Origin of the sequence: Kitasatospora sp. NPDC048239 (genome assembly GCF_043202015.1) — a bacterium.
Classification (GTDB): domain Bacteria; phylum Actinomycetota; class Actinomycetes; order Streptomycetales; family Streptomycetaceae; genus Kitasatospora.
This window is the reverse complement of the sequence record NZ_JBICZP010000003.1, coordinates 1-55,722: the sequence shown is the minus strand read 5'-3', so window position 1 is coordinate 55,722 and position 55,722 is coordinate 1. Positions and strand designations below refer to the sequence as shown.

At 74.8% G+C, this 55,722-nt stretch carries 48 protein-coding genes, 2 tRNA genes, 2 pseudogenes and 1 riboswitch (1 of these 53 only partly in view); of the genes and pseudogenes, 20 read left to right on the top strand and 32 right to left on the bottom strand.

Annotated elements, in window-relative coordinates; translation table 11 throughout:
• The 4 genes from ACGFZP_RS08035 to ACGFZP_RS08020 all read left to right on the top strand — a co-directional run.
• Positions 1-1,034 carry the final stretch of a glycoside hydrolase family 65 protein gene (locus tag ACGFZP_RS08035; RefSeq protein ID WP_392929785.1) on the top strand. The gene continues 1,375 nt to the left of window position 1, outside the view, so 1,034 of the gene's 2,409 nt are visible here — the last part of the coding sequence; the start codon falls outside the window, past its left edge; its stop codon occupies positions 1,032-1,034.
• 140 nt (positions 1,035-1,174) lie between these two features.
• Positions 1,175-2,887: a pyruvate dehydrogenase gene (locus tag ACGFZP_RS08030; protein WP_392930998.1), complete on the top strand. Its 1,713-nt coding sequence runs from the start codon at positions 1,175-1,177 to the stop codon at positions 2,885-2,887.
• 79 nt (positions 2,888-2,966) lie between these two features.
• Entirely contained in the window at positions 2,967-3,650 is a 684-nt protein-coding gene (locus ACGFZP_RS08025) for a helix-turn-helix domain-containing protein (protein WP_392929782.1), read from the top strand.
• A gap of 32 nt (positions 3,651-3,682) precedes the next feature.
• Complete coding sequence (locus ACGFZP_RS08020) at positions 3,683-3,883, top strand: DUF6126 family protein (protein ID WP_392929780.1); 201 nt, start codon at positions 3,683-3,685, stop codon at positions 3,881-3,883.
• A gap of 63 nt (positions 3,884-3,946) precedes the next feature.
• Here the strand turns inward: ACGFZP_RS08020 and ACGFZP_RS08015 are convergent, their stop codons facing one another.
• Positions 3,947-5,371: a PLP-dependent aminotransferase family protein gene (locus ACGFZP_RS08015; protein WP_392929778.1), complete on the bottom strand. Its 1,425-nt coding sequence runs from the start codon at positions 5,369-5,371 to the stop codon at positions 3,947-3,949.
• A gap of 267 nt (positions 5,372-5,638) precedes the next feature.
• Between ACGFZP_RS08015 and ACGFZP_RS08010 the strand changes: the two genes are divergently transcribed.
• Together ACGFZP_RS08010 and ACGFZP_RS08005 are read left to right on the top strand one after the other, a co-directional pair.
• The gene (locus ACGFZP_RS08010) at positions 5,639-6,682 is read left to right on the top strand and encodes a hypothetical protein (protein ID WP_392929776.1); all 1,044 of its coding nucleotides are present in this window, start codon (positions 5,639-5,641) and stop codon (positions 6,680-6,682) included.
• Positions 6,683-6,743: 61 nt separating this feature from the next.
• On the top strand, positions 6,744-8,813 hold the full coding sequence (locus ACGFZP_RS08005) for a serine/threonine-protein kinase (protein WP_392929774.1): 2,070 nt from the start codon (positions 6,744-6,746) through the stop codon (positions 8,811-8,813).
• An 11-nt stretch (positions 8,814-8,824) separates the two neighbouring features.
• Here ACGFZP_RS08005 and ACGFZP_RS08000 read toward each other — a convergent pair whose 3' ends face one another.
• The 4 genes and pseudogenes from ACGFZP_RS08000 to ACGFZP_RS07985 all read right to left on the bottom strand — a co-directional run.
• Positions 8,825-9,352 carry an STM3941 family protein gene (locus tag ACGFZP_RS08000; protein ID WP_392929772.1) on the bottom strand — a complete coding sequence of 176 codons (528 nt, stop codon included), beginning with the start codon at positions 9,350-9,352 and terminating at the stop codon, positions 8,825-8,827.
• Between the two features lie 10 nt (positions 9,353-9,362).
• Positions 9,363-10,406: a hypothetical protein gene (locus ACGFZP_RS07995; protein WP_392929771.1), complete on the bottom strand. Its 1,044-nt coding sequence runs from the start codon at positions 10,404-10,406 to the stop codon at positions 9,363-9,365.
• 316 nt (positions 10,407-10,722) lie between these two features.
• A complete protein-coding gene (locus ACGFZP_RS07990; protein WP_392929769.1) occupies positions 10,723-11,289 on the bottom strand; it encodes a hypothetical protein in 567 nt (188 codons plus the stop codon).
• Positions 11,290-11,583: 294 nt separating this feature from the next.
• A pseudogene (locus tag ACGFZP_RS07985) lies at positions 11,584-11,691 on the bottom strand (DUF397 domain-containing protein); the annotation flags it as partial.
• Positions 11,692-12,046: 355 nt separating this feature from the next.
• On the opposite strand from ACGFZP_RS07985, the gene ACGFZP_RS07980 reads away from it, so the two are divergent.
• Complete coding sequence (locus ACGFZP_RS07980) at positions 12,047-12,469, top strand: ester cyclase (protein WP_392929767.1); 423 nt, start codon at positions 12,047-12,049, stop codon at positions 12,467-12,469.
• An 87-nt stretch (positions 12,470-12,556) separates the two neighbouring features.
• Here the strand turns inward: ACGFZP_RS07980 and ACGFZP_RS07975 are convergent, their stop codons facing one another.
• Positions 12,557-12,979 carry a hypothetical protein gene (locus ACGFZP_RS07975; RefSeq protein ID WP_392929765.1) on the bottom strand — a complete coding sequence of 141 codons (423 nt, stop codon included), beginning with the start codon at positions 12,977-12,979 and terminating at the stop codon, positions 12,557-12,559.
• Positions 12,980-13,197: 218 nt separating this feature from the next.
• Here ACGFZP_RS07975 and ACGFZP_RS07970 point away from each other — a divergent pair, with 218 nt between their 5' ends.
• On the top strand, positions 13,198-13,629 hold the full coding sequence (locus ACGFZP_RS07970) for a GNAT family N-acetyltransferase (protein WP_392929763.1): 432 nt from the start codon (positions 13,198-13,200) through the stop codon (positions 13,627-13,629).
• Positions 13,630-13,676: 47 nt separating this feature from the next.
• Here ACGFZP_RS07970 and ACGFZP_RS07965 read toward each other — a convergent pair whose 3' ends face one another.
• Positions 13,677-14,588: a sigma-70 family RNA polymerase sigma factor gene (locus ACGFZP_RS07965; protein WP_392929761.1), complete on the bottom strand. Its 912-nt coding sequence runs from the start codon at positions 14,586-14,588 to the stop codon at positions 13,677-13,679.
• Positions 14,589-14,825: 237 nt separating this feature from the next.
• Between ACGFZP_RS07965 and ACGFZP_RS07960 the strand changes: the two genes are divergently transcribed.
• Positions 14,826-15,326 carry a hypothetical protein gene (locus ACGFZP_RS07960; RefSeq protein ID WP_392929759.1) on the top strand — a complete coding sequence of 167 codons (501 nt, stop codon included), beginning with the start codon at positions 14,826-14,828 and terminating at the stop codon, positions 15,324-15,326.
• Positions 15,327-15,345: 19 nt separating this feature from the next.
• Here ACGFZP_RS07960 and ACGFZP_RS07955 read toward each other — a convergent pair whose 3' ends face one another.
• The gene (locus tag ACGFZP_RS07955; RefSeq protein WP_392929758.1) at positions 15,346-16,155 is read right to left on the bottom strand and encodes an NRDE family protein; all 810 of its coding nucleotides are present in this window, start codon (positions 16,153-16,155) and stop codon (positions 15,346-15,348) included.
• 227 nt (positions 16,156-16,382) lie between these two features.
• Here ACGFZP_RS07955 and ACGFZP_RS07950 point away from each other — a divergent pair, with 227 nt between their 5' ends.
• Positions 16,383-16,862 (top strand): carboxymuconolactone decarboxylase family protein, encoded by a 480-nt coding sequence (locus ACGFZP_RS07950; RefSeq protein WP_392929756.1) that lies wholly within the window; start codon positions 16,383-16,385, stop codon positions 16,860-16,862.
• A 12-nt stretch (positions 16,863-16,874) separates the two neighbouring features.
• A complete protein-coding gene (locus ACGFZP_RS07945) occupies positions 16,875-17,687 on the top strand; it encodes an isocitrate lyase/phosphoenolpyruvate mutase family protein (RefSeq protein WP_392929754.1) in 813 nt (270 codons plus the stop codon).
• A 74-nt stretch (positions 17,688-17,761) separates the two neighbouring features.
• On the opposite strand, the gene ACGFZP_RS07940 is transcribed toward ACGFZP_RS07945, so the two are convergent.
• The 12 genes from ACGFZP_RS07940 to ACGFZP_RS07885 all read right to left on the bottom strand — a co-directional run bounded on the left by ACGFZP_RS07940 (position 17,762) and on the right by ACGFZP_RS07885 (position 29,237).
• Positions 17,762-18,019 carry a hypothetical protein gene (locus ACGFZP_RS07940; protein ID WP_387940810.1) on the bottom strand — a complete coding sequence of 86 codons (258 nt, stop codon included), beginning with the start codon at positions 18,017-18,019 and terminating at the stop codon, positions 17,762-17,764.
• 76 nt (positions 18,020-18,095) lie between these two features.
• Positions 18,096-19,202, bottom strand: a complete 1,107-nt coding sequence (locus ACGFZP_RS07935; RefSeq protein WP_392929751.1) for a cytochrome P450 — start codon at positions 19,200-19,202, stop codon at positions 18,096-18,098.
• Positions 19,166-20,704, bottom strand: a complete 1,539-nt coding sequence (locus ACGFZP_RS07930) for a cytochrome P450 (RefSeq protein ID WP_392929749.1) — start codon at positions 20,702-20,704, stop codon at positions 19,166-19,168. The genes ACGFZP_RS07935 and ACGFZP_RS07930 overlap by 37 nt, the downstream gene beginning before the upstream one ends.
• Positions 20,701-21,291, bottom strand: a complete 591-nt coding sequence (locus tag ACGFZP_RS07925) for an ATP/GTP-binding protein (RefSeq protein ID WP_392930996.1) — start codon at positions 21,289-21,291, stop codon at positions 20,701-20,703. The genes ACGFZP_RS07930 and ACGFZP_RS07925 overlap by 4 nt, the downstream gene beginning before the upstream one ends.
• 61 nt (positions 21,292-21,352) lie before the next feature.
• The gene (locus tag ACGFZP_RS07920) at positions 21,353-21,700 is read right to left on the bottom strand and encodes a DUF742 domain-containing protein (protein ID WP_392929747.1); all 348 of its coding nucleotides are present in this window, start codon (positions 21,698-21,700) and stop codon (positions 21,353-21,355) included.
• A complete protein-coding gene (locus ACGFZP_RS07915; RefSeq protein ID WP_392929745.1) occupies positions 21,697-22,107 on the bottom strand; it encodes a roadblock/LC7 domain-containing protein in 411 nt (136 codons plus the stop codon). The genes ACGFZP_RS07920 and ACGFZP_RS07915 overlap by 4 nt, the downstream gene beginning before the upstream one ends.
• A complete protein-coding gene (locus ACGFZP_RS07910; protein WP_392930994.1) occupies positions 22,091-23,416 on the bottom strand; it encodes a sensor histidine kinase in 1,326 nt (441 codons plus the stop codon). Before ACGFZP_RS07910 ends, ACGFZP_RS07915 begins: the two co-directional genes overlap by 17 nt.
• Positions 23,417-23,642: 226 nt before the next feature.
• Positions 23,643-25,976, bottom strand: coding sequence for a SpoIIE family protein phosphatase (locus tag ACGFZP_RS07905; RefSeq protein WP_392929743.1), 2,334 nt, complete (start codon positions 25,974-25,976; stop codon positions 23,643-23,645).
• Positions 25,977-26,048: 72 nt separating this feature from the next.
• The gene (locus tag ACGFZP_RS07900) at positions 26,049-27,206 is read right to left on the bottom strand and encodes a SpoIIE family protein phosphatase (RefSeq protein ID WP_392929741.1); all 1,158 of its coding nucleotides are present in this window, start codon (positions 27,204-27,206) and stop codon (positions 26,049-26,051) included.
• A gap of 137 nt (positions 27,207-27,343) precedes the next feature.
• Positions 27,344-27,913, bottom strand: coding sequence for a TetR/AcrR family transcriptional regulator (locus ACGFZP_RS07895; RefSeq protein WP_392929739.1), 570 nt, complete (start codon positions 27,911-27,913; stop codon positions 27,344-27,346).
• A gap of 55 nt (positions 27,914-27,968) precedes the next feature.
• A complete protein-coding gene (locus tag ACGFZP_RS07890; protein ID WP_392929738.1) occupies positions 27,969-28,796 on the bottom strand; it encodes an alpha/beta fold hydrolase in 828 nt (275 codons plus the stop codon).
• 150 nt (positions 28,797-28,946) lie between these two features.
• Complete coding sequence (locus ACGFZP_RS07885) at positions 28,947-29,237, bottom strand: YiaA/YiaB family inner membrane protein (RefSeq protein ID WP_387940794.1); 291 nt, start codon at positions 29,235-29,237, stop codon at positions 28,947-28,949.
• A gap of 245 nt (positions 29,238-29,482) precedes the next feature.
• Positions 29,483-29,641: riboswitch (cyclic di-AMP (ydaO/yuaA leader) on the top strand.
• 12 nt (positions 29,642-29,653) lie between these two features.
• Here ACGFZP_RS07885 and ACGFZP_RS07880 point away from each other — a divergent pair.
• A complete protein-coding gene (locus ACGFZP_RS07880) occupies positions 29,654-30,514 on the top strand; it encodes a M23 family metallopeptidase (protein ID WP_392929736.1) in 861 nt (286 codons plus the stop codon).
• Positions 30,515-30,605: 91 nt separating this feature from the next.
• On the opposite strand, the gene ACGFZP_RS07875 is transcribed toward ACGFZP_RS07880, so the two are convergent.
• Positions 30,606-31,478, bottom strand: a complete 873-nt coding sequence (locus ACGFZP_RS07875) for a hypothetical protein (protein WP_392929734.1) — start codon at positions 31,476-31,478, stop codon at positions 30,606-30,608.
• 42 nt (positions 31,479-31,520) lie between these two features.
• Here ACGFZP_RS07875 and ACGFZP_RS07870 point away from each other — a divergent pair, with 42 nt between their 5' ends.
• The 3 genes from ACGFZP_RS07870 to ACGFZP_RS07860 all read left to right on the top strand — a co-directional run bounded on the left by ACGFZP_RS07870 (position 31,521) and on the right by ACGFZP_RS07860 (position 33,832).
• Positions 31,521-32,162, top strand: coding sequence for a GNAT family N-acetyltransferase (locus ACGFZP_RS07870; RefSeq protein WP_392929732.1), 642 nt, complete (start codon positions 31,521-31,523; stop codon positions 32,160-32,162).
• A 58-nt stretch (positions 32,163-32,220) separates the two neighbouring features.
• Positions 32,221-33,030 carry a sensor domain-containing protein gene (locus tag ACGFZP_RS07865; protein WP_392929730.1) on the top strand — a complete coding sequence of 270 codons (810 nt, stop codon included), beginning with the start codon at positions 32,221-32,223 and terminating at the stop codon, positions 33,028-33,030.
• Between the two features lie 70 nt (positions 33,031-33,100).
• Positions 33,101-33,832: a hypothetical protein gene (locus tag ACGFZP_RS07860; protein ID WP_392929728.1), complete on the top strand. Its 732-nt coding sequence runs from the start codon at positions 33,101-33,103 to the stop codon at positions 33,830-33,832.
• On the opposite strand, the gene ACGFZP_RS07855 is transcribed toward ACGFZP_RS07860, so the two are convergent.
• The 9 genes from ACGFZP_RS07855 to ACGFZP_RS07815 all read right to left on the bottom strand — a co-directional run bounded on the left by ACGFZP_RS07855 (position 33,829) and on the right by ACGFZP_RS07815 (position 43,814).
• On the bottom strand, positions 33,829-34,905 hold the full coding sequence (locus ACGFZP_RS07855) for a hypothetical protein (protein WP_392929725.1): 1,077 nt from the start codon (positions 34,903-34,905) through the stop codon (positions 33,829-33,831). The two genes, ACGFZP_RS07860 and ACGFZP_RS07855, sit on opposite strands and share 4 nt — an antisense overlap.
• A 466-nt stretch (positions 34,906-35,371) precedes the next feature.
• Positions 35,372-36,136, bottom strand: coding sequence for a hypothetical protein (locus ACGFZP_RS07850; protein WP_392929723.1), 765 nt, complete (start codon positions 36,134-36,136; stop codon positions 35,372-35,374).
• Between the two features lie 191 nt (positions 36,137-36,327).
• Positions 36,328-36,401, bottom strand: a tRNA-Met gene (locus tag ACGFZP_RS07845).
• Positions 36,402-36,509: 108 nt separating this feature from the next.
• Complete coding sequence (locus ACGFZP_RS07840) at positions 36,510-37,871, bottom strand: PrsW family intramembrane metalloprotease (RefSeq protein ID WP_392929720.1); 1,362 nt, start codon at positions 37,869-37,871, stop codon at positions 36,510-36,512.
• A gap of 116 nt (positions 37,872-37,987) precedes the next feature.
• Positions 37,988-38,818, bottom strand: coding sequence for a tRNA (guanosine(46)-N7)-methyltransferase TrmB (trmB, locus tag ACGFZP_RS07835; protein ID WP_392929719.1), 831 nt, complete (start codon positions 38,816-38,818; stop codon positions 37,988-37,990).
• A gap of 41 nt (positions 38,819-38,859) precedes the next feature.
• Positions 38,860-40,095 (bottom strand): L-2-hydroxyglutarate oxidase, encoded by a 1,236-nt coding sequence (lhgO, locus tag ACGFZP_RS07830; protein ID WP_392929717.1) that lies wholly within the window; start codon positions 40,093-40,095, stop codon positions 38,860-38,862.
• Between the two features lie 120 nt (positions 40,096-40,215).
• Positions 40,216-41,826 (bottom strand): TROVE domain-containing protein, encoded by a 1,611-nt coding sequence (locus ACGFZP_RS07825; protein WP_392929714.1) that lies wholly within the window; start codon positions 41,824-41,826, stop codon positions 40,216-40,218.
• 408 nt (positions 41,827-42,234) lie between these two features.
• Positions 42,235-42,296: transfer RNA gene (locus tag ACGFZP_RS07820), tRNA-Ser, on the bottom strand.
• Between the two features lie 90 nt (positions 42,297-42,386).
• Positions 42,387-43,814, bottom strand: coding sequence for an MFS transporter (locus ACGFZP_RS07815; protein ID WP_392929712.1), 1,428 nt, complete (start codon positions 43,812-43,814; stop codon positions 42,387-42,389).
• A 732-nt stretch (positions 43,815-44,546) separates the two neighbouring features.
• On the opposite strand from ACGFZP_RS07815, the gene ACGFZP_RS07810 reads away from it, so the two are divergent.
• The 3 genes from ACGFZP_RS07810 to ACGFZP_RS07800 all read left to right on the top strand — a co-directional run bounded on the left by ACGFZP_RS07810 (position 44,547) and on the right by ACGFZP_RS07800 (position 48,195).
• Positions 44,547-46,682: an asparagine synthase-related protein gene (locus ACGFZP_RS07810; protein WP_392929711.1), complete on the top strand. Its 2,136-nt coding sequence runs from the start codon at positions 44,547-44,549 to the stop codon at positions 46,680-46,682.
• 119 nt (positions 46,683-46,801) lie between these two features.
• Positions 46,802-47,323, top strand: a complete 522-nt coding sequence (locus ACGFZP_RS07805) for a universal stress protein (RefSeq protein ID WP_392929710.1) — start codon at positions 46,802-46,804, stop codon at positions 47,321-47,323.
• A 167-nt stretch (positions 47,324-47,490) separates the two neighbouring features.
• Positions 47,491-48,195, top strand: a complete 705-nt coding sequence (locus ACGFZP_RS07800; RefSeq protein ID WP_392929708.1) for a DsbA family oxidoreductase — start codon at positions 47,491-47,493, stop codon at positions 48,193-48,195.
• A 31-nt stretch (positions 48,196-48,226) separates the two neighbouring features.
• Here the strand turns inward: ACGFZP_RS07800 and ACGFZP_RS07795 are convergent, their stop codons facing one another.
• Positions 48,227-50,560 (bottom strand): sigma-70 family RNA polymerase sigma factor, encoded by a 2,334-nt coding sequence (locus ACGFZP_RS07795; protein WP_392929707.1) that lies wholly within the window; start codon positions 50,558-50,560, stop codon positions 48,227-48,229.
• 338 nt (positions 50,561-50,898) lie between these two features.
• Positions 50,899-51,801: a TetR/AcrR family transcriptional regulator gene (locus ACGFZP_RS07790; RefSeq protein ID WP_392929705.1), complete on the bottom strand. Its 903-nt coding sequence runs from the start codon at positions 51,799-51,801 to the stop codon at positions 50,899-50,901.
• A 602-nt stretch (positions 51,802-52,403) separates the two neighbouring features.
• On the opposite strand from ACGFZP_RS07790, the gene ACGFZP_RS07785 reads away from it, so the two are divergent.
• Both ACGFZP_RS07785 and ACGFZP_RS07780 read left to right on the top strand, forming a co-directional pair.
• Positions 52,404-53,723, top strand: a complete 1,320-nt coding sequence (locus ACGFZP_RS07785; protein WP_392929703.1) for an NAD(P)/FAD-dependent oxidoreductase — start codon at positions 52,404-52,406, stop codon at positions 53,721-53,723.
• Between the two features lie 172 nt (positions 53,724-53,895).
• Positions 53,896-55,194, top strand: a pseudogene (locus ACGFZP_RS07780) (PP2C family protein-serine/threonine phosphatase); the annotation flags it as partial.
• Between the last annotated feature and the right edge of the window lie 528 nt (positions 55,195-55,722).

Below are 55,722 nucleotides of genomic sequence, written 5' to 3'. Positions count from 1 at the left end.
TGCTGGTGGAGACGGCCCGGATGTGGCGCTCGCTCGGCCACCACGACGCCGCCGGCCGGTTCCGGATCGAGGGCGTCACCGGCCCGGACGAGTACAGCGCCGTCGCCGACAACAACGTCTTCACCAACCTGATGGCGCAGTCCAACCTGCGCGCCGCCGCCGAGGCCGCCGGGCGGCACCCGCGGGAGGCCGCCGCGCTCGGCGTCGACACCGAGGAGACCGCCGCCTGGCGGGACGCCGCCGCCGCGATGTTCATCCCGTACGACGAGAACCTCGGCGTGCACCCGCAGGCCGACGGCTTCACCGACCACCAGGTCTGGGACTTCGAGCGCACCCCGCCGGAGAACTACCCGCTGCTGCTGCACTACCCGTACTTCGACCTGTACCGCAAGCAGGTGGTCAAGCAGGCCGACCTGGTGCTCGCCATGCAGGTCCGCGGGGACGCCTTCACCGAGGAGCAGAAGGCCCGCAACTTCGCCTACTACGAGCGGCTGACCGTGCGGGACTCCTCGCTCTCCGCCTGCACCCAGGCGGTGATCGCCGCCGAGGTGGGCCAGCTGGACCTCGCGTACGACTACACCGCCGAGGCCGCCCTGATGGACCTGCACGACCTCGGCGGGAACACCCGGGACGGCCTGCACATGGCCTCGCTGGCCGGGGCCTGCATCGCCCTGGTGGCGGGCTTCGGCGGGCTGCGGGACCACGGCGAGGCGCTCTCCTTCCGCCCCCGGCTGCCGGCCGGGCTGATGCGGCTGAGCTTCTCGCTGATGGTGCGCGGACGCCTGCTCGGGGTGCGGATCACCCACGAGGGGACGACGTACACGCTGCGTCGCGGCGAGGTGATCCACCTGCGGCACGACGGCGAGCAGGTGCAGGTGAAGGCCGGCTCCCCGGTCACCCGGCTGACCGCCGTACCGCCCGCCCAGGAGCGCTGCACCCAGCCCCCCGGCCGGGAGCCGGCCCGCCGCCAGCCACAGGCCGGCGTGGTCACCGGCATGGTCGGCCCGGGGCCGGACCACCTGGCGGCCGAGTAGGCGCCCGCGCGGGCCGGGCCGGTTCACCCGTTCGGCGGCCGTCCGGCTGCGCGGGGGCTCCGGACACCGGAGGGTGCTGGTGACCTGTGGCAACCGGCGGCCGGTGAAGGAGAGCCCTCGTGGTGAGTGTGGCCGAGCAGATGGTGGAGGTGCTCCGGCAGGCCGGGGTCGAGCGGGTGTACGGCGTGGTCGGTGACAGCCTCAACCCCGTGGTGGACGCCATCCGCCGCGCCGAGGGCATCCGCTGGGTGCACGTGCGCAACGAGGAGGCCGGGGCCTTCGCGGCAGCCGCCGAGGCCGAGCTGAGCGGCCGGCTCGCGGTCTGCGCGGGCTCCTGCGGGCCCGGCAACACCCACCTGATCCAGGGCCTCTACGACGCCCAGCGCAGCGGCCTGCCGGTGCTGGCGCTCGCCTCGCACATCCCGTCCGGCCAGATCGGCACCGGCTTCTTCCAGGAGACCCACCCCGACCGGGTGTTCACCGACTGCAGCAGCTGGTGCGAGCTGGTCTCCACCCCCGTCCAACTGCCCCGGCTGCTGCGGATCGCGGTGCAGCACGCGCTCGGCTCCCCCGGCGTCTCGGTGCTCTCCTTCCCAGGGGACGTCGCGGCCGAGCCCGCCGCCGGGCCGACCGGGGCGAGTCACTTCCTGACCGAGCAGGCGGTGGCCGCCCCGCCCTGGTCCCAGGTGCAGGCCCTCGCCCGGGTGCTCAACTCCGCCGGCACGGTGGCCCTGTTCTGCGGCGCGGGGGTGCGCGGGGCGCACGCCGAGGTGATGGCGGTCGCGCAGGCCCTGAACGCGCCGGTCGGACACTCCCTGCGCGGCAAGGAGTGGGTCCAGTACGACAACCCGTACGACGTCGGGATGAGCGGTCTGCTCGGCTACGGCGCCTGCCACGAGGCGCTGCACTCCGCCGACCTGGTGCTGCTGCTCGGTACCGACTTCCCCTACGACTCCTTCCTCCCGCAGGCCCGCACCGTCCAGGTGGACCACGACGCCACCCGGCTCGGCCGCCGCACGCCGCTGGAACTCGCCGTCCACGGCGATGTCTCGGCCACCCTGCGGGCCGTGCTGCCCCTGCTGGAGGCCAAGGACGACCGCCGCTTCCTGGACGGGATGCTGGACCGGCACGTCCGCGCGCTGGAGGACGTGGTCGGCGCGTACACCCGGGACATCGAGCGGCACCTGCCGATCCACCCCGAGTACGTGGCCTCGGTGCTGGACGAGGTCGCGGCCGACGACGCGGTGTTCACCGTGGACACCGGGATGAACAACGTCTGGGCCGCCCGCTACCTCCAGCCCAACGGCCGCCGCCGGGTGATCGGCTCGTTCCTGCACGGCTCGATGGCGAACGCGCTGCCGCACGCGATCGGCGCCCAACTGGCCTGCCCCGGGCGGCAGGTGATCGCGATGTCGGGCGACGGCGGCCTCTCCATGCTGCTCGGCGAGCTGCTGACGGTGGCCAGGCACCGGCTGCCGGTGAAGACGGTGGTGTTCAACAACGGCGCGCTCGGCATGATCAAGCTGGAGATGCTGGTCTCCGGCTACCCCGAGTCGGAGATCGACAACGGCGACGTGGACTACGCCGGGATCGCCCGGGCGATGGGCATCCCCGCGAAGCGGGTCACCGACCCGGCGCGGGTGCGGGAGGTGCTGGCGGAGGCGCTGGAGCGGCCCGGTCCGGCCCTGGTGGACGTGGTCACCGACCCGAACGCGCTCTCCATCCCGCCGCACATCACCGCCGCCCAGCTGAAGGGCTTCGCGCTGGCGGCCGGTCGGACGGTGCTCTCGGGCGGGGTCGGACGCATGATCGACCTGGCCCGGAGCAATCTGCGGAACATCCCCCGGCCGTGACGCGGGAGGGTGCGGCGGAGGCTTTTGCCTCTGAGGCAAATTTCTTGCCCGAGCGGCACGTGGGGTGTCCACTGGTCACATGACCAGCAGCCCGCCCGGCCCGCCCGCCGGGGACAAGCCCGGTGACCAGCCCGGCGACCAGTCGGCGGATCAACCCGCCGAGGGCCGGCTCGACGACCAGGAAGTGGCCGGCCTCGCCACCAGACTGCGCGAGCACCGACTCGGCAGCCGCCTCACCCTGGAGGTGGCCGCAGCCCGGGTCGGACTCTCCCCAGCCTATCTCTCCCGACTGGAGACCGGTCGCCGGCAGCCCTCGCTGCCCGTCCTGCTCGGCCTCGCCCGCGCCTACGGCACGTCCGTCTCCGGCCTCCTCGGCGAGGCCATGGTCGAGCCGGACCCGGTGGTGCGCGGCGGCGCGATCGAGCCGGGCCGGGCCGGCGGCTGGGGCTACCGCCGGGCCGGCGCCCCCGGCCGGGCCATGCAGGCGCTGCGTGTGCACGTCCCCCCGGGTGTACAGGACGCCGTCGTCCGGGTGCACCCCGGCGAGGAGTGGCTCTACGTCCTCCAGGGGCGGCTGAGGCTCACCCTCGGCGACCGCGTCCACCTGCTCGCGGAGGGCGACTCCGCGCACTTCGACTCGCTCACCCCGCACTGCATCGCCGCCGAGTCGGCGCACGGGGTGGAGCTGCTCTTCGTCCACACCCTGCTGCAGAGCCCCGGTGGCGAACTCTGCCTCGGCGGCGGCCCTGCCGCTCCGCACTGACCCTTCGTCAGAACTCCTGGAGGAGATCTCCCATGGCTGATCCCACCACCGCTGCCGCCGCCGTTCCCGCTGCCGCCGCCGTCGCGGCGCCCGCCGACGCCCCGAAGACCGTCGACGCCGGCAAGTGGGCCAACCGCCGCGTCGGCATCCGGGTACTGATCTACATGGTCGCCACCCACGGCTTCGCGGGCTTCCTGATGCTGCTCTTCGAGCTGGGCAACCGGAACAAGTGACCGCCCGGTCAGACACGGCCTAGGTCCGGGCCGGGCGGGGCTCGCCGCTCCCCGGGGTGTTCCTCAGCAGTCGCGCAGCAGTTCGCAGAGCGTGTCGAGCGCCCCGGGGAAGGCGTGGTCCGGCGGGGTGGCGTAGCCGATCACCAGTCCGGGCGGGGCCGCGGGGGCGAGCGCGGGCTCGGCGCGGTTCCAGCCCAGGTTGCTGACGGCCAGGCCGGCGGCTGCGGCGCGCCGCACCAGTTCGGCCTCCGGCGGCGCGGTCGGCGGCAGCCGCAGGACGGCGTGCAGCCCGGCGGCGATGCCCGTCACCCGGACCTGCGGGGCGCGTTCGGCGAGCGCCGCGACCAGCGCGTCCCGGCGGCGGCGGTAGTGCAGGCGGCAGCGGCGGACGTGGCGGTCGTAGGTGCCCGAGGTGATCAGTTCGGCGAGGGTGAGCTGGTCCAGCACCGGGGACATGGTGTCCGCCACCTGCTTGAGCCGGGCCACGGGTTCGACCAGTGCGTCCGGCAGTACCAGCCAGGCCAGCCGCAGGCCGGGGGCGAGGCTCTTGGCGGCCGTGCCCGCGTACACCACCCGTTCGGGGTCGAGCGCCTGCATGGCGCCGAGCGGCTGCCGGTCGTAGCGGAACTCGCCGTCGTAGTCGTCCTCGATCACGTACCCGTCGTGCTTCCGGGCCCAGCCGACGGCCGCCGCCCGCCGCTCGGCGGTCAGCGGCACCCCGGTCGGGAACTGGTGGGCGGGGGTGAGCAGGACGGCGCCCGGCCGTCCGTCCAGCAGGTCCGTCCGGGCGCCCGAGCCGTCCAGCGGCAGCGGCAGGGTGGTGAGCCCCGCCGCCCGGACGCCGGCGTACAGCGGCGGCAGCCCGTACGCCTCGACGGCCAGCGCACGGGCGCCGCGTTCGCGCATGGCGCCGCAGAGCAGGCCCAGCCCCTGGGTGAAGCCGGCGCAGATCACCAGGTGTTCGGGGTCGGTGCGGACCCCGCGCACCCGGGCGAGGTAGTCGGTGAGGGCCCGCCGCAGCTCGATCCGCCCCTGCGGGCTGCCGTAGCCGAAGGCCTCGTGCGGGGCGACGGCCAGCGCCCGGCGGGCGGCGGCCAGCCAGGGGCCGCGGGGGAACAGCGAGACGTCCGGGCGTCCGGGCATCAGGTCGTACCGGGCGGTCGGGTGCCCGGAGGGCCCGCTCGGGGCGGGCGCGGTGCGGCGCGGCGCCGCCCGCTCGGCGACCGTCGTGCCGGACCCCTGCCGGGAGGTGAGCCAGCCCTCGGCGGTGAGCTGGCCGTACGCCTCGACCACGGTGTTCCGGGCGATCCCGAGGTCCTCCCCGAGGGCCCGGGAGGACGGCAGCCGGGTGCCGGGGGCCAGCCGTCCGTCCTGCACGGCCTCGCGCAGCGCGTCCTCCAGCGCGGCCCGCAGGCCGCTTCCGGCCGCCCGCCGGCCGGTGAGGTCGAGGTGCAGGTCGCCGCCGAAGGCGGTCCAGGAAGTCGTCATGAGGGCCTTTGCGCTGTGCCGCCGGTCGGGCGATCGGTCCGTAGTCGCACCGGGATTATCGCCCGCCGACCGGTCCGGGCTCCGCGGGTTTCCGGTCCGGGCCCGGTCCGTCGGCTGCCGCCGGCCGCGGGAATCCCCGGACCCTGCCCCGGAGGCGCCGCGCTGCGCTAGATTGCGCCGACCGGACGTGACACCTCGGGGGCGAACATGGCGCGGCCGTACGGGAGTTCGACGAGCTCGGGACCAGGGTGCCTGGGCCTCTTCGGGATGCTGCTGTTCTCCTCCGTGCTGGGCAACCTGCTCGCGCTGCCGATCGTGCTGCCGGACCTGCTGGCCGAGCAGACGCCACCGCAGCACGCGGGGCCGCCGCAGATGGCGGTGCTGATCGGGATGGCCTACGGGGTGGCGCTGCTGTTGGACTGGCTGGCCGGGCGGCCCCGGCGGGAGGCCCGCTGGGTGGTACCGGTGCGGGCGGTGGTGCTGACCGGGCTCTCCTCGCTGGTGGCGTGGCTGGCCCGGGACTTCCTGGTGCCGAAGGTCTTCGGCACGTACCCGGGCTGGACGCCGGCGGCGACGCTGGAGTGCGTGGTCGTCGGGATCCTGGGCCTGATCTGGTACGCGGGTGTGCGGAGGCGGGCCCGGCGGTCCGCGCCCGGGCCGGTGGCGTCCGGTCGGGCCGCGATCGGTCGGGCCGGGGTCGTCGGGGCCGGCCGTGCTGCGGTGAAGGGTCCTGCGGTGAAGGGGCCTGCGGCGGCGGGGCCCACCGTGAAGGCGCGGTCGGCGGCGCCGGGCCCGGTGGCGGGCGGCCGGGTGCGGCCCGCGCCCGGCCAGGTGTGGGTGGCGATGGTGCCGTACCGGGACCGGGCCGAGTCCGGCCGTCACCACTGCGTCGTCCTCCGGGCCCGGTCCGGCCACGCCGAGGTCCTGCAGATCACCCGCCGGAACAAGGACGACCGGGCCGACCACATCCGGATGAGCGGGGAGGGCTGGGACCGCACGGGCCGCCAGTCCTGGGTGGAGGTCGGCCTGCCGCCCCGCATCGTCCCGTACGAGAGCTTCCTCGACGGCCGTCCGCTGGGGCCGTGTCCGCCGACGACCTGGCGGCGGATCGAGCAGCGGCAGGCGGCGCTGGCCGCCGAGCGGGCCCGGCAGGTGCGGCCCAAGCCGGATCCGAAGCCCAAGCCTGCTCCTCGCCCCAGGGTGGAGCGCGAGGTGCCGCGACCCCGGCCGGAGCGCGAGGCGCCGGGTGCGGGCGCGTTCCAGCGCCCGCGCAACCCCCGCATTCCCTACGAGGAGCCGCCCGGCCGGTGAACCCCAACCCGTGGCAGAGGCCACGCGGTTACGCTGATCCGGGGGAAGAGGGGGCGACCGCGTGGCGCTGCGGGAGACCGATCCACGGGTGATCGGCGGGTACCGGCTGGAGGACCGGCTCGGCACGGGCGGGATGGGCGTGGTCTACCGCGCCCGGTCGGCGTCCGGGCGGCAGGTCGCCGTGAAGGTCATCCGCCCCGAGCTGGCCGAGAACGCCGCCTTCCGGGCCCGGTTCCGGCAGGAGGTCGCGGCCGCCCGCCGGGTCAGCGGCGCGTTCACCGCCTCCGTGGTCGACGCGGACGCCGACGCCGAGGCGCCCTGGCTGGCGACGGTCTTCATCGCCGCCCCCACCCTCTCCGACCGGGTCGAGGAGCAGGGGCCGCTGTCCGTGGCGCAGCTGCGCTGGCTGGCGGCGGGGCTGGCGGAGGCGCTGCGGGACATCCACCGGGTCGGTCTGGTGCACCGCGACCTCAAGCCGGGCAACGTGCTGCTCGCGGACGACGGCCCGCGGGTCATCGACTTCGGCATCGCCCGTGCGCTGGACGCCGCCCCGCTCACCACCACCGGCTCGATCGTCGGCACGCCCCCGTTCATGGCCCCCGAGCAGTTCCGGCGCGGTGCCGTCGGCCCGGCGACGGACGTCTTCGCCGTGGGGTCGGTCCTGGTGTACGCGGCCACCGGGCGCGGGCCCTTCGACGGGGAGGGGGTGCACGCGATGGGCTTCCGGGTGGTCTTCGAGGATCCCGACCTGCGCGGGCTGCCGGTGGAGTTGCGGCCGCTGGTCACCGCCTGCCTCGCCAAGGAGCCCGCTCGACGGCCCACGGTGGAGCGGCTGCTGGCCTGGGCGACGGGCGAGGCGGAGCCGCCCGCCGAGGTGCCCGCCGAGCCGGACCGGCCGGTCGTGGCGACCGTCCCGGACACGCCGTACCCCGAGGTCGCGGGCCCGCCCGTGCCGTTGCCGCCGCTCCCGCCACTCCCGGCGTCCCGTCGGCCTGCCCGGCGCCGGACGGCCCTCGTCCTCGGCGCCGCGGTGGTCGCCGCGGCGGCGGTGGCGCTCACCGTGGTGCTCAACGGGCCCGGGCGGCCGGGCGAGGACGCGGGTGCGGCGAACGGCGACACGGGGGCGGCCGGTTCGCCCGTCGGATCGGGTCAGCCGGCGGCCTGCGGTCCGCTCGGACGGGTCCAGATCGGCGGGGACGGCCTCCAGGAGGACGTCATGGACCGCTGGATCGTCGACTACATGAAGATCTGCCCGGGTGCGGAGCTCGCCCACGACAGCCTCTCCGCGGGCACCGGATTCCAGCAGTTCCTGTCCGGCTGGCCCGACCTCGCCTTCACCGACGTGCCGTTGACGCCGCGCCAGGCCGGGGATTCGGCGCGCCGCTGCGTCGGCGGCCGGGCCGTCCAGCTGCCGCTGAGCGTCCTGCCGATCGCCGTCGTCTACCGGCTGGCCGGCGTGGACGCCCTGGTGCTGGACGCGGCCACCCTCGCGCAGATCTTCGACGGCCGGATCACCCTCTGGAACGACGCGAAGATCGCCAGGCTCAACCCGCAGACGGTGCTGCCCGCCGCCCGCATCACGGTGCTCCGGCCCTCGAACGACTCGTCCACCACGCTCACCTTCACCCAGTACCTGGCCACGGCCGCGCCCGACGACTGGGCGCACCCGCCGGCCAGGTCCTGGCCGATCCGGGGCGGGCAGCCGGCCCCGGCCGGTGACCTCGCCCGCGAGGTGACCGGGACGGACGGCGCGATCTCCTTCGTCCCGGCGGGCGACGCCCGGCAGTTGAGGACGGCCCGGTTGGCGACGGGTGCCCCCGCGCCGGTGGCGGTCGACGCCGACTCGCCCGGCCGGGCGGCGGGTGCGGCCCGAATCGTGGGCAGCGGCGCCGATCTGGCCCTGGACGTGGACTTCACGACGAGGGTCGAGGGCGCCTACCCGATCATCCAGATCGGTTACGCGCTGGTGTGCGACCGGGGAAACGTGGCGGACGCCCTGCGGGCCCTGCGCCCGTTCGTGGTGTACGCGGTGGGCGGGGACGGCCAGCGGTCGGCGGCCGCGCTCGGGTACGGCACCCTGCCGCCCGCCCTGGCCCAGAAGGTCCGGGCCGCCGTCCAAGCCCTGGCCTGACGGCCGGACCCTTACGACTGGACGACCAGCCGCGGGTGGTGGCGCACCATCGCCGCCAGTACGTCCTCCAGGCCGACCGACAGGGTGTTCGCGGAGATGTTGGCCGGGCCGTACCCGAGGCCCCGGTTGGCGGAGGCGGTCGCGCGGACCAGCCGGGGCGCCCGGGCCACGTACCCGGCGGGGTCGTGCAACAGCAGCTCGATCATGCGCTGGTGGGTGTTCCTGACCCGGATCTCGCGGATCCGCACGGCGCCGATCTCGGCCCAGCCGATCCGGCCGAGCTGCACGTGCTCCAGGCCCGTCGAGTCCAGCACCAGCTCCGGCCTGCCCTGCACCAGCCGGGCCAGCAGCAGCACGGCGCAGAGGCCGAAGAACAGCACCGAGGCCGCCCCGACGACCACGTTCTTCACATCCTCGTGCTGGACCAGCAGGACCGCCCCGACCGCCACGAAGGCGACCGCGCCGAGCAGCATCAACAGCGTCCGGCCCTTGGCGGACGGGTACACGGTCGGCGCGAGCGCCGCAGTCTCGTCGTTCACGCGGCACAAGCTATGCCCCGTCCGCGAGCAGCTGCGCGCCGGGGGTGCGGGTGGCCAGCAGCCGGGTGAACTCGGCGTAGTCGTCCGGCTGCCCGGGGGAGTCGGGCCACGGCGCCAGTGCCCGCAGGGCGGCGGCCAGCCCGGCGGCGATCCGGTCGGCGGGGGAGTCCTCCGGGCCGCCCGACGACCGCCGGGAGGCCAGGCGGGCGGCGAGCCACCCGGGGCTCGCCCAGCCGTCCCGGAAGGCCGTGGCGGCCGTCCGGCGCAACAGGTTGCCCTCGGGGACGGCGCGGGCGGCCTCCTGGAGGCCGGGCGGCAGGTGGTCGGCCATCCGGTCCCAGCCGGAGCGGTCGGGGAGCGGCGGTGGCGGGGTCGGTGGAGGCGGCGGGGGTGGCGGCGGCGGGGGTGGCGGTTCGTTGCTCGCGCGCGGAGGGGTCACTGTCACTGCAACAGCAACCATCTCCCGTTCCTGGTAAGAGACTTCCTGGTTGTGTCCGCACGTGCGGATCAGCGAGCCTTCACGTGCGGACCCGCCCGACTCCGCACGTGCGGACTTGCTCTCGCCGCGGTGCTGCCTGGGCAGCACCGCCCGTGCGGACTTACCGGCGGCGGTGCAGCGGAGTTGCTCCTGCTTGGTCCGCCGGGTGTCGGAGCGCAGCACGGCGAGGGCGGCGTCCCAGTCGGGTTCACCGCCGAGCGGCAGGGTGACGGCGTAGCCGCGTACGCGGGCGCCGGAGGGGCCGGTAAGCAGGGCCATCAACCCGGCGGCCTCGGCCGCGCGGTAGAAACCGGGGACGGAGTCCTTGGAGACGCGGCAGGCCCGGGCGAACCAGAGGTTCGAGGGCGGGCGGTGCAGGTTGGTGCCGTCGGCGTCGGCCTTCTGCGCGGCGTGCATGAGGAAGAGGACGAAGGACGGCCCGAGCGACCGCCAGGCCCCGCCGGTGGGGAGCGACTGCATCCACTGCCCGAGCCGGAGCCGGAACTCGTTCGCCGGCGGCGTCCCGGTCGGCCGGGCGAGGGCGATCATGTCGGCGGTGAGGGGAGCGACGTGCACGTTCAGCCTTTCGGGGCCGATGCACGGGCAAAGTGGGGGAAGGCGTCCACCGGAACCGCCACGCTGCTGGCATACTGGCCCTGTTGTGAGGAACAACGTGCGCGGCATCGACCGCCAAGTAGAAGCGTGCGCGTTGAACATCGATGGCCGCCACCCGAGTTCGGGTGGCGGCCATTGAATTCTACGGCAGAAGAGCAGCGGATTTGACGGACGGTCATGAATCCGGCACGGGCGGTAGGGATGTTTCGATCAGCGTCCGAGGCTCCGCGGTGAAGCCGGATCCCGCGGACTGATCACCGCCTGGTGGGTTCGACCCCTAGAAGGGCCACACCGGGCACCACGGCGGGATGTACTGGCCGGGGTAGGGCGGGCCCCACGGCGGGCACTGGTACGGGTTGGTGGCGGGCGGAGCGGAGGTCCAGAGGATCTTGCCGTTCTGCTCGACCGCGATGGCGCCCTCGTTGTAGATGGTCAGCTCGGCGCCGGGGTGGTTGGCGGTCCCGCTCGACCACAGCGGGGTGCTGTCGGCGGCGTAGACGACGAGGTTGCCGTCGCCCTGCATGGCCAGGATGTTGCCGTTGGGCATGGCGCCGCGGGCGACCCAGATCGGGGTGGTGTCGCGGTACAGGACGACGTTGCCGTCGCCCTGCATGGCCAGCAGGATGTGGCCGTTCGGCGAGTACCAGCCCTGGTTCTTGGAGAGCACGCTGTTCATCGGGATGCGGGTGGGCGCCGACAGCGCGGCGGCCACGGCGGCGGGCGCCGCGGCGGCCGACGCGAGGGTCGGCGCGGGGGCGGCATGGGCGACACCGGTGGCGAGGGTGCCGAACCCGATCGCGACGGCGGCCGCGATGGCGGCGGCTCGTATACGGATACTGGTCATGGGTGGACGTCGGATCCTTCCGGACGTAGCAGGCGCACGGGACTGCGTATCTGATGGCGCGTCAGTCGGTGCTTGAGCGCCGGACGTCAGGCTAGGACAGCCGAAGCGGAGGTCAGGGGCAGATCCACCGGCAGATTGATCTCGCCTGGTGGTGCCGCGGCAGTCGCCCGCGGGCCTCGGCCGGGAGGGGCGGGGAGTGGAAAGTCGGCCGGATCGACTTTCCACTCCGAGTGCTCGGGGGTCTTCTCGGGGAGCAGCTGCCGAGGAGCCGGCCTCTGGGCCGGGACGGCCGACTCAGATCTCGCCGAACTCGCCGGCGCGGACGGCGGTGACGAAGCTCTGCCAGCCGTCGGAGGAGAAGGCGAGGACGGGGCCGCCGGGGTCCTTGGAGTCCCGGACTGCCCCCGGACCTTCAGCGCCACCGGTGAGACACCCCCGCCCTGCCCCTTGCGGCGGGGCTGACCCTTTGACAGGCCCGGTCGCCGTTCATCCCCACGGGGCGGCCTGATGCGTCTCCTCCGGTCGGGAGCCGAGCGCAGCAGGACAGTCCTCTCCGTGTGTCGCCCTCCCCGCAGCATGTGGGCTGCGGTCCACCGCTCGCCAGCCGGGGGCTCCGAGGGCGTTCCGGTCGCACGGCTCCGGCTGGGTGTTCCTGGGGCCTGTTTCGAAAGTGCTGGCCACGAACGTGTAGACGGGCCCGTGGATCAAGGTGACTAGGATCCGATGACTGACAATCGATTAGGCGGGGGTCTCAGTGGTGGATCACAACAAGAAGGTCGTTCTGGGCTTCTTCGAGGCGGTCGGCGACCGGCGACTCGTGGACCTTCCCCGGTTCATGGCGCACGACGTCGTGGACCACAACAAGATCATCCATGGGGAGGGCGACGAGCCGGGCGCCGCGTTCGAGGGCCTTCGTCAGCAGTTGGTCGCGTTCGAGCCGCTCACGGTCCAGGTGGACGAATTGATCGGCGAGGGAGACCAGGTGGTCGCTCGCGTCACTCAGCGTGGAGTCCACGATGGAACCCACCCGCGCATGCCCGAGCCGACTGGCCGGAGCTTCGAGAACGAGGCGATCTGGATCTTCACCCTCGCCGAGGGCAAGATTATCGAGATCCGCGCCGTGAGTGACCGCCTCGGCCTCTTCCTCCAGCTCGGATGGGAATGGCCGAAGGCTGGGTAGCCGTGCGGTGATCGTGCTGGCCGCAGGCGCTCGTTGGTGGCTGCGGCCAGTGAGGACGTTCCGGCCGCAGGGCTCGGCCGTTCCGTCCTAGCCCTTGACGTACCAGGGGGTGACGAAGCCCTTGTGGGTGCGGTCGCGGGACCAGGTGGTCTTGCCGTCGGAACCGAGGGCGTTGATGGTGAAGTTGAGGTCGTTGAGCTTCTTGCTGAACGTCACCTTGCCGGTGAAGTAGCCGCCCAGGGAGATCCACTCGGCGTGGTTGGTGGTGCGGAACCAGACGGCGTGGTCGAGGCCGATCACGAAGTCCACCCAGTCGCCGCTCTGCAGCGGCCAGGGGCTCTCGCCGTCGCCGTAGGCGCCGCCGCAGTAGAAGCTGCCGCCGCTGAAGCCGAGCTTGCTGGTGCAGATCTGGGCGTCCTCGGACTTGCCGGCGGCCTGGGCGGGGGTGGCGGTCAGCCCGGCGGTGGCGAGCAGGGCGAGGGTGGCGACCGCGGTTTTGATCTTGTTCATGGGCACCTCGGAGGGAGAGGGCGGGCAGGGGGCGGCCGAGCACTGGCGGCCTTCCCGCCCATCCTCCGCAGGCCCTGACGCTTGATCAACATCTCGCCCCACAAGGGGTTCGAATGCGGATCAACCGTGCCTCAAGGGGCAGTCTGCCCTGGGGTGCGCCGCGGCCTCTCCGGGCAATTCGGTGGCCCGCCCTCCGGCCGGGTTGCTTGGATGCGGCCATGACCACGAACCTCCCCGCCGGCTATGAGATCTCCACCGACCCCGGGCGCCTCGACCGTGCGCTGATCCACCAGTGGCTGTCGTTGGACGCGTACTGGGCCCTCGGGCGCCCCCGGGAGAAGCAGGACCAGGCCATCGCCGGCTCGCTCAACTTCGGGCTCTACGAAGAGGCCTCCGGCGCCCAGCGCGGGTACGCCCGCGTGGTCACCGACCAGGCCACCTTCGCCTGGCTCTGCGACGTCTACATCGCCCCCGACGCGCGCGGCAAGGGCCTCGGTACCGCCCTGGCCGCCGCCGTCGGCGACCACCTCGCCCCGTTCGGGCTGCGGCGCGTCCTGCTGGCCACGGCCGACGCCCACGAGGTCTACGCCAAGGTGGGGTTCGCGCCGCTGGAGAAGCCGGAGAAGTGGATGGTCCTGGGGCAGCAGTGAGTGCGCCGTGTGGTGCGGCCCGCCGCCGCACCACACGGCCGTCGACCTCAGCCGTCGAGGCCGTCCAGCCTGCCGAGGGCACTGAGGTCGAGCCGGGCGAGGCGCTCGGGGTCGGTGAGGAAGTCGAGGGCGGTGATCCGGTCGCCCTGGATGGTGAAGGACATCACCGAGATCGGGCGGCCCTCCGCCGTCGACACCACGCCCGGCGTGCCGTTGATGAGCACCGGGTACCCGGACTGGGCGAACCGGGCGAAGGTGATCGCCTGCGAGGCCACCTCGGCCGCGCCGCGGCGGACCAGGCTGGGCAGCAGGGCGCCGCCGTCGGAGCGGGCCACGATGTCGGGGTCGAGCAGGGCGACGAGGGCGTCGAAGTCCCCGCCGCGCGCGGCCGAGAGGAAGGCGTCGACGACGGTGCGCCGACGGGCCAGGCTGGTGTCCGGCGCGGGCGCGGCGCCCTGGACGCGGCGGCGGGCGCGGCTGGCCAGCTGCCGGGTGCCGGCGGGCGTGCGGTCGAGGATGGTGGCGATCTCGTCGAAGGGCACGGCGAACATGTCGTGCAGGACGAAGGCGAGCCGTTCGGCCGGGGCGAGCGTGTCCAGGACGACCAGCAGGGCGATGCCCACCGAGTCGGCGAGGAGTATCTCCTGCTCGGGGTCGAGGCCGTCCGGCCCGCTGATGACCGGATCGGGGAGGCGGACCTGCCCGTCCTGGTCGTGCAGCGGGTCCTCGCGGCGCGAGGCGCGCGAGCGCAGCATGTCCAGGCAGACCCGGCCGACCACGGTGGTCAGCCAGCCGCCGAGGTTCCCGACGTCGGTGGTGTCGGCGCGGTTCAGCTTGAACCAGGCCTCCTGGACGGCGTCCTCCGCCTCGCTGAGCGAGCCGAGCATCCGGTAGGCCACCGCCCGCAGATGGGGCCGGTGTTCCTCGAAGCGCCGTGCAAGGTCGTCCTGCTCGCTCATCCGCCCCATCCTCATCTTTCGATTCGTCAGTTCACTGACGGACGATAGCCGCAGGGGTCGTGGCGGCCGGAGCGAGGGCGGGGTCGCCGAGGCGGGGCGGGGCCGACGAACGCCGCCAAAGCCCGGCTAGTGGCATCAGTCGGGCACTAAATGGCACTAGCGGGTAGACGCGTGGACTAACTGCGTGTCAGTATCGACCTGCCGCCACACGGGCGGCACCAAGGGGAGGCCGATCACATGACGCAGGAAGACTCCGAGTTCATCTGGGTGCCGGTGCCGCGCGAGTTCGTGACGGACGTGTACACCTACATCGGCGAACTCAAGGGGGCCGGTGCGGCCGGCTCGCCGGCGTGGCAGGGCAAGAGCCCGCAGGGCGACGGCCAGTGGCAGCGGGACGCGTGGACCGTCCAGGACCTCCGGCTGCTGGCGGGGGACGGGCGGGACTCGGTCCGGACGGTCGCGGCCATCCTCGACATCCTGGCGAAGCAGCCGACCGAGCGCGTGAGCTACAGCGTCCTGGTGGAGCGGCTCGGCACGGACCGCAAGCAGCTGCGGGGAGCCCTGTCGGCCTTCACCCGGGTCCTGCACAAGCACTACCAGCGGGAGCACTGGCCGATGTGGTGGGTGGAGGCGGCCAGCGCCGAGGAGGGGCTCAAGACCGAGTTCTTCTACTGGGTGAGCGAGGCCGTCGCCGCCCGCTGGCGCGAGGCCCGCGGCGAGGCCCCCGTCGAGGGCTGATCCGGCAGCCGGCCCCCGTTCAGCAGGGCGAGCCCGCCGGCTCGACCCGGCGCCAGGCCCCCTCGGCCGGCGCCGGGGCCGGGCTGAAGTCGTAGCGGACGCCGTCCGGCCCGAAGGCGAGCAGCGATATCGAGGACGAGCCCCAGATCCGCCCGTCGCCGAACTCGCGGCGCTGGATCAGGGCGGCCGGGGCGTCCGGCTCCAGCCCGTCGCCGGAGACGATCGGCAGCCAGGACCCCCAGGCCTGAGCCGTCTCACCGTCGAGCGGTTCGGGGCGCGCGGCCGTCTCGAACCGGGCCCGGAAGTGCGCGGCGCGGGCGGCCATCACCGAGCGGACCAGCTCCGAGGTGGTGCGGTTCTCCGCCATCCCCTCCAGGCCGTCGTTGAGCACGACGCTCAGGCCGTCCGGCAGCGCCCGGTCCGCCAGGGCGCCGCCGCCCCAGCTGAGCACCCGCGCCCCGGCGCGCCCGACGATCACCAGGTGGAACGGGTCGTACCGGGCGAGGTCGACCCCGTCGAGCCCGCCGTCGCGAAGGGCCACCAGCGGCAGCTCCCCGCGCGAGAGGCGGTTCTGCGCCGGGGCCAGGGCGCCGAAGCCGTTGAGCAGGCAGGCCGCCGCGGCGGTGGCGCCCCGGTCGCCGGGGGTGCCCGGGTCGACCGCGAGCCAGGTGCCGCCCGCCGCGAGGTCGAGGCCGCCGACCAGCGAGGGGTGGGCGGGCCAGTGGCGGTCCGGCGGGGACCACCGCCGCCCGGCGTACTCGTCCCGGACCGAGAGCAGCACCACGGGCACGGCCGACGAGGGCTCGATGCTGATGAACGCCGTACACACGGTCTGGTCCCCCTGACCTCGCCCTGCGGGTGACCGGCAGCGCCACCCTGGGAGTGATCCTCGCACGCCTGTTTCCATCGGGGGAGGTGTGCACCCTCCCCTTTGCGCCGCGGCCGTGCCACACTCGGCGGGTCGGTCCGAGCGGCGTCGGCGCCGCCAAGTGGCCCAAGGACCAATCGTCCAAACGCACCAGGGTGACGGTCCACTCCGCCCCTAGGCTGGCCTGCATGACGACGAACGAGCATGCGAACGGCACCGTCCCCGCCCCCGCGCAGCGGATCTCCCTCCCGGACCTCGCCCCCGACTTCTACAAGGCCATGATCGGCCTGGACCGCGCCGCCCGGAAGGGCGTGGACCCGGTGCTGGCGGAGCTGGTCAAGGTCCACGCCTCGATGATCAACGGCTGTGCGTTCTGCATCGACATGCACTCCACCGACGCCGTGAAGGAGGGCGAGCAGGAGCACCGGCTGCTCAGCCTCCCGGCCTGGCGGGAGACGCCGTGGTTCACCGCCAGGGAGCGGGCCGCCCTCGCGCTGACCGAGTCGGTCACGCTGCTGACCCAGGGCCATGTGCCGGACGCCGTCTACAACGAGGCCGCCGAGCAGTTCGAGCCGGAGGAGCTGGCGCAGCTGATCGCGCTGATCGTCACCATCAACTCCTGGAACCGGATCGGCGTCACCTCCCGGCTCAGCCCGGCCGCGAAGTAGGGGGGAACGGCCATGACGTCCACCCAGCAGGAGCTGGCCCTGCGCCTGCGCTCCCTGCACCGCCCGGGCGAGCCGCTGGTGCTCGCCAACGTCTGGGACGCGGCCGGGGCCCGCCTGGTCGCCGCCGCCGGAGCCACGGCCGTCGCGACCGCGAGCGCCAGCATCTCCTGGTCGCTCGGCAGCGCCGACGGGGAGGCCGCCGACCGGGACGAGGTGCTCGCCCGGACTGCGCTGATCGTGCGCTCGGTCGGGCTGCCCGTCACCGCGGACCTGGAGAGCGGGTTCGGCGCGAGCGCCGCCGAGGTCGGCGAGTCGATCACCGCCCTGCTCGCCACCGGCGCCGTCGGCGTCAACCTGGAGGACGCCGACCTGCCCGCCGACGAGGCGGCCGAGCGGATCGCGGCGGCGCGCGCGGCGGCGGACAAGGCCGGCGTCGACCTCTTCATCAACGGCCGGACGGACGTCTTCCTCCGGGGGATCGGCGCCCCCGAGGGCCGCCTCGACGAGGCCGTCAGCCGACTGCGCCGGTACGTCGAGGCGGGCGCGGACGGGGTGTTCGCCCCCGGCGTCGGGGACCCGGAGACGATCGCCGCCCTGGTCGCTGCCGTTCCGGCGCCGCTGAACGTGCTGGCCGGTCCGGGCTCGCCGACCGTCCCGGAGCTGGCCGGGCTCGGGGTGGCCCGGGTCAGCCTGGGCCCCGGCCTGGCCAAGGCGGCGTACGCGGCCGTGCGCCGCGCCGCCGAGGAGGTCTACGGCACGGGTACGTACACCGCGCTCGACGGCGGGCTCACCTACCAGGAGCTGAACGCCCTCGCCGAGGGGTGACGGGCCGCCGGTCCGGGTGCCCGCGGGGGTGCACCCGGACCGGCCCGCTGCCGAGCCGGCCCCGGCCGCGAGCGCTAGCCGATCTGCCCGCTGAGCCCCGGGTGGGTCATCTGGTTGGTGCCGATCGCCTCCACCTCCTGCGCCAGGTGGCCGGTCACCGGGAGCTTGCCCGCCTCGTGGATGACGAGGTCGGCGGGGGAGAGGGTGAGGCCGCTGGAGAGGCCGTCGAGGGCGTCCGGCGAGGTCGCGGTGGAGGAGGCGGCGGAGGCCGCCGGGGTGGCCAGGGCGAGGCCCGCCATGGTGAGGGCGGCCAGAGTCGCGAGTTTCTTCATGGAACGCCAAACGACCCGGCCGCCCTGAGGTCACCTCACCGGCGCGGCGAGTACCTCCCCGCCGACCGCCCGGAGCTCAGCGGGTGACCAGCAGCGTCCGCACGCTGTTGCTGATGAACGACCCGATCGGCTCGCTCGCCGCACCCTCGGCCGGCGCGAGGCCGGGGAACCGCTCGAACAGGAAGCGCAGCGCCGTCTCCGCCTCCAGCCGGGCCAGGCCGGAGCCGAGGCAGAAGTGCGGCCCGTGGCCGAGCGAGAGGTGCCGGTTCGGCCGGCGGGTGATGTCGAAGCGGTCGGCGTCCGGGTGGTGCCCGGAGTCCCGCCCGGCGGCCGCGTACGAGGCGATCAGCGCCTGGCCGCGCGGGATGACCACGTCCCCGACCGGGATGTCCTCGATCGCGTAGCGCAGCGGGAACTGGCCGACCGGCGAGTCGTACCGCAGCGTCTCCTCGACCACCGCGGACCACGGCTGCCCGCCGTCCAGCACCAGCCGCAGCTGCTCGGGGTGGGCGAGCAGGGCGCGGACGGCGTTGGTGATCAGGTTCAGCGTGGTCTCGTGCCCGGCGACCAGCATCAGCAGCAGCGTGCCGACCAGCTCCTGCTCGCTGAGGCGGTCCTCCGACTCCCGGGCGGCGATCAGGTCGGTGGTGAGGTCGTCCCCCGGCTCGGCGCGCTTGCCGGCCACCACCGAGGCGAGCAGCGCGTGCAGGCCCTGCTGCGCGGCGACGGCGGCCTCGGGGGTGGCGGAGCTGGAGACCAGGGTGTTCGACAGCTCGTGCAGCTCGTCCTGCTGCTTCTCGGGCAGGCCGAGCAGCTCGCCGATGACCTGCATCGGCAGCGGGTAGGCGAAGTGCTCGCGCAGGTCGAACTCGCCCTCCAGCTCGGCGACCCGGTCGAGCAGCGCCACCGTCCGGGCCTCGATGGCCGGTTGCAGCTCGGCTATCCGGCGCGGCGTGAACGCCTGGGTGACCAGCCCGCGCAGCCGGCGGTGGTGGTCGCCGTCGGCCGTCACCATGCCCGGCACGGTGACGAAGTTCAGCAGCGGCCAGCCCTGGGGCAGCCGGCCCTCGGTGAAGGTGCTCCACAGCTGCGGGTTCTTGCCGACGCGCGGGTCGGCGAGCAGCTCCTGGAGGGTGTCGTGGTGGGTTATCGCCCAGACCACCACCCCGCCAGGGAGTTCCACCAGGACCGCAGGCCCGGCCGCTCGGAGTCGGGCGTTCTCTCCGTGCTGGTCGCGCCCGAAGGGGTCGAGTCGGATGGGCTGGAGGCCGGATCGGTCGAGGTCGGCTGCGGCGGTGTCCATGAAGGCCTCTCGGGAGCTGGCAGACGGGGTGGGGTGAAGGCGCTGTAGAGCACCGGCAGGCTGACCAGGGCCCGCGACCAGGGCGACGGCCGCCAGGCCAGTTCGCCCGGCGGGACGGCGAGTTGGAGGTCCGGCAGCCGGTGCAGCAGGGTCTCGACGGCGGTCTCGACGATGATCCGGGCCGGGTGCTGGGCCGGGCAGACGTGCCGGCCCGCACCCCAGGCCAGGTGGGCCCGGTTGCCGCCGAGGGTGCCGTGGCCGGGGAGCGCGCCGTGGCCCGGCAGGGCGCCGCCCTGTGCGGCCGGGTCGGCGTTGGCCGCGGCCAGGCCGAGCACCAGCATGTCGCCCTCGCTGATGTACTGGCCGCCGAGGACGGTGTCGCCGGTGGCCCACCGGCCGGGGAAGTTCTGCGTCGGCGGGTCGCGCCAGAGCACCTCCTCCAGCGCGTCGGCGACGGTGAGCCGGCCGCCGGTGAGGGTGGCCCGGAAGCGGCGGTCGGTGAGCAGCAGCCGCAGGGTGTTCCCGGTCCAGTTGATGGTGGTCTCGTTGCCCGCGACCATCATCACCACCAGGTGGTGCACGGCCTCCTCGTCGGACAGCGCGGCCGGGTGGGCGAGCAGCCAGGAGGTGAGGTCGGCGCTCGGGGCGCTGCGGCGGCGCTGGACGAGGTCGACCAGGAGGGCCTGGAACTCCGCGTTGGCCCGCACCGACTTCTCGCTGCTGTCCACGAAGTGGCTGATCAGCTCGATCAGCCGGGGGCCGGCCTCGGCGGGCAGGCCGAGCAGCCGGGTGAAGACCAGCAGCGGCAGCCGGCGGGCGTACTGGGCGATCAGGTCGGCGGTGCCGTCCGGGCCCCAGCTGTCGATCAGGGCGTCGGCGGCGGCCTCGGCGGTCTCGCGCAGCTGGCGGTGGTCGATCTGGGCGAGGGTGTCGGCGACGGCGGCGCGCAGCCGCTGGTGCTCGGCGCCGTCCAGGTTGAGCAGGGTGGGCCGCCAGGAGGTCATCGGCAGGAGCCGGGAGTCGGCGGCCAGCCGGCCCTCCTTGGGTACCTTCCAGCGCCGCGAGTCCTTGGAGAACAGCGCCTCGTTGCGGGTGAGTTCGAGCAGTTCGGGGTAGCCGACCACCAGCCAGGCCTCGACCCCGGGCTCCAGCTCGATCGGGGCGACGGGGCCGTACTGGGCGCGCAGCCGGGCGTACAGGCCGTGCGGGTCCTCGGCGACGGCCGCGCCGTACAGCGGGGTGTACGGGCCCGGACCGGGCGGCGTGACGTGCGCCGGGCAGCCCGGCGGGGGCCCGGCGCGGCGGGGGGCCCCGGCGGGCGGAGCGCTGCCGTGCGGTGCGGTGCCGTGCGGTGCGGCGGTACCGGGCTCGGGAGTCGTCATCGCTGGAGCTCCAGTACGGCGGTCGAGTGCAGATGGCCGACGAAGTCGATCAGCAGGTCGTACGCGGCCCGGCGGTCCCGGGCGTCGCAGAACAGGATCGGCACGTCGGGCAGCAGGTCGAGGGCGGAGCGCAGCTCCTCCTCGGGGTAACTAGGCGAATCCGGGAAGGTGTTGACGGCCACCGCGAAGGGGATGCGCTGCTCCTCCAGCCGGCCGAGCACGTCGAAGCTCTCGTCCGGGCGGCGCAGGTCGACCATGGCGATGGCGCCCAGCGCGCCCTGCGCCAGGTCGTCCCAGAGCGGCCGGAACCGCTGCTGGCCGGGGGTGCCGAAGAGGTACAGGGCGAGCCGGGGGTTGAGCGTGATCCGGCCGAAGTCCAGGGCGACCGTGGTGGTGGTCTTGCCGCTGCGCCCGGTGAGGTCGTCGACGCCGCTGCTGGCGGCGGTCATCGTCTCCTCGGTGCGCAGCGGGGTGATCTCGCTGAGCGACCCGACCAGGGTGGTCTTGCCGACCCCGAACGGGCCGGTGACCAGGATCTTCACCGCGCCCCGGACGGACGGGGGAAGGTACTGCGGCTCGGCGGGCAGGCCCTCGGCGGACCGGTCGGCGGCCAGGCCCCCGGCGGGCCGTGCTTCGGCGGACCGCGGCTCAGCGGAGTTGGCGGAGGCCAACGAGCACCTCTTCCAGGAGGGTTGCGGGCAGGCGTTCGGCCTGCGGTACGGGCGGGAGCACCTGGAGGGCGCCGAGGTCCCAGAGGTCGCCGACCAGCACCTTGACGACGCCGAGCGGCAGTCCGAGGTGGGCGGCGACCTCCGCGATCGACAGCAGGCTGCGGCAGAGGTCGAGGATGCGCTGGTGCTCGCGGTTGAGCAGGGCCTCCTCGGGCAGTTCGGGCCGGTCGGGCAGCGCGCTGACGAGGCTCTCGACGGCGAGCGCGGCCCGGGTGGGGCGGCTGCGGCCACCGGTGATCACATAGGGCCGGACCGGCCCGCTCACCGTTGGCCCCCCGCCGCGTCGACCCGCGGCGGGCTGGTGAGATGGGCGCCGATCCGCTCGACCAGGACCTGCATCTGGTAGGCGACCAGGCCGGCGTCGACGGCCTCGCCGGTCACCACGGCCAGGTGGGCCCCGGCCCCGGCGGCGACGATGAAGAGGTAGCCGCCGCCGTACTCGATGATGATCTGGCGGGTGGCGCTGCCGCGGCCGCCGAAGCCCTGGGCGACGCCGCGGGCCAGCGACTGCAGTCCGGAGCAGGCGGCGGCGAGCCGTTCGGCGTCGTCGCGCACGATGCCCGGGGTGCGGCCGATCTCCAGGCCGTCGTTGGACACCACGACGGCGTGCTGGACCTCGGGGACGGAGACGATGTCGGCGAGCAGCCAGCCGAGATCAGGGGTGGTGGTCATGGAACTCTCCGGAGCGCTGGGGAAGCTGGGGGGAAGCGGGGAAGAAGGGATCGGTGTGGGCCTGGGCCCGGGCGGCCGACCGGCCGCTGGCGGTGCCGGCCTGGAAGTTCGCCATGAACGCCTGGGCCTGCGGGGCCGACCGGTACGGCGGGGCGGGCGGGGGCTCGGCGGCGGTTCCGCGGGCGGGGCGGGCGGCGGGGTCGCGCCGGTGGCTCCGCCGGGGCAGCGGCGGTGGTGCGGTGGGGGCGGTCGCGGGGGAGCCGCCGGTCGGCGGGACCTCCAGGAGCGGGTGCGCGGTGGCCGGGGGGTATCCGGCCTCCGGCGGGTACCCGGTCGCGGGGGCGGCCGGGAAGTGCGGCGAGGCCCGGTGGGAGCCGGGCGTGAACGCCAGGTCGTCGGGGCCCAGGCCCGGAACGGTCGGCGGGAGCGGCTCGGTGAGCAGCGCGTTCGGCAGCAGCACCACGACCCGGACCCCGCCGTACGGGGAGGGCGCGGAGCTGAGGGTGACCCGGAAGCCGTACTGCTCGGCGAGCCGGCCGACCGCCGCGAGGCCCAACTGCGGTACCTCGCCGAGGCGGGAGACCTCCAGCGCGGTGCCGCCGGCCAGCGCGGAGGCCGCCTTGGCGACGGCCTGCTCGGGCATGCCGACCCCGCCGTCGTCGATCTCGACGACGACGCCGTTGTGGACGGGCATCAGGGTGACGAACACCTGGGTGCTGGGCGGGGAGTAGCGGGTGGCGTTGTCCAGCAGTTCGGCCACGGCGTGGATCAGCGCCTCGGCGGCGGCGCCGACCACGGCGGTCTCGATCCGGCTGCGGACCACCACCCGCTGGAAGGGCAGGATGCGCGACTGGGCGCCCCGCACCACGTCCTCCAGCGGGACGGGCTCGGGCCAGTGCCGACCGGCCCGGGCGCCGCAGAGCACGGCCAGGGTCTGGGCGAGACGGGCCTGTTGGGCGGCGGCGTGGTCGGCCTTGAGCAGGCCCTCCAACAGGGCCGGGTCGTCGTGGGTGCGCTCCATCTCGTCCAGCAGGGCCTGCTGGTCGTGCGCCATGACGAGGATCCGGCGGGCCACGCTGAGGAAGGCCCGCTGGGTGGAGGCGTTGAGCTCCTGCTCTTGCTGGACGGCGGCCAGTTCGGTGCCGCGGCGGTTCAGCTCGGTGCCGAGCTGCTCCTGCAGGCGGGCGAGTTCGCGCTGCTGCCGGTCGGCCCGGTGGCGCTGGGTGGCGGCGACCGCGCGGTAGCGGGCGGCGGCCAGCATGGCGAGGGCGGCAAGTACGCCGGTTGCCGTTGCGCACCACTGAGTCATCGTCACGCGGCGAATTCTAGGGTGATGATCCTACGAAGGTGTGAGCGGATCTCGCCAACTGACCGGATCTCGTCAATATCCCGTCAATACGGCGTCAACCAGACATCCTTCGGGCCGACCGGCCCGGGCCGAACGGCCTGCCCCACCTGCCCGACCGGCCACCCCGCCGGGAAGCCGGGAAGCCGGGAGGCCAGGCAGCCGGGCAGCCCGGCCGCGCGGACGGCCGTCAGTGCTGCTCCGCCGACATCCGGTGCAGCAACAGCAGCGCGACATCGTCCGGGCGCGAGCGCCGCTCGGTCACGTTGAGGGTGAGCAGGTCGGCGAGCCGCTCCAGCGCGGTCACCGCGCCGACCCGGACCGGACCGGTCTGACGGGCCCACAGTTCCAGGCCGCCGAGCATCCGCTGCACCGACTCGTCGTAGTCCTCCTCGCGGTCCTCGACCAGCCCGTCGGTGTAGACGAGCAGCGTCTCGCCCGGCGCCAGGTGCCCGACCGCCAGCTGGTACGGCTCCCCCGGGTCCACCCCCAGCGGCGGACCGCCCGGCAGCTCCAGCTCGACCGCCTTGGCGTCGGCGATCCGCACCGGCGCCGGGTGCCCGGCGCGGGCCGCCTGCAAGGTCCCGTCGGCCGGGTCGAGGGTCAGGTACAGACAGGTCGCGAAGAGCTCGGTGTCCAGCTCGGAGAGCAGCCGGCTGGTCCGGGCCAGGGTGGCGGCCGGGTCGTGGCCGTCCGTGGCGTAGGCCCGCAGACCGCTGCGCAGCTGGCCCATCACCGCGGTGGCCTCGGCGTTGTGCCCCTGGACGTCGCCGATCACCAGGCCGACCCGGCCGTCCGGCAGCCGCAGCAGGTCGTACCAGTCGCCGCCGATCTGCATGCCCTCGGTGCTGGGCAGGTAGCGGGCGGCGCTGGCGAGCCCGGGCAGCCGGGGCAGGGTGCGCGGCAGCATCGCCCGCTGCAGCTCGGTGGCCCGGTGGTGGTGCGTGTCGTAGAGCCGGGCGCGCTCCAGGGACTGCGCGAGGATGCCGGCGAAGGCCGAGTACAGGGTGCGGTCCTCGCGGCTGAAGGCCCGCTCGGTGGCGAAGGTGATCAGGCAGGACCCGACCTGCCGGCCGGAGGCGACCAGCGGCAGGACGGCCCAGGCGGCCGGGGTGAGCGGCCCGGTCCCGTCGGCGCGCCCGTCGGCGTTGCCTTCTGCCTGGCCGTCGGCTTGCCCGTCGGCGTTCCCGTAGACGCGCCCGGCGGCGGGCCGGGGCTCGCTGAACAGCGGGGTCGAGCGGGTCAGCGCGTGCTGCATGACCCCCTCAGAGAGGTCGGCCAGCCTGGTCAGCTCGGTGCGGCGCGGGCCGCCGTAGACGGTGTGCGAGACGGGCAGCAGCCGGCCCTCGTCCACCAGGTCGAGCACGATGCTGGCGGCGCCGAGCGCGGGCCGGGCGACATCGGTGACGGCCGTGGTGACGTCCCGGACGGTGACCGCCCGGGACAGCGACCGGGTGAGGGCGAGCAGCAGCGCCGAGCGGGCCCCGGCGGCGCCGGCGCCACCCGGCTCGGCCGCGGGCGGCGGGTGCTCCTCGGGGGCGCGGACCCGGTCCAGGTCGGCCAGCAGGCCGGCGATCCGGACCGGCCGGCCGTGCACGTCGAGCATCACCTCGCCGGTCTCCTCGATCCGGATCACCCCGCCGCCGCGGCGGGGCACCCGGTAGAGCAGCCGGTAGGGGCCGCCGGTGGCGAGCGCCTCGGCCAGGGCGGCCTGGACGTCGGGCAGGTCCTCGGGGTGGACCAGCCGGTCCAGCTCGGGCGCGGTGCCGGGCCCGCCCTCCGGGGCCGGCCGGCCGACCACCCGGTAGGCCTGGGCGTCCCAGTAGCTCTCGCCGGTGACCAGGTCGCGCTCGAAGGCGCCGTGCCCGGCGGAACGGACGGCGAGCGAGAGCATCGGGTGGGCGAGCCCGGCGGTCCGGTCGGCGTCGGGCGCGCCCACCCGGACCGTGCGGCTCGTGCCCGGCTCCGCGCCGACGTGGTCGAGCAGATGGGCGAGCCGGTGCGCACAGGCGTCGCCGAGGGTCTCCAGGACGTCCAGGTCGCGGCGCGGCACGGTGCCCCGGTGGGCCAGCGCGAGGGCGAGCACGCCGAGCGGCTGCTCGTCGACGATCAGCGGCAGGGTGATGATGGCGACCATGCCGGTGCCCATGCCGGTGTTGCGGTTGGGGTAGTCGACGCTGGTGCGCTCGGGGCTCAGCAGATAGGGGCGGCGCAGTCGCAGGGCCATCGCGGCGGGGAGGTCGCTCGCCGGGTCGACGACGCCGTAGCGCTCATGGGCCCAGTCGGGCAGGCCGTGGGAGGCGGTGAGCCGGAGCATTCCGGCGGAGTCCAGCAGGTAGAACGCGGAGCCCTCGCCAGTGATCCAGTTCGGACCCTCGGCGAGGACGGTGCCGAGGAGTTCGGCGGCGGTGGTGCACCCGAGCAGTAAGCGCACGCAGCGCATCGCCGTGCGCGCGGTGGGGCTGCTGCGCGGGGTCCGGCTCTCGTCCTCGGAGGGGGGGAGCCATGGCGAGGTCAGGTCCATCGGGATACCCGGCCTTTCCGCTCCGAGGGGGTGGGTGTCCTAGCGGGTCCTTAATTCTTAATACCTTATTTCTTATGTCGGTGAATGGTGGCCCAGGCGGCGTACCAGCACCAGGGTCCGGTCGTCGGCCACGTTCCGGGCGACCGTCCGCACCAGCCGGTCGGCGGCGCCCCGGCCGGAGTGCCGCAGCGCCGCCCCCGGGGCCCGGAGCACCGGCTCGGCGGCGGTCAGCAGCCGGTCGACCCCCTCGTCCAGATCGCGGCCCGGGACCTCCACCACGCCGTCGCTGAACAGCAGCAGCGCGTCCCCGGGGCCGAGGTGTCCGCCGCTCGCGGGGTAGGGCACGTCGGCCAGCAGGCCGAGCGCCGGGCCGCCCGGGGTCGACACCTGCCAGCTGCCGCCGCCGGCCCCGCGGTACTGCGCGGGCGGCGGGTGGCCGGCGTTGAACAGCCGGTAGCGGCCGGTCGCCGGGTGCAGGGCGAGGTGGACGGCGGTGGCGAAGTCGTCCTCCCAGCCCATCCGGATCAGGTGGTCGTTGGCGGCGGGCAGGAACTCCTCCGGCGGGACCCTTCCGAGCAGCATCGCGAAGGCGCCGGAGAGGTGGGTGGAGCGGGCGGCGGCCCGGCTGCCCTTGCCGGAGACGTCCACCAGCAGCAGCTCCAGCAGGTCCTGCTCGGGGCGGTGGGCGCAGAGCAGGAAGTCACCGGAGAAGGAGTTCCCGCCGACCGGTGCGAGCGCGCCGTCGAAGTGCCAGTCGAGCAGGCGGTCGGGCAGTCGGCCCAGGGTCCGGGTGTGCTCGGCGAGCTCCAGCAGCATGGAGTCCCCGCGGGTGCCGCGCAGGCCCAGCCGGTCGCGGAAGCGGTTGGCCGTCAGGACGGTCGCGCCGGTCGCGGCGAGGACGATCGTCACGCCGACCCGCACCCCGTGCGGGTGGTGCACCACCGCGCTCAGCGCACTGCCGGTGAGCGCCGCGCAGACCAGCACCAGCAGCCGGCCCCGCCGCAGCACCAGCCCGCCCACGACCAGCGGCAGCACCATGGAGGACGGCGGCCAGCTCTTCGGCGCCGCGATCGCGAGACCGCTCAGGAGCACGGTCAGGGCGAGCATCGCCAGCAGCGCGTTCCGCTCGGCCGTCCGGTCCCCGTCCAGCAGCCGTCCGCTCCATCGGCCGAGGGCGCCGCCGAGCGGGAACACCCGTGGTCGGCGCGGCCTCGCCTTCGGTGCGGGCACGTCGACCTCCGCCTCGGGGTGGGCGGTCGCGGGTCGTGACCACCTGTGAGCCGGGCCAATCTAACCCGTCTTGCCCGATTGGTGACGATTGACTGTTCGAAACACACCAGAGGTTCCGCCGGTGGCCGGGCGGCGGGTCAGGACCGGGGCCAGCTGCGCAGTCCGCTGGTGAGGACGGTGATCAGCCGGTCCTGGGTGGTGGACAGGTCCTCGGAGAGCTGGAAGGCGCCGCCGATGGACAGCGAGGCGAAGCCGTGGGCGAGCGAGCGGACGGTGCGCGCGGCGTGGATCGCCTCGGAGCCGCCCAGGCCGTACTCGCGCAGCACCGCCACGATCACCCCGACCAGCCGCGCGGCCGCCCGGGTCAGCTCGTCGTCCGGCTGCGGGGCCTGCGGCAGCGCGGAGTAGCGGTGCGGATGCTCGGTGGCGTACCCGTGGTAGGCGCGCAGGACGGCGGCGACGGCGTCGTCCCCGCCCCGGCCGAGGGCCGCCTCGGCGAGGCGGTCGGCCAGCTCCCGGGTGACCCGGACGGCGATCAGCCGGCGCAGCTCGGCGAGGCCGCCGCTGACGTGCTTGTACAGCGAGGGGGTGGCCACGCCGGCCCGGGCGGCCACGGCGGCCAGGGTGAGGGCCTCGGGGCCCTGCTCGTCGATCAGGGCGAGGGCGTGGTCGACGACCTGCTCGGGGGTCAGTCCGACTCGGGGCATGTGCGGTCTCCGTACCGGGGGAGTGGGCTCGGAAGGGGCGTGAGCGGGGGGCGGCTCAGACCAGTTCGGCGAGGAAGGGCAGCAGGGCGTCGGCGGTGGCCTGCGGCTGGTCGGCCATCGGGTAGTGCCCGGCGCCCTCGATCATCACCTTGCGGGCGTGCAGCGCCGCGGCCTGCCGGTCGGCGACCAGCTCCGGCTTGGGGAAGTCGGGGTCCTTGCTGCCCATCACGACCAGCGCCGGGCACTGCACGGCGGCGCTCCAGCCGGTCGGTGCGGAGTCCCCGCGCACGTAGCCGCGGGTGGCGGCCTTGCGGCCCGGGGTGCGCATGGCGGCGACCAGCCCGTCGACGTAGGCGTCGAAGTCGGCCGGCCTGGCGCCGGGGTAGGCCATCTTGCGGTGGTAGAGGCCCCAGAAGGCGGGCGAGTGCACCAACAGCGCGCCCATCACGCCGAAGGCGGCGCGCTGCAGGGCGTTCGGCGGCAGGTTCTCGATGAAGGCGTCCAGCAGGACGATCCCGGCGACCCGCCCGGGGGCGTCCCCGGCGACCTTGACCACGCTGGCACCGCTGTACGAGTTGCCGGCCAGGACGGCGCGCTCGATGCCCAGGTGGTCGAGCAGCGCGATGACGTCGGTGGCGATCGCGGCGGGCGAGTAGTCGTCCCAGGTGATCGAGGACTCGCCGAAGCCGCGCAGGTCCATGGTGATCACCCGGCGGCCTGCGGCGGTGAGCAGCGGGTGCAGGTGCCGGTACGCGGTCCGGCTGTCGAGCATCCCCGGCAGGAGGACGACCGGGGCTCCGTCGCCCTGCACGGTGTCGTCGTACGCCAGCCGGCCGCCGGGAACGTCGAGGAACTGCGTGGTGGGGGTGCTGGAGCCGGTCATCGTGGGCCTCCTCGGTCCGCCGTGCACGTCATCGGCGGGTTCCGCCGATAGCCACAAAGCTAAGGCTAATAGCCTTAGCCGTCAAGCTATCGACCGCGGAGTCTTTCGGGCGCGCCGGGTGCGGCTCCGCCCCGGTCGGCCCCGGGCGGCTCAGACTCCCTCCACCTTGAACGGGTCGTGCTCGCTGAGCAGCTTCTCCAGCCGGGCCTGGTCCACCCGGGTGACGATCTCGTTGGTCTCCTGCCGGTCCCGGATCACCTTGGCCAGGGTGAACGAGGAGGTGACGGTGTAGAGCAGGCCCAGCCCGAGGAAGGCCCGCGTCCAGGCGTCGACCGGGAGGTAGGCGATCCCGATCGCGAGGGCGACGCCGGACAGGGCGAAGGACAGGACGGCCTGGATGTAGTACGCGGACGTGGTGCGCGACTGCACGGGTGCGTTCATGGCGCCAGGATGGCGGCGCCGGGGCGGGCCGCACATGAGTAGAAGTACTCAACCCGGCGTCCGTTCGTTGACGTCTCATCACGTTCGGTAGTGTCAGTTGTGCTCAAGCCTCACAAATCGCCCATCAGGTCACGTACTGCCCGGGCGGTCTCAGGTCGTCCCACCCGGATGGCTTGGAATCAGGGGCTCCTAGGATTAACGTTTGATAACGCAGCGCGGTCGGCAACGCCGTACCCAAACGGCACCGTGCGCCGTCGCCTAATCCCGACGACCCGCCTCCGGGCAGGTCAGGGAGCCGGGGAACCACGTTCCTTGGGGTGAATCGGCCAGGCCCAGGCCCGGCCGTAGGAGACCTTCCTGCTCCGAACCCGTCAGCTAACCCGGTAGGCGCGAAGGAAGGAAAGGAGCGCGCCTCCGTGGCGTCGACGCACTCTCCGGCACACCTGCCCGGCTCCGGCTCGGGCACCCAACTGCTCGACCACCCCTGGCCGCCCGCCCACGGCGGCGGATACGGCGGCCCGGCCGACGAGCAGGCCCCGCAGCCCGCCGACACCAACCGGCACCGGATGCCCCGCCAGACCCGCGGGACCGCGCCGCTGCTCGGCGTCACCGCCGTCGCCGCCACCCTCGGTGCCACCGGCTTCGCCTCCGCCACCCCGGCCGCCGCGCCCGCCATCGAGACCCCGGACGAGGCGCCGGTCGCGCTCTCCGCGGACCCGGGCCTCGCGCTCGCCGCCCGCATCCAGCAGCAGGCCGACAGCCAGCGCACCGCCGCCGACGAGACCGCCCGCCTGCAGGCCGCCAAGGAGGCGGAGGCCAAGCGCGCCGCCCAGCAGGTGGAGGCCAGGCTCGCCGCCGAGGCCGCCGAGAAGGCCAAGCTCGCCGCCGTCAACCTGCCGGTGCGCGACTACAACCTCTCCGCCCACTACGGCCAGAGCGCCTCCTACTGGGCCCACCTGCACACCGGCCTGGACTTCGCCGCCGACACCGGCACCCCGGTGTACGCGGTCGGCCAGGGCACCATCACCTCGGCCGGCTGGTCCGGCTCGTACGGCTACCGGATCGTCGAGACGCTGCCCGACGGCACCGAGATCTGGTACTGCCACCTCTCCTCGATCATCAAGGGCTCCGGCAAGGTCGTCCCCAACCAGCAGATCGGCAAGGTCGGTGCCACCGGCAACGTGACCGGCCCGCACCTGCACCTGGAGGTCCGCCCCGGCGGCGGCGCCCCGGTCGACCCGGAGACCTGGTTCGAGCAGCGCGGCATCACGCCCTGACGCAGGGCCCCAAGCCCTAGGGCCCAAGGTCGAAGGCGCCCCGGTCCACTGCGGACCGGGGCGCCTCGCGCTACCCCTGGGGGCGGCCGCGCTACTCCTGGGGCAGCCGCGCCAGGTAGGCGTCGATCTCCTCCTGCCCCGGCTCCGGCGCCAGCTCCGGGTACTCCGTCACCAGCAGCTGCGCCAGCCCCGGCACCGTCCACTCGCCCGACAGCTCCAGCGCCACCTCGACCGCGGCCTCCTCGAACGCGCCGAAGTCCCCGGCGAGCTCGTCCGGCATCGGGCGGCCCAGTGCGTTCAGCGCCGCCAGGTTGCGGTAGCTGCGCCGCATCAGGCCCTGCTCCAGCAGCCGCCGGGCGCCGTCGGTGGCCATCCCGACCGTCAGCATCCGGGCCTCGCCCCAGCCCTCCTCGTCCAGCTCGTCCAGCCACCCGGCCTCGGCCAGCGCGGCGTAGGCGGCCGACCGCTCCTGCGGCGCCAGCTCCCGGAACGCCTCCAGCCAGGCCCGCACCGCCGCGTCGTCCGCCACGTCCACCCCGGCGGCGTGCAGCAGCAGCGCGTACAGCCGCGGCCAGGTCACCAGGTCGGCCCGGCGCAGCAGACCGGTCGCCACCTCGCCCTGCCACTCGGCCTCGGCGTGCAGCCGCTCCTGCCGCTTGGCGTTCAGCCGCTTCGCCGCCCGCTGGTGGTCGACCAGCAGCCGGACCGCCTCGCCGTACGCCAACGGGTCCTGCTCCGGCGCGGGTTGGACGTACAGGTACAGCCGCTCGACCAGCAGCTGCTCCACCGCGTCCGAGGTCAGCTCCGGCCAGCCGTCGCGCATCCTGCCCTCGCCCAGCTCCAGCAACGCCAACACCGTCCGCAGCGGCTCCTCGCCCACCGGGTCGCGGCCTTCCGCCTCCGCCCAGGCGAGCAGCTCGGCGGCCTTGGTGCGCGGGGCGAGCCGCAGGTCTTCTTCTTCCATGTCACGTACGGTAACCGGTAAGCGCGGGTAGGGTCGGCAGGCATGGTCCCCGTACGACTCACCGGCCCCCGGCTGGCCATTCGCGAGTTCCACCACACCCCGGGCGACACCGACGCCCTGCACGCGGTCTTCGGCGACCCGGAGACCACCCGCTACCTCCCCTTCGAACCCCGGGACCGGGAGAGCTGCGCCGACCAGATCGAGCAGTACCTGGAGGAGGCGCTCAAGGACGAGCGGACGGTCTACCGCCTCGCCGTCACCCCGGCCGGGGCCGAGGGCGAGGAGGGCGACGACGACGCCGCCCCGATCGGGATGGCCGCCCTCACCCTCGGCGACCACCGCTCCGCCCTCCTCGGCTACGCGCTGCGCCGCGACACCTGGGGCAAGGGCTACGCGGGCGAGATCACCGGGCTGCTCTGCGACTTCGCCTTCGGCGCCCTGGCCCTGCACCGGCTGGCCGCCCGGGTCGACGTGGACAACGCCCCCTCCTGCCGGGTGCTCACCCGGGCCGGCTTCCAGCTGGAGGGCCGGATCCGGCACGACCTGTACCTGCGCGGCACCTGGTACGACTCCTACCAGTACTCCCTGCTGGCCGAGGAGTGGACCGGGGCGGAGACCGGGCGGGGGGTTAACCCCACCCACGGTTCGGCGGGGAGCCGGATGTCCGGCGGGAGCGCCTTTTGACAGGCTTCAGGGGTCAGCAGGAAAGCCGTCACGACAGACCCGAGGACCGAGGCCGGCCATGAGCAGCCACAGCACGCAGCGCAGCGAGTACGACCGCCACGACACCGACGCCTCCTTCGCCGACCCGTATGCCGACGACTCGTACGGCACCGACTCGTACTCCGCCGACTCGTACGCCGCCGACGGGGAGCGGGGCGCCGCCCGGGTCCGCCGCACCGAGGAGCCGCCGTACTTCTGGCGGGCCCCCTTCTCCTCCTACACCTACCGGGAGATCGGCTACACCCTCACCGGGCTGCCGGTCGCGATCGCCGGCTTCTCCCTCGCCATCACGCTGTTCGCCCTCGGACTCGGCACCTTCGTCACCATCCTCGGCCTCCCGGTGCTGGCGGGCCTGACCGCGGCCTCCCGCGGCTTCGGCCGGCTGGAGCGGTCGCGGGCGCGCGGCATGCTGGCGCTGGACGTCCCCGGCCCGAAGCCCGTCCGGGTCGTCCGGCCCGGCGCCTGGGGCGGCGTCACCGCGCGCATCGCGGACGCCGCGGGGTGGAAGGCGGCGCTGTACCAGGTGGTGATGTTCCCGTGGGCGGTCTTCAGCTTCGTGGTGTCGCTGGTGTTCCTGCTGCTCGGCTGGGTGCTGACGCTCTACCCGCTGTACCACTGGGTGTACCCGACCTTCGTCGGCTGGCCCGGCCTCCAGCTGTTCGACTACCGCGACAGCGCGGGCGTCGAGCACAAGTACTTCATCGAGGCGCCCGCGCAGATCGCCGGGGTCTCACTGCTCGGCCTGCTGCTCGTCTTCCTCACCCCCGCACTGGTGCGCGGTCTGACCAACGTCAACCGCCTCGCCGTCCAGGGCCTGCTCGGCCGGTAGCCCCCAACTCCTCACCTCCACCCCGCCCGCTGCGGATGCGGGCGGGGCCCGGCCGTGTTCGGATGGCGCAATGGCCGACATCACCGCTCGGGTGCTGGTCACCTCCCGACCGCTGGACGAGTACTGCGGGCTCTTCGGACTCACCCGCGCCCGGCTGGCGGCCCTGCCCGGGCCCCTGCTCGACTGCCCCGGCGGCGCCGCCGGACTCGCCGCCGAGGCCCGCGAACTGGGCTGCCGCGTCATCGCCGCCGACCCGGCGTACGCCTGGCCGGCCCCCGAGCTCGCCGCCCGCGCGCTGGCCGCCCGGGCCGCGATGGCCGCCGCGATGGACACCCGCCCCGAGCTGTACCCCGCGCCGCGCGACCGCCCGTACGAGCGCTACCTGCGCAGCTGGGACCGGGCCCGCCGACTCTTCACCGCCGACTGGGCCGCCCACCCCCAGCAGTACGTGGCCGGCGCGCTGCCGCGGCTGCCGTTCGCCGACGGCACCTTCGCGCTCACCCTCAGCGGGTACCTGGTCTTCGCCTACCCCGAACTGTTCGGGCCCGCCCAGCAGGTGGCCGCGCTGGCCGAACTCGTCCGGGTCACCGCCGCCGACGGCGAGGTGCGGGTCCATCCCCTGCACGACGGCGCCAGCCGCCGCTGCCCCCACCTGGACGCCGTCCGCCACGCCCTCGGCGAGCGCCGGATCGCCAGCGAGATCCACACCTTCCCGCGGCCGGAGGACGGCGGGACCCGCCGGGTCCTGGTCCTGCGGGCGGCCGACCACCGCCGCCGGGCCGCCCTGCCCGGCAGGCCCTAGGAATGCTCCGGCGCCTGCTGCGGCTCCACCGGGTCGGCGACCGGGCCGGGCTGCGGCGGGACGAAGGCGGTGGCCTCCAGCCGGGACAGTATCTTCTCCGCCAGCCAGCTGCGGTCCGAGCCGTACGGGATGCCGTCCGGCGCCACCAGCCGGGCGGCCACCGCGTCCCGCAGCCGCTGGGCCTCGGCGGCCGGCAGCCGGGACAGCAGGCCGCGGGCCGCCAGCAGCGCGTGGTACTGCTCGAACCCGGAGCGCGGGTGCTCGATCGCGTCCAGCACGCTCGCCAGGTCGGCCAGCGCCGGATCGCCCTGCATCAGCGCCAGCGCCTGGATCCGCCGCCCCTCCGAGCCGTCCTCGAACAGCGCCCGCACCTGGTCCGCCGTCAGCGCCGAGCGCCGCGCCGTCGACCGGACCTCGGCCACCACGCTCGCCGGCCCGGTGGCCGCACTCGGCGGCAGCTGCCGGGCCAGGTCGTCGGCGCGGTCCGCGCTGCCGCCCAGCAGGCCCAGGTGCTGCATCGCCCGCACCCGCAGGTCGTCGGCGCCCACCTTGTCGCCCCGGCGGTCGCGGTCCTGCCCGGCGAGGAAGAGGTCCAGGGCCTGATCGGCGTCCGAGAGCACCTGCGGCAGCGCCAGCCGGGTCACCAGCCAGCCGGCCAGGAACCCGAGCACCAGGAAGTACAGGACCAGCGCCGCCGCGAACGGCACCGCCCCCTCCCCGCCGCCCAATGCCGGGGCCAGCGCGGAGCCGAGCTGGTGCAGCCGCTCGCCGAGCGAGCCGAGCTGGGTCAGCCCGACGCCCAGCAGCACCTTGGTCAGCCAGTCCGAGACCTGCTCCAGATTGGTGTTCGGCACGTACGAGCCGTGCGGCGGCTCGCCGCCGGCCGTACCGCGCACCCGCGGCACCCCGAAGAGGAAGCCCAGCGCGCCGCCCAGCACGGCCGAGGCCCCGGACACCACCAGGCCGCCGCCGAGCGCCTGCCAGGCGTTTGCGCGCCCCAGCGAGAACAGCAGCAGCCCGAGCACCCCCACCCCGAGCAGCGCGCCCGCCGCAGTGCGCTGCGCCGTGCGCACCGCCGCCGCCCCACCCCGCCGCGTCCCCGCCATCACATACCCCCTGTGCCGGCCCCGCTCCGCTCCGGAGCCGGAGCCGCAGCCGACTCTAGCGCCGCAGTACGAGGACGGGAACGCGCGCACGACGGCGGCCGGAGGCACCACAGGGCACGCGGAACGCAGACGGCCCGTGTGCTGCTTCCTCGCGCCGGGGCCCTGTGCGGGGCCGGGGCGCCGAGGCACCGGGGATGTTCCGGTGAGCACACGGGCCGGGTGACTGCTGTGGATTTCGCCTGCCGGAGGCCTAGGGCCCTAGGACCTCGCCCTACTACGCAGGCAGGGGCGGCTCTAGCGAGCAGCCACCTCACACATCCTGATGGAACTCAACTCAGGATCACCTCCTTTCAGTGTGCGGCCACTGTAGGCACCGCACCCGAAGGAGGGCAACGGATTATTCGCGGTTGCCGATCCGGCCGGTCCGGACGGCTCAGGCGGTCTGGAGCTGCTGCTTGAACTTGGCGAAGTCGATCACGTTGTCGGCGGCCGGGACCTTGATGGCGACCGGCTTGTCGTAGTCGGTGAAGTCGAGCTGGCCGCCGTCCTTGCCGGAGGCCTTCTCGATCCGCACCGGGTAGAACCTGCCCTCGGTGGCGATGTGGATGGTCGACTGCTCACCGTCGTCGTTGGTGACCTTGAGGCTGAAGGTCTTGGCGCCGTTGACGGTGCCCGCCGAGCCCTTCTCGGCCTTGCTCTTGGTGCCGTCGTCCTCGGTGATCTTCTTGCTGAGCTCGGCGAGGTTGCAGACCGTGGTCAGGCTCTTCATCTGGGGGTCGTTCTCGAAGCCGGTCAGGTAGCGCCCCTTGAACAGCTCGGCGGCCTGCTCGCCCTTCGGGCCGCCGAAGGCCTTCCAGAACTCCTTGTCCGGCTTCAGGTAGGTGGCCTTGCCGTCGCTGATGATCTCGAACGAGCCCATGCCGGGCATGCCCATCGAGCCGGTGCACTGGCCCTTGGTGTCGAGCGACAGGTCGATCGTGGTCTTGCCGTCCTCGCCGGCCATGGTGCCGGCGATCTTGACGGCGCTCGCACCGGCCAGCGCGTCCTTGGCCTGCTTCTCGATCTCCTGGGCGCTCAGCTTGTCGGTGTCGAGCTTCGGCCCGGAGGCGGCCGAGTCCTTGTCGCCTCCGCAGGCGGCCGTGCCCACTGCCAGGAGCAGACAGATCGCGGCGGTACTGGCAAGGCGCTTCGAGAGCATGGGGAGCTTCCTAACTCGGTGCGGCTGAACACACCCGTCCGGGTGACTTTCTCCCGAGTATGGTTTACGCGCGATTTACCAGATCTTGAAACTCGGCCCTGTTACAGCTTCGTGCCACGACCGTGCCCTGACCGCGTTCGGGCACGCAAAAGGCCCGGAGGACGAATCCTCCGGGCCTTTCGGCTACAAAGTAGCGGGGACAGGATTTGAACCTGCGACCTCTGGGTTATGAGCCCAGCGAGCTACCGAGCTGCTCCACCCCGCGTCGGTAAACACAACAGTACGGGGAAGTCGCCCGGATGGGAAATCGGTTCTTCACCGACCCCGCGCCGGGCTCCCCGCCGGAAGCGGTTCGTGGTCGAACGGTCCAGGTTCAGGGCCGCGCGCGGCGTGTCGCGCGCCGGGCGGTCCGGGTCCTGGCCCAGGCGGCGAAGCAGACCAGGGCGGCGAAGCAGGGCACCATCAGGACCGCGTAGACCAGCAGGAAGCCGTGGGTGCCGAGATCCGCGGCGGCGTTCCAGGTGCCGTGCAGGGCCATCGCCAGCAGCAGCCCGCCCGGTGCGGCCAGCCGGGCCAGCCAGCGGCGGCCGGTGGTGAGGGTGACGGCCAGGCCCAGCCCGGTCAGCGCGGTGAACAGCGGATGGGCGAAGGGCGAGAGCAGCCCGCGCAGGACGAAGGTCTGCACGGTGCTGTCGAAGTCCCGCAGGCTGGGCGACTCGCCGAGGCCGATGCTGTCCAGCCGCTGCTGCTGGTCGTCGGTGAAGGCGCGGCCCAGGTAGAGGGCGTTCTCGGTGAAGGCGAAGCCGCAGGCGGTGATCCCGCCGAGGACGACCCCGGCGGCCAGGGTGCGCGGCCGGGAGCGGGCGCGCGGGTGGGCGGGGGTCGGCGGGTAGGGGCGCAGGTACGGCAGCGGGCGCAGGTACGGGCGCAGCCCCAGCCCGTGGCGGGCGTGCAGGGCGGCGAGCCGGCGGGCGTACGCGCGGGGGTGCGGGCGGTGGGTGCCGGGCAGCCGGCGCAGGACGGCCGCGCAGGGGCGGTCGGTGCGGTGGCCGTGGCATCGGATCCGTTGCCCGAGCGGCAGCAGCAGGACCAGCAGGGCCGCGCCCTTGGCGCTCTCCTCGATCACCGGGGTGACGATGTCGGCGCCCAGCATCTCGCCGAGGCTGCCCTGGTGGGCGGTCAGATAGGTACTGGTCCAGCCGTTGGCCAGGATCGCCGCCGTGGTCGCGGCGAAGGCGCCCCAGCCGAGGCAGAACACGGTGTGCCGCAGCGGCACCCGGGCGGTCTGGTTGAGCCAGGCCAGGCCGCCGAGCACGAAGGGCAGCGGGACCATCGCCAGGCCGAGGCCCACCAGCAGCCCGGTGGTGCCGGTCTGGCGGCGCACCAGGTGGAGGATCAGCACCCCGCAGCCCGCCAGGGTCAGCACGGCGGTGGCGGTGACCGAGGAGAGTGCCACCGAGCGCGGTGGGCGCGCCAGCCGCAGCAGCCACGGCAGTACGGGTGCCCGGGTCGAACCGGTCGAACCGGTCGAACCGGTCGAACCGGTAGGCCCGGCCGACCCGAGCGGAACGGCTGCGGGGAGGCCCGGCGCCGCGACGGCGGGCCAGGGCACGAGCCGGTGCGCCCGGCGCCTCCGGGGCCCCGGAATCGGCCGGGTGCCGGCGGTGCGCGTGGGCATCTCCTGGTCGTCGGCGGCCACGGCGGCGCGGTACCCGCCGCCGGACGGGCTGCTCACCCGGCACAGGGTAGGCCACCACACGGGCCCGTCGGGAGGTATCGGGACGATCCGTCCCACCCGCCCCGGGCCCGCCGCTCACCGCACGGCCGCCGGATCGAACGCCCGGAGCGGGCTCAGCGGCGACGGAACAGCAGGTCGTGGACCACATGCCCCTTGGCGATGCCGGCCCGCTCGAACTTGGTGACCGGACGCCACTCGGGCCGGGGCGCGTACCCGGGGATGCTGCCGTCCGGGTGGTCCGCCGGCTCCAGCCAGCCGGTGCCGTCACCCTCCGGGTGCAGGTTCTCCAGCTCGGGGGAGGCGGAGAGCACCTCCAGCATCTGCTCGGCGTACGGTTCCCAGTCGGTGGCGCAGTGCACCAGGGCGCCGGGGGCGAGCCGGGGCAGCACCAGCTCCAGGAAGGACGGCTGGACCAGTCGGCGCTTGTGGTGCTTGGGCTTGGGCCACGGGTCGGCGAAGTAGACCCGCAGACCGGCCAGCGAGGCGTCGGAGAGCATGTCGCGCAGCAGGATCACGGCGTCGCCGGCGGCCGGCCGGACGTTGCGCGAGCCGTCGCGCTCCAGCATGCCGAGCAGGTTGCCGTGGCCGGGGGTGTGGACGTCGGCGGCCAGGATGCCCATGGCCGGGTCGGCGGCGGCCATCGCGGCGGTGGTCTCGCCCATCCCGAAGCCGATCTCCAGGGTCACCGGGAGGCCCTCGAAGAGCTCGCCCAGGTCGAGCGGGCTGCCGTCGATTGCTATGCCGTACCGCTCCCAGCCCCGGTCCAGCGCGCCGGCCTGGGCGTTTGTCATCCGGCCCCGGCGCGGTTGGAAGCTGCGGATGCGCCGCTCGCTGTGCTGGGCCTCGGTGGCCCGGTGCGGGTACATCGGCGCGGGGTACCCGGCCGGTGCGGCGGAGAGCCGGGCGGAGGGCGAGGGCTGGGGGATCGGGGCAGTGGCAGTCACAATCAACCGAGTCTACGGGGCCGCGTTCCCCACCCCGCCGCTCAGCCGCCCGCCTCCAGAGCGGCCAGTGCGCGCCGGGCCACCTCGCGCCCGATCGGCAGCGAGGCGGTCGCCGCCGGGGACGGGGCGTTCAGCACGTGGACCAGGCGGCGGGTCGAGCGCGGCGCGTCCGGGTCGAAGCCGGCGAAGGCGAAGTCGTCCAGCAGCGTGCCGTCCCGGGCGACCGCCTGGGCCCGCACCCCGGCGGTGGCCGGGACGAGGTCCGCGGCCGTGACGGCCGGCAGCAGCCGCTGTACGGCGGTGGTGAAGGCCCGCTTGGACAGCGAGCGGTGCAGCTCGCCGATCTCGTACCGCCAGTGCCGGCGGGCGATCCGCCAGGTGCCGGGGAAGGCGATCGTCCCGGCCAGCTCGCGCGGGTGGACGGTGCGCCAGTCGTAGCCCTCGCGGGCGAGGGCCGGCACCGCGTTGGGGCCGACGTGCACATCGCCGTGGATGCCCCGGGTGAGGTGGACGCCGAGGAACGGGAAGGCCGGGTCGGGCACCGGGTAGACCAGTCCGCGCACCAGCTCCCGGCGCTCCTTGGCGAGCTCGTAGTACTCGCCGCGGAACGGCACGATCCGTACGCCGGGGTCGTCCCCGGCCAGCCGGGCGATCCGGTCGCTGTGCAGACCCGCGCAGTTCACCAGCACCTGGCAGCGCAGCTCGCCGGCCGAGGTCTGCACCGTCACCCCGTCCGCCCGGCGGGCGACCGCCCGCAGCTCGGTACCGGGCCGCAGCTCCGCGCCGGCCTCCCGGGCGAGCCGGGCGTAGGCGGTGGCGACGGCGGGGAAGTCGCAGATGCCGGTGGTGCCGACGTGCAGCCCGGCGATACCGGTGACCTCCGGCTCGTGCTCGGCGATGCCCCTCCGGTCCAGCTCGGTGACGGGGATGCCGTTCTCCCGGCCGCGTTCGGCGAGCGCCCGCAGCCGGGGCAGCTCGGCGCGGTCGGTGGCCACGATCAGCTTGCCGGTCACCTCGTACGGGAGGTCGTGGGTGCGGCAGAAGCCGACCATCTCGGCGGCGCCCGCGCGGGCGTACCCGGCCTTGAGCGAGCCCGGCCGGTAGTAGACGCCGCTGTGGATGACCCCGCTGTTGCGGCCGGTCTGGTGGGCGGCGAAACCGGCCTCCTTCTCCAGTACCGCCAGCCGCAGCCCCGGCCGGGCCCTGGTCAGCGCGTACGCCGTGGAGAGCCCGACGATCCCGCCGCCCACCACCAGCACGTCGAAGTCGTACGCCACCGCTCGCTCCCCAGGTCCGCCCGGTACCGCCACGCCGCCGATGCTGCCACGGCGGGCGGTGCCGGTCGAGGGGGCCTGCGCCCGGCGCGGCCGGGCGCCGGGGAGCCGCCCTCCGATCCGTCAGGACCGACCGGAGGGCGCCGGGTCGCCGTCCTGCCGCTCCCAGATCCAGCGCGCGTCCCGGCCGCTCTCCAGCAGGGGGATCAGCCGGAACGCGGCGTCGGTCAGACCGCCGAAGGTGTGCCGGCCGGCCGAGCCGCTCGGGGCGTGACCGGGCGCGTAGCCGGCCAGGTTCCAGGTGTAGACGGGGACGGCTCCGGGCACGGCGTCGAGTGCGCCGCCGCCCCGGCCGACCGGTCCGGTCTGCTCGTCGGTGATGACGACCACCCGGTCGTGGTTCCGGTAGTGGGCCCGCACGGCCTCGCCGGTGGCGGTGCCGCCGAGGTTGCCGAAGCGGCCCAGCACACGCAGCACGGCCTCGCCGCGGGCCACCTCGACGACCCGGCTGGTGGTGCCGAACTCGACCAGGTCCGCCTGGGCGGCCCGGATCTTCAGCGCGGTGCCGAAGATCGCCGCCGAGTCGGCCCGGTTGAGCCTGGTCCGCTCGCTCGGGCGGTCGAACATCGAGCCCGAGCGGTCCACCAGGATCAGCGTCCGGCCGGGCAGCGCGGGCACGTTGGCGAGCGAGTGGCCGAGCGCCGTCTCCAACGCCTGAGCCCAGCGCAGCGACGGGACGTGCCGGTACGCGGCGAGGTAGCGGAAGGGGAACTGGCGGGCGCGGTGCACCTCGTCCTTGTCGCAGATCCGCCGGGCGACCTCGGCCGCGACCTCGTCCGAGACCCCGGCCTGGTCGAAGTTGCGCAGGTTGCGCAGCAGCGCCATCGAACCCATCGACGGGATGACCGCCTCCCAGACGGCCGCGTCCAGCGGGCCCTGCAGCCAGCCGGCCAGCGCCTCCCAGGTCAGGCCGGCGGCGGCCAGCCGCTCGGCGCCGTCCTCGGCCGTCACCGCCGCCCGGCGCTCGGCCACCGGCAGCGCGAGCAGCTCGCGGTTGGCGGTCAGCAGCCGGTCGGCGGCGGGCGGGACGGCCTCGTCCGGCCGGTGCCGGCGGTCCAGCGCGTAGCCGAACAGCGCGCCCTGCCACGGCTTGGCCGGATCGGGCGCGGGGTGGGTCAGCTCCAGGACGTCGCCGAAGCGGTAGTCCCTGCCGGCGGTGTCGTACTTGAGCAGGGACCGGCCGTTGTAGAGCCGGCGCACGGCGTCCGCGACACCGCGCTTGAGCGGCTTCGGCAGCGCGCGGCCGTAGCGGGACGTCCAGTAGGCGAGCAGCTCGCCGGGCTCGTCGGCGCGCTGCAGCACGGCGTCGACGACCTGCCGGGAGTAGCCGGGTGCCCCCGCGTCCAGCCGGGCCCGGGTGAACTCGGCGGCACCGACCAGCGGGGCCGTCCGCAGCTGCGCGCCGTGGCGCAGCCAGCGCAGCAGTCCGAGGGTCCACGCCGGGTCGGTGACGGCGAGTTCGCGCACCAGGGCGGTGTAGCGGTCGTCGCGGTCGCCGCCCTTCTCGTAGAAGGTGTCCTGCCCGACGAGGTTGGCGACGGCCAGGAGGAAGAGCTCGGACTTCGCGTCCCGGAGGTGGCCGGTGCCGCCGTTGTGGTTGACCGTGCGCTGCCCGCTGGTGGTCACGGGCGAGCTCGGACCGGGCTTTGCCGTACGGATGTTGAAACGCGACATGGTGGAGCCCCCCTGCTGGCTGGTGGAACGGGAGGGAGGCATGGCGAAACAGGGGTGCCCGAGATCGGGCCGGCCCGGCGGCCGGCATCGGCGGGGGTGAATATGCCTTGTGCTCTATCCGGATTGAGCTAACGGCCGCGCACGGCACGCCCGGGATTTGAACCCGGAACCGCAAGATCCGAAGTAACCCCCGCCTTCGCACCGGGCACCCCGGCGCTCTGCCTCCCGAGATCGACGTGGCGGCGGTGTCGGTTCTCGCTTCCACGCGCCCCGCTGGGGGCACTCCACGGAGTAACCGCTGCCATCGCACCGGAAGGTGCGGAATTCTATTCAGGTATTGGTGTCCAGAGATCGAGGACGGCTGAGGTGACGTGTGCTGCTCTACCAGCTGAGCTACACCGGCCCGAAAGCCGGCGGCGGGATTCGAACCCGCGACCCGCCCATTAACAGTGGAAGTAACCTCTGCCTGCGCACCTGGACGAGAACGACCTTATCGGGGAGGTTCCGGTGCCCGCATTCGAATTACCGCCGGGCGGCGCCACCACCCGCGCCGGCCCGGATCACGCCGGGGCGACCAGCACGGTGCGCGCCCGTTCCGCCAACTCGCGTACCCGGCGCTCGCCCTGGAAGGGTTCGAGGCGCCGGAGCATCTCCACCACGTACTCGCGGCTGCGCTGCGAGGAGATCCGCCCGGCCACCTCGACGGCGCGCTCGCCGGCCGCGACCGCCGCGTCCAGGTTGCCGGCCTCGGCCTCGGCCATCGCGGAGACCACCAGCCGCAGTCCGTGCGAGCGGACGAACCCCTCGGTCGGGCGGGCCAGTGCCTCCCGGGTGAACTGGCGGACCTTGGAGGGCACTCCGAGGTCCCGGAAGCACTCGGCGGCGTCGGCGGCGAGGCGGTCGTAGGCGTAGAAGTCGATCCACGCGGGGTCGGGGTCACCGGCGCGGGCGCGTTCGAGCGCGCTCTCCGCCGCGCCGAGCGCCGTCGCGCACGCCGCCGCGTTGCGGGCCTTGGCCTGGGCCCGGGCCTCCACCAGGTGGAAGAAGCTCATGGTGCGGGCGGTGGCCAGCCCCCGGTTGCGCTCCAGGGCGGCCTGCGCGAGGTCCACCGCCTCCTCGGCGAAGCCCCGGTAGCCGGCCTGCAGGCTCATCGAGGCCAGCACATAGCCGCCGAGCGGTACGTCGGCGGCGGCCCGGGCGAGCCGCAGGGCCTGGATGTAGTAGCGCTGGGCGGCCTCGTGCTGGCCGGTGTCGAAGGCCATCCACCCGGCCAGCCTGGTCAGTTCGGCCGTCGCGCCGAACAGCGCCCGGCCGACCGCGTCGCTGTACGAGGCCAGCAGCAGCGGAGCCGCCTCCACCCGCAGACACTCCGGGACCATCGAGGAACGCCAGTCCCCGCCACCGTACTTGGAGTCCCAGCGGCGGGCCTCCTGGGCGGCCTCGCGGAGCTTGGCGGCGTCCGAGTGCCCGACCCGGTAGGGGCCGGACTCGGCGGGCGCGCGCGGGGCCTCGCGGGCCACCGAGCCGTCCGCCGGGGTGATCAGCCAGCGCGACACCGGAGTTGCGTAGGCCGCCACCGAGAACGTCCCGGCCAGGCTGTCGCTCCAGCGGCCGCCGCCGGGACCGCGCCGCAGGTCGAGGTCGACCCGCCAGAGGTCGGTGGCCGAGCGGACCGCCTCGGAGACCTCCCGGGGGAAGGCCAGGCCGAGTTCGGGCGCCGGGTCGGTGTCGCCGAGGCCGATCTCCTCCAGCGGGACGGGCCGGCCGAGCTTGCCGCCGATCGCGGTGGCGATCAGGTGCGGCACCGGGCCCTGCGGGACCATGCCCTTGCTGACCCAGCGGGCCACCGAGGTCTTGTCGTAGCGGAGCGTCAACCCGCGCTGGGAGCCGAGGTCGTTGACCCGGCGGGCCAGACCGGCGTTGCTGATCTGGGCCAGGGTCAGGAGCGTGCCGAGCCGTTCGTTCGGTCCTCGTGGGCTGACGGTCATGGTGGCGGCGGCACCTCCTGCGGCCTTGTGCGCGGGGCCCGGGCGGCACCGGGCCGTAGCTGCTGTACCTAGAGTAGTCGGACGCGTTCCGACGGTTAAGAGGCCGCATTCCGGATGGCGGGATACCGCACCCGGTGCCGCCCCGGGGAGGGCCCGGCGGGGTTGGTCCGGACCGCCTCGGGAACGGCCGGGACCGACCGCTCGGGCCGCCCGCCGGAGTGCTGTGCTCCGGTCCCGTGTCGATGTGCGCCTGGCCGTGCCCCCTGGCCCGACCGGCCGGTCGGCGATTCGCTGGTGGTCGTGGGTCGGCCCGCCGTCGAGGACCCGGCGGGCCGGGGGATGCCGCCGCCTCAATCCCCGCGGGTGGTGGCGAGGTCCGGGAGGGCATGCGGATGCCCTCCCGGGCTGGGCGACGCCTTTCGGCCATCTTGCGATGGCCATGACAGCGCCGCCGCGCAGGCGGTCCGGGCCGGGGAGGGGGAGGCCCGGCCCGCCCGGCCGGAGGCCGCCGCCGGGGCCCGGGTGACCAGTGGGGCGCTCCGGGCGGACCAGGCCGCGGCGGAATCGGAAACGACAACTCCGGTCACCGGAGCGGCAACCGGTGGCACGATGTCTCCTGACGGCGCGCCGGATCGCGGTGGGCGGCCGCCTGGGCGCGCCACGGGCAGGGGACGAGGAGTGACCGGCGGCGGACGCGCCGCGCGGTGCAGGTCCTCGTCCGGTGGAGGCGCGATGCGGTGGCTGACGGGCTGGAGCACGGGCGCGCCCCGGGCGGGCGCTCCGGCGCACGAGGCGCTGGGCGCGGTGGTACCGATCGCCGCGCGCCCCCTGTGGACCGGCCCCAACCCGCTCTGGGCCGTCGGCGACTGGCGGCCCGAGGAGATCCGCCTGGTCACCCTCCGCCCCGGCGCCCCCGCCGCCGTCACCGTCGGCCCGCCCGGCCCCGACCCCGCCGAGGACACCCCCGCCACCACCAGGCTCGCCGTCCTCGGCCACTGCGGCGCCACCGACGCCGAACTCGCCGCCGGCCTCGCCGCGGCCCGCGGCGGCGCCGTCCGGCACCTCACCGCCTGGCCCGGCAGCTACACGGTCGTGCTGCGCACCGGCACCCGCTCCACCGTGCTGCTCACCGACCTGGCCGGCGCCCAGCCGGTCTTCCACACCCCCTGGTGCGGCGGTACCGCGTACGCCACCGCGGCCCTCCCGCTCGCCGACCTGATCGGCGCGCCCCTCGACACCGGCCACCTCGCCGCCCGCCTCGCCTGCCCCGAGTCACCGGAGGCGCTCGGCACCGGCACCCCGTACCTCGGCGTCCGGCGGGTGCCGCCCGGGCACGCGCTGGCCGTCCGCGGCGGCCGCCCCTACCTGGCGTCCTACGACGAGCCCGGCGGCGGTCCGCCACCCCGTGGCGAGGCCCCCGCCGTCCGCGAGCTCACCCGCGCCCTGCTGGAGTCCGTCCGCTCCCGGGTGCGCACCACCGGACCGGGCCGGACCGGCTCCGACCGGGCCCGACTGGGCGTGGACCTCTCCTACGGCACCGCCTCCGCCACCGTCGCCCTGCTCGCCGCCGCCGTCCCGCTCGCACCCCCGGGGCCGGGCGCCGGCGACCGGTTGCCGGTCCCGGCCGAGCCCGCTCCCGGCGCCCGCAGCGGCGCCGTCAAGGGCTCCTGGGCCCGCCCGGCCGCCGCGGAGCAGCCCGGGCCCGAGCAGCTGGCCGCCGTCACCCTCGGCGAGACCGACGGGCCCGCCACCCTGGCGCTCGCCCCCGACACGCCCCGGCTGCGGCACACCGTGCTGGCACCGGGCCCCGACACCCTCCCGTACGCGGGCCTGCGCGCCGACCCGCAGGCCGGCCGGCTCACCGACGAACCCGGACCGGAGCTGGTCACCACCGCCCGCGCCGAGGCCCGCTTCGACGCCGGCGGCACCGACCACCTCACCGGCTACGGCGCCCGCCAGGTCCTCGACGGGCACCCGGCCCGGCTCGCCGACCTGATCAGGGTCGGCCGCCCGCGCGAGCTGCTCCCCCCGGTCGCCGCCCTGGCCGGCGCCGACCGGGCGGCGGTCGGTGTGCTGGCGGGGGCGCTGCGCACCCCGCTCACCGTGCTGCGCGCCGCCCACCGGCTCTCCCGGGTCCGGTACGCCGACGCGCTCGACGACGCCGCCGTGCGGCTCACGGTCCGGCAGGTGCCGGGCGGCGGCACGGTGGGCGCCCGGTCGGCCGGTGACCTGGCCTGGTGCGTGCCGGGACCGGCCGCCCGCTGGCTCTCCGACGAGGCGCTGTCGGCGGTCGCCCTGCGGCTCCGGCTGGCGGCGCGCGGACCGGCGCCCACCGAGAATCCCGGTGCGCAGCGGGCCCGCCACGCCCTCCACCGCCACGCACGCGGGTTCCGCACCCTGGTGCACGCCGCCGAGCAACCCGGCCAGCGGCTGCACGCGCCGTTCCTGGACAACCAGGTGGTCCGCGCGGCCCGGCTGCTGCCCGACGAGGTCCGGCTGCAGCCCGGCGCCCGCCACGCGCTGCTGCACGCCGTCCTCACCGGGGCCGGCCGCACCGACCTGCCGCCCGACTGGGGCCGCGCCCCGCGCCCCGACCGCGCCGCGTCCGAGCGGACCGGCCTGCGGCTGGCCGCCGACGGGATCGCCGAGCTGTTCGACGCCCCGCTGCTGGCCGAGGCGGGCCTGATCGACCTCCCCGCCGTGCGCGCCACGCTGGCCCGGGCGGCCGAGCTGCCCCCGGACGCGCTGGCCGGTCTCGCCGAGCTGGTCTCCACCGAGCTGTGGCTCCGCCGGGTCCGCGCCCGCCGGCACGGCGCGTGCTGGACCGGCCTGCCGACCGCGGAGCGCCCCGCCCTGGGCCGGGTCTGACCGGTCGCGGCGCGCGGTGGGCGGGCCGCGCCGCCGCCTCCGGCGCGGCTCGTCGCCGCTCGCCCGCACGGCGGCGATCATGGCGGGGCGCCCTGTCCCGTTCCCCCGTGGAGGCCCCGGTGAGCAGCGCCAATCCGGAACCGTCCGTCCCCGTCGTCCTGTCGGTGCGCGGCCGCCCGCCGTCCGGTCGGCCGCCCGGGGTGCTGGCCGCCTGCGACGGTTCGGACGGCGCGCTCTGGGCGCTGGACCGGGCGATGACGGAGGCCGAGCTGTTCGGGCTGCCGCTGTACGTGCTCGCGGTGGTCAACCCGGCCCCGGCCGGCTACCCGCCGGGGATGGCCGAACTGGTGCACGAGAGCGTCGAGACGCTGGTCGAGAGCATGGCGGACGGCCTGCGCCGCTCGGTGGCCGCCGTGCAGGACGCCCGCGGGCGCCCGTACGAGGGGGAGCTGTCGCTGCACGTGGTGCTGGGCAACGTGATCGAGGTGCTGCTCGCCGCCTCGACCCGGCAGCACACCCTGGTGATCGGCACCCGGGGCAACGGCGGCTTCAGCCGGCTGCTGCTCGGCTCGGTCAGCGCGGCGGCCGTGCACCACGCGGCCTGTCCGGTGCTGGTCGTCCCCGCCCCGCCCGACCGCTGACCGTCGCGCCTGGCCGCCGCGCCTGGCCGCTCGACCGCTGACCGCAGGCCTGGCCGCCGGCCGCTGCGCCTGGCCGCCGGCCGCACCGGGGTGCCGGGAATGTCCGGAGATGGTTCACCGTTCACCTATCTCGAACGCCGTCCTCCCCACCCCTGGAGAAGCCCGTCATGAAGGTCGAGATCTACTCCGACATCGCCTGCCCCTGGTGCTACATCGGCAAGCGCCGCTTCGAGGAGGCGCTGGACGGTTTCGCGGGCAGGGAGGACGTCGAGGTGGTCTACCGGCCGTACCAGCTGGTGCCGGACGCGCCGGAGACGGCCAGCCCGCACCGCGCGTGGCTGGCCGAGCGCTACGGCCCGCAGTCGGTCGCGATGGACGCCCGGGTGGCCGAGCTCGGCCTCGCCGAGGGCATCACGTACGACTTCGACGCGGCGCTGCACGCCAACACCTTCCTCGGCCACCGGCTGCTGCACCTCGCCGAGAGCGAGTACGGCGCGGCCGTCCAGGGAGCGCTCAAGGAGGCGCTGCTCAAGGCGCACTTCACCGACGGCGTGGACGTCGGCGACCGCGCGGCGCTGACCGAGGTGGCCGTGGCCGCCGGGCTGGACCGCGACCGGGTGAGCGCCTACCTGGCGGGCGACGAGGGCGCCGCCGAGGTCCGCGCCCAGCTGGCCGAGGCCCGCGAACTGGGCATCAGCGCCGTGCCGACCTTCGTCTTCGAGGGCAAGTGGGCCGTCCAGGGCGGCCAGGAGGCCGAGACCTTCCGCAAGGTGCTGGAGCAGGTCGCCACCGAGATAGGCGAGCGCCGACCGGTGCCGGTGCCCGTCGCCCCGGCCGGCGAGGCCTGCGCGGACGGCTCCTGCGCGATCTGAGCCCGACCCGGCAGGACCTCCGAGGCCCGTTTCAGGCACACCTGAAGCGGGCCTCGGCCCAGTCCGCCACGTTCAGCGCCGACCAGATCCCGTGCACCGGGGTGACCGTCAGCCGGATCGACTGCTGACCGGCCAGCGGCACGTGCACGGGCACCGCCGGGTCGCCCGCACCGAGCGCCGGCGAGGTCCACAGCGTGCGGCCGTCTCCGCCCTGGACGGAGAAGCGCACATCGCCGGGGGAGCCCGTCAGATCGTCGACCCCCGCCACCGCGTCGAAGGACGTGCAGGCGCGGTTGAGGTCGATCAGGGTGGTGGCGGGTGCGTGCACGGTGATGCCGTGCAGGTGCCGGCGGCCGTCGATGGAGACGGCGTCGCGCTGCCAGAACCAGTCGCTGCCCTTCTGCCGGATGCTCGGCCCCGGCGGCGGCACCCGGTTGTTGCCGGGCTTCACCACGGGCAGGTCGTCGGCCCAGAAGTCGGTCGGCGCGGGCGGGGTGGGCGGGGCGACGGTCGGTGCGGGCGGTGAGGGCGGCGCGGTCGGCGTCGGCACCACCGGCACCTCGGGCTTGGGCACCACCGGAACGTCCGGGGTCGGTACCACCGGGACCACCGGAACGGCCGGCACCTCGGGTACCGGAGGCTTGGGTACCGGCGGCTTGGGGGGCTTCGGCGGCGTCGGCGAGGGCGAGGTCCGCACCGGTGCGGGCGGCGGGACGGCGGGCGCGGCCTTGGGTGCCGGGCCCGGCACCACCGACGGGGCCGGCGAGGGGGCCGGCGGCGGGGCGGGCTCGGCCGAGGGCGTCGCGGCGGGGCTGCTCGGCGCCGGGGCCGGCGCGGGTGGGACCGGCGCCGGGGCCGCCGGCGGCGGCGCGGGCGCGGCGGGGGAGGAGGCCGGGGGAGCGGCCAGCGGGGGCTTCGGCTCGGGGGCGCCGGTCAGCGCGTACGCGGCGACGGCGGCCGCGGCCACCGCGATCGCGGCGGCGATCCCGGCCTTGGCGGCCGTACCCAGACCCTCGCCCACCGCGGCGCCGGCTCCGGCACCACCTCCGCCCGAGGCCCCGGCGGCACCCGCGGAGGCCGCACCGGCCGCACCGGTGGAGGCGCCCGTCGTGCCACCCGAGACGGCGGCCGCGGTACCCGCCGCAGCGCCACCGACCGCCGCCGCACCGCCCACGGCGGCCGCGGCGGCGCTGAAGCCGCCCGCGCCGACCCAGACCAGCACGCCGCCGGGCAGCAGCGCCCGCAGCCCGTGGTTGATCTCGGACAGCTCCAGGTAGGCGGCCGTGCAGCGGTCGCACTCCTTGAGGTGCCGGCCGACCTCCGTCGAGGCCCGCTTGCGCAGCGAGCCGCGCGCGTACGCGCCGAGCCGGTTGGCGTACGCCTCGCAGCCCTGGCTCTGGCTGCCCGAGACGTGCGCCTGCAGGAAGGCCGCAGCCAGCCGGTCGCGGGCCCGGTGGGCCTGGACGGCCGTGGCGTTGGCGGTCTTGCCCAGCATCACCGCGACGGTCTTCGGGGACTCCCGCTCGACCTCGGTGTGCCAGAGCACCACCCGGTCGTCCTCGGGCAGTTCGGCGTAGGCCTGCATCACCATGCGCTGGTCGGCCAGCGCCATCGCCCAGGCGTCCGCGCCCGGGTCGGCCAGGTCGAGGTCGACGGTGGCGGCCGAGCCCTGCGCGAAGGCGCTGAAGTCGTCGACCAGTTGCTCGCGCCGCTCGCTGCGGGTCCAGGCCGCGGCGACGTTCCGCACGGCGGTCAGCAGGTACGCGCGGACGGCGAACTCGGGGCCCTTGCCCGCCTTCAGCGCCTGCAGCGTCCGGGCGAACACCTCGCCGGCCAGGTCCTCGGCGGTGAAGCTGTCCCGGCAGCAGGTCCGCGCGTAGCGGCGCACCGAGTCGGCGTGCCGGCGGTAGATCTCCTCGTACGCGGTGTCGTCGCCGGCCCGCACCAGGGCGGTCAACTCGGCGTCGGAGGGCGGGCGCTCGCCGTCCACCGGATCGGCGGGGGCGGGCACGGTCGGCCGGGCCGGGAGGCCGCCGCCGACGAAGGCCTCCGGGGTGACGCCGCCCCGGCCGGCCGGGGCCTGGCCGGGCACCCGGTTGGGAGGGAGCGCGGCGGCGGAGGCCGAGAGCGACTCGCGGCTGGGCATCCCCGCCTGGTCCGGCACCTGGCCGACGCCGGGAGCCGGCGGCTGCCCAGGACCCGCGCCGGGCACCTGGCCGGAGCGCCGGCCGGGCACGCCGGAGCCCGTGGCCGAATCGCCGGTCCCGTCCTCGGACCGGCCCTTGCCCACGCCTTCGGACCCGCCCGAGCCGGACCGGCCGAAGTCAAGGCCGTAGCCGTAGTCGTTCTGTTCCTCGGCGCTCACAACGGACCCCAGATTCCACGACAGCCCCCGCAGTGTGGCAGGGCGCGCAGGAGTGCGTGGGCGCACCGGTCCCCGCTGCACGGCGCCGAGGGCGCGCGAACGGCGCGCATCGGGACATTGGCTCCAACCACGGGCAAAAGGATGGCATAGCGCAGAGTTGGGCGGTAGCCGGACCGGCCGCGACCCACTCTTCCGAGGGGCCGTCGCGGATGTGTTCGGCCCGCCCCGCCCGCTCTCCACACCACCCGCCGCACCGCGCCCGCAGCCGGCCGCCCGGACCAGGGCCGAGCCCAACTCCACGACCGGCAGCGGACGGTGACCGCTGCCGGCGGCCGGCCTCAGCGCGCCCGCAGGCCGTCCAGCAGGATCTGCAGCAGCCGGTCGGCCGGGCTCGCGGACGGTTGACCGTCCGTCTGCTGACCACCTGTCGTCGCCCCCGGGCCCGCCGGCCCGGATCCGGGCACCGGCGCCGGGTGCGCCGCGTGCACCGGCACCGAGGCGGTGAGCACCAGCACCACGTCGGCCACCGTCACCCCGGGCCGCAGCTCGCCGGCCGCACCCGCCCGCGCCACCAGCGCGGCGAGCAGCTGCAGCAGCAACCGCGGATCCGCGTCCCCGGCGGCCGCCGGATCGGGCGCCGGGTACGGCTCCGGACCGCGCAGCTCGTAGCGGACACCACCGAGCACGGCGCCCGTCCCGGCCAGATCGGGGGCACGCTGCTCGGGCACCCGGCCCAGCTCCTCCGCGTACCGGAACGCCTCCGGCGGCAGCAGCCGCCCGGCGCCCGTGCCCACCGCCCGCGCCAGGTACCCGGCCAGCGCGTCCCAGGCACCGCCGCCGCCGTACAGCGACTCCCGGGCCTGCGCCGTCAGCCACGCGACCTCCTCGGCGGCGATCCGCTGGACCAGCACCTCCTTGCTCGGGAAGCGCCGGTACACCGTGCCCACGCCCACCCCGGCCCGGCGCGCGACCTCCTCCATCGGCGCGCCGTAGCCGAACTCGCCGAACACCTCGCGCGCCGCGCGCAGCACGCTCTCCAGATTCCGCCGGGCGTCCACCCGCAGCCGGGATCCCGGCGCGGGTGCACCGGCACCCGGTGACAGCCCCTCGCGGTACGGGACCGCGGCGTACGCGGCGGCGTGCTGCGCAGGCAGGTCGGCGGGGCCGCGCTGCTCCGGCACAACTCCGTGGCCGGCGTGCGGCGTGGCCGCCCGCCCCAACAGTCGATCCTGCTCCATCATCCCAACTCTCCCCCGCAGGCATCCGATCCCGGACCCTGTCGTCGCCCGCCCCTGCACCCCCCGGTGCAGCTTCACCTGTCGGAGATGAGCCCGATGACCCATCGCTCGTGCTGCTCGCATCGCCCACATCGGGCCTGATCCACGGCCCACGGCTCTGCGACCGCGACCTGTCGGCGCCACCGGACCGGTCCTACGACCGGCTCGGCGTCGGCACAGTTCGGGGCCCCGTCCGGGAACTACCCTTCCCCGGATCACGGTCCCGCAGTCGGGTTCTCACGCCAACGCTAGAACAGGCCGTAGTGGCCGCTCCACGGTGCGTCGCCGCCGATTGTCATGGCGACGGCTGCCCCGGCACACAATCCGACCATAGTTCACGGAAGTTCGGGGCCGAAAGTGCGTCAGAAACTCACCCCGGCAGCACATCTGGCCACACGGGTCAACTTCCACCCCATCGGACCCGGTACGGACTGTGGACAAGAGGCCCCCCGGCGGTCCTTCATTGAGGGCGTGGCGGGGCTCCACCCTGCCCAAGGTCCAGGGAAGGCCACATCGGCAGGGGGTGCGCCATCAGAATCCTGATCATCGGCGGCGGCTGCGCCGGGATGTCCACCGCGCTGCGCCTCCAACGCGCGCTGCGCGAGCGGCTCCGGCGGGGCGAGGCGGAGATCACCGTGGTCGAACCGCAGTCCTATCTGACCTACCACCCGCTGCTCGCCGAGGTCGCGGCCGGTTCGATCGACCCCCGGCACGTGGTGGTCCCGCTGCGCCGAGCCCTGCCGGACTGCCGGGTGCTCACCGCCCGGATCACCCGCATCGAGCACGCCACCCGCCGGGCCTGGGCCGACGCCGCACCCCACGGTGAGCCGTCCGCGCCCGTCGAACTCGACTACGACGTCCTGGTGGTGGCACCCGGCTCGGTGTCCCGGACGCTGCCCGTCCCCGGACTGGCCGAACACGGCCTCGGCTTCTCCACCGTCGGCGAGGCCGTGGGCCTGCGCAACCACGTCCTGGAGCAGCTCGACCTCGCCTCGGCCACCCGCGACCCGGCGCTCCGGCAGGCCGCACTCACCTTCGTCTTCGTCGGCGCCGGCTACGCGGGCGTCGGGGCGCTGGCCGAGCTGGAGGACATGGTCCGGCACGCCGTCCGCGGCTTCCACAACATCAGCCCCGAGGACCTGCGATGGGTGCTGGTCGAGGCCACCGACCGGATCCTGGCCGAGGAGTCGCCCGAGCTGGCCGCACACACCCTGGCCCAGCTGCGCGAACGCAGCGTCGACATCCGGCTGCGCACCACCCTGGAGTCCGCCGTCGGCCGGGTCGTGGCGCTCTCGGACGGCAGCCGCTTCGCCGCGCGCACCCTGGTCTGGACGGCCGGGGTGCGACCCTCCCCGCTGTTGCGTGACACCGACCTCCCGCTGGACACCTCCGGCCGGGTCCGCTGCCTGCCCACCCTGCAGGCCGTCGGACCGGACGGCCGGGCACTGCCCGGGGTCTGGGCGGCCGGGGACTGCGCCGCCGTACCCGACCCGCACACGGGCGACGCGCCCTGCGCGCCCAACGCCCAGCACGCCTTCGCCCAGGCCGAGCAGCTCGCCGACAACGTGCTGGCCTCGCTGGACGGCGGCCCGCGCGCCGAGGGGATCGCCGCGTACCGGCCCGACCAGGCCGCCTGCTCGACCTCCCTCGGCCTCGGCCGGGCCGTCGCGCACACCCGGCGCGGGGGACGGCTCACCGGCCGGCGGGCCTGGTGGCTGCACCGGGCCCGGCACCTGCGCCGGCTGCCGAGCGCCGACCGGCGGGTACGGGTGCTGATGGACTGGGTCCTGGGCGGACTGTTCTCCCGGGAGGTGGTCTCGCTCGGCACCCTGGAGCACCCGCGCTCCGAGTTCGAGGCGGGGTTCGCGGACGACCGGCCGACCTGAGAGCGGCCCCCGACGCCCCGCGGCGACTGACATGACGGCCGCGCCCCGCGCGCGCGACTTCCGGAATCGGGCCTCCGCCTGACAGGATCTGCCCAACCGAGTCATTACCCCGTGTGGCAGTGTGCACACAAAAAGTGATGATATGCCTGGAACCCGAGGAAGCGGCCGTCGTTTGAACCTCATGCGCTGGAGCGCCCGGCTCACCGGAGTCCCCTGGCGTGCCGCCCCGCAGACCGGGCCCGGCACCGACCAGGGCACGGCATCCGGCGACGGCGTCGTGGTCCCGAGCCCCCGCGACCCCACCACTGCGCCCAGCGAGGCCTTCGTGCTGCCGGGCCCCCGCGACCTGCGGGAGGTCCTCAACCGCATCCCGGCACCGGTCGCCGTCACCTACGGCCCGCTCCACCAGCTCGGCTACGCCAACCGCGCCTACCGCGACCTCTTCGGCGACCGGCCGACGGGCCAGCCCGCCTGCGACGCCCTCCCCGAACTCGACACCATGGGCGTGCTGCCCCTGATGGACCAGGTCGTCCGCGGCGGCCGCCCGCGCAGCGTCAAGGCCCGCTGCATCCTCGGCCTCACCGGCAACCGCTACTACAACGTCTCCTGCGTCCCGCTCACCCGCGACGACACCTTCCCCGACCAGGGCGAGGCCCGCGGTGGAAGCGAGGGCCAGGGCGGACCTCCCGCCGGAGTCCTCATCTTCGCCGCCGAGGTCACCGACCAGGTCCTCGCCGCCACCCGGCTGCGCGAGGCCGAGCGCCGCCAGCGCGAGGCCGCCGTCACCCTCCAGCGCAGCCTCCTCCCGCAGAAGCTCGACCAGCCCGCCGACCTCCGGGTCGCCGCCACCTACCAGCCCGGCGGCGCCGAGGCGGCCGTCGGCGGCGACTGGTACGACGTCATCGCCATCGACGGCGGCCGAACCGCGCTCGTCATCGGCGACGTCATGGGCCGGGGCCTGCGCGCCGCCGCCGTCATGGGCCAGCTGCGCACCGCCGTCCGCGCCTACGCCCGCCTCGACCTGCCGCCGCACGAGGTGATGCGCCTGCTCGACGGCCTCGCCATGGAGATCGACGCCAACCAGATCGCCACCTGCACCTATGCCGTCTGGGACCCGCAGCGCCGCACCCTTACCTATGCGTCCGCCGGCCACCTCCCGATGCTGCTGCGCTGCCCCGACGGCACCGTCCTGCGCAGCGAGGAACAGAACGGCCCCCCGTTGGGCACCGGCGGCGGCGTGCACGTCTCGCACACCCTGCGTCTGCTGCCCGGCACCGCCGGCGTCCTCTACACCGACGGCCTGGTGGAACGGCGGGACGAGGACATCGACCAGGGCCTCGACCTGCTCGCCCGGACGCTCGCCGGCCCGGTCGGCGACCCTGAGGTGGTCTGCTCCCGTCTGCTCCGCGCCATGGGCGTCAGCTCGGACCACGACGACGACGTCGCCGTCCTCGCCTTCCAGCTGCCGGCCGCGGACACCGAGGCCGACCCCGACCCCGGGCGCGGCACCGATGTCGTCGGGGTCGCCTGCGGGTCAGCCGAGGTCCCGGGGCCTGCGCTTGACTCGGCCTCGCGAGAGGTCTAGTGTTCTTCGAGCTGCCTGGCTGGGAGCACCGGACACGCATCGGCGCGGACGGTCCCGGGGTAGCCAATCCACTGAAACACCACTTCCTGGTTCAGGCCGGGTACGCGTTGCTTTTTGCTACCGCGGCTCGGGGTGAATTTGGCGTGCCCGTCTAAATGGATTGCGGCCGGATTCGCTTTTCGAAGCGGGGCTCGGCTAAAGTGGGAAACGTCGGACAGGCCGTCAGGTCGGGTCCGGTGAAAGCCTCCTGAGACCGGGAAGCGCGGAAAGACACTGCAGAGCGATCTGGTAGAGTCGGAAGCGCCGAAAGGCCGAAGGGCAGCGAGTCAGGGAAGCGAAACTCCGGTAAACGGAGCGGAGAACATCTGATAAGCTGGAAACACGAAAGAACGAAGCGCCCGGAGGGCCCGCTGG

Bases quoted from the DNA above. Each gene is read 5' to 3' on its own strand.
- ACGFZP_RS07850 (WP_392929723.1), bottom strand. From the start codon at position 36,136: ATGCTCTCGAAGCGCCTTGCCAGTACCGCCGCGATCTGTCTGCTCCTG.
- ACGFZP_RS07930 (WP_392929749.1), bottom strand. From the start codon at position 20,704: ATGACGACTCCCGAGCCCGGTACCGCCGCACCGCACGGCACCGCACCG.
- ACGFZP_RS07885 (WP_387940794.1), bottom strand. From the start codon at position 29,237: ATGAACGCACCCGTGCAGTCGCGCACCACGTCCGCGTACTACATCCAG.
- ACGFZP_RS08025 (WP_392929782.1), top strand. From the start codon at position 2,967: ATGACCAGCAGCCCGCCCGGCCCGCCCGCCGGGGACAAGCCCGGTGAC.
- ACGFZP_RS07965 (WP_392929761.1), bottom strand. From the start codon at position 14,588: ATGAGCGAGCAGGACGACCTTGCACGGCGCTTCGAGGAACACCGGCCC.
- ACGFZP_RS07790 (WP_392929705.1), bottom strand. From the start codon at position 51,801: ATGATGGAGCAGGATCGACTGTTGGGGCGGGCGGCCACGCCGCACGCC.
- ACGFZP_RS08030 (WP_392930998.1), top strand. From the start codon at position 1,175: ATGGTGGAGGTGCTCCGGCAGGCCGGGGTCGAGCGGGTGTACGGCGTG.
- ACGFZP_RS08015 (WP_392929778.1), bottom strand. From the start codon at position 5,371: ATGACGACTTCCTGGACCGCCTTCGGCGGCGACCTGCACCTCGACCTC.
- ACGFZP_RS07975 (WP_392929765.1), bottom strand. From the start codon at position 12,979: ATGAACAAGATCAAAACCGCGGTCGCCACCCTCGCCCTGCTCGCCACC.
- ACGFZP_RS07910 (WP_392930994.1), bottom strand. From the start codon at position 23,416: ATGACTCAGTGGTGCGCAACGGCAACCGGCGTACTTGCCGCCCTCGCC.
- ACGFZP_RS07865 (WP_392929730.1), top strand. From the start codon at position 32,221: ATGAGCAGCCACAGCACGCAGCGCAGCGAGTACGACCGCCACGACACC.
- ACGFZP_RS07800 (WP_392929708.1), top strand. From the start codon at position 47,491: ATGAAGGTCGAGATCTACTCCGACATCGCCTGCCCCTGGTGCTACATC.
- ACGFZP_RS07950 (WP_392929756.1), top strand. From the start codon at position 16,383: ATGACGACGAACGAGCATGCGAACGGCACCGTCCCCGCCCCCGCGCAG.
- ACGFZP_RS07870 (WP_392929732.1), top strand. From the start codon at position 31,521: ATGGTCCCCGTACGACTCACCGGCCCCCGGCTGGCCATTCGCGAGTTC.
- ACGFZP_RS07970 (WP_392929763.1), top strand. From the start codon at position 13,198: ATGACCACGAACCTCCCCGCCGGCTATGAGATCTCCACCGACCCCGGG.
- ACGFZP_RS07785 (WP_392929703.1), top strand. From the start codon at position 52,404: ATGTCCACCGCGCTGCGCCTCCAACGCGCGCTGCGCGAGCGGCTCCGG.
- ACGFZP_RS07875 (WP_392929734.1), bottom strand. From the start codon at position 31,478: ATGGAAGAAGAAGACCTGCGGCTCGCCCCGCGCACCAAGGCCGCCGAG.
- ACGFZP_RS07960 (WP_392929759.1), top strand. From the start codon at position 14,826: ATGACGCAGGAAGACTCCGAGTTCATCTGGGTGCCGGTGCCGCGCGAG.
- ACGFZP_RS07915 (WP_392929745.1), bottom strand. From the start codon at position 22,107: ATGACCACCACCCCTGATCTCGGCTGGCTGCTCGCCGACATCGTCTCC.
- ACGFZP_RS07895 (WP_392929739.1), bottom strand. From the start codon at position 27,913: ATGCCCCGAGTCGGACTGACCCCCGAGCAGGTCGTCGACCACGCCCTC.
- ACGFZP_RS07945 (WP_392929754.1), top strand. From the start codon at position 16,875: ATGACGTCCACCCAGCAGGAGCTGGCCCTGCGCCTGCGCTCCCTGCAC.
- ACGFZP_RS07890 (WP_392929738.1), bottom strand. From the start codon at position 28,796: ATGACCGGCTCCAGCACCCCCACCACGCAGTTCCTCGACGTTCCCGGC.
- ACGFZP_RS07990 (WP_392929769.1), bottom strand. From the start codon at position 11,289: ATGACCAGTATCCGTATACGAGCCGCCGCCATCGCGGCCGCCGTCGCG.
- ACGFZP_RS07905 (WP_392929743.1), bottom strand. From the start codon at position 25,976: ATGGACCTGACCTCGCCATGGCTCCCCCCCTCCGAGGACGAGAGCCGG.
- ACGFZP_RS07940 (WP_387940810.1), bottom strand. From the start codon at position 18,019: ATGAAGAAACTCGCGACTCTGGCCGCCCTCACCATGGCGGGCCTCGCC.
- ACGFZP_RS07825 (WP_392929714.1), bottom strand. From the start codon at position 41,826: ATGTCGCGTTTCAACATCCGTACGGCAAAGCCCGGTCCGAGCTCGCCC.
- ACGFZP_RS07810 (WP_392929711.1), top strand. From the start codon at position 44,547: ATGCGGTGGCTGACGGGCTGGAGCACGGGCGCGCCCCGGGCGGGCGCT.
- ACGFZP_RS07815 (WP_392929712.1), bottom strand. From the start codon at position 43,814: ATGACCGTCAGCCCACGAGGACCGAACGAACGGCTCGGCACGCTCCTG.
- ACGFZP_RS08010 (WP_392929776.1), top strand. From the start codon at position 5,639: ATGCTGCTGTTCTCCTCCGTGCTGGGCAACCTGCTCGCGCTGCCGATC.
- ACGFZP_RS07860 (WP_392929728.1), top strand. From the start codon at position 33,101: ATGGCCGACATCACCGCTCGGGTGCTGGTCACCTCCCGACCGCTGGAC.
- ACGFZP_RS08020 (WP_392929780.1), top strand. From the start codon at position 3,683: ATGGCTGATCCCACCACCGCTGCCGCCGCCGTTCCCGCTGCCGCCGCC.